This is a genomic window from Clostridium sp. (assembly GCF_050717635.1).
Taxonomy (GTDB): domain Bacteria; phylum Bacillota; class Clostridia; order Clostridiales; family Clostridiaceae; genus Clostridium_AD.
This window is the reverse complement of the sequence record NZ_JBOITO010000002.1, coordinates 1-57,671: the sequence shown is the minus strand read 5'-3', so window position 1 is coordinate 57,671 and position 57,671 is coordinate 1. Positions and strand designations below refer to the sequence as shown.

The following is a 57,671-nucleotide window of genomic DNA, read 5'->3' as shown; positions in this document are numbered from 1 at the left end:
CCATTTGGGTTGCAGAAACTATATCAATGTTGTTGTACCCAACACCATAATTGGCAAATATCTTACACTTAATTCCAGCTGCTTCAAACACCTCTTTATCAATAATATCAGTTATTACACATAGTACAGCATCTGTATTTTTTACCTTTTCTAACAACTCTTCTCTTAATAGTGCTCTATCTTGCGGATTGATTTCCACATCAAAATGCTCTTCCAAAAGTTCAATAGCCTCATCTGGTATTCTTCTTGTAATGTAAACTTTTTTCTTGTCCATATATTTACACCTCCTAATATTCCTAATTTGCACTTATAATATATTTATATTATACCCTATAATATATTACCTAAAAAGATAATTTGTAAATTAATACTAGATATTTTTTACCATTAATAAAACTTATCACAAACTTGTATAATTAAGTTTCTGTTTTTAAAGTTCTTTTCCGGTTGTAAATATAAGTAAAAATTGCTGCTGCTATAATTAGAAATGTTCCTATAGCACTTAAGTAATCTGGAAGTTCCGACCAAACAATAAATCCTATAATTGCAGAAAACACTATACTAGTATAATCATAAATTGATACTTCTGCTGCTGGTGCATATCTATAAGCATTGGTTAACGTGAATTGTCCAATCCCCGCAAAAACTCCCACACAAGCTAAGTATATAAATTGAATTATAGTAGGTTTTTGATAATTCATCATCATTAGTGGAAACATTACTACCACTGAAATAAAGGAAAAATAAAATACAATAGTCGCCGCCTTTTCCCTTTCCCTTAAGAATCGTATTAATGTATAGGCTGCTCCCGCACACATAGCAGATATAAATCCCGAAAGTGATGGTAGTACTGAAAAATTAAATTGCGGTTTAATAATAAATAGCGCTCCACTAAACACAATAATTAAAACAGGTATTTGTATTTTAGAAAGCTTCTCCTTTAAAAAGATTGCGGCAAATAATGTTACAAAAAAAGGCGATATTTTATTTAACATACTTGCATCTGAAAGCACTAAATTATTCAGTGCATAAAAACTAAGTATTACACCTAGAAGACCCAGTAGAGACCTAGAAAGTAAATATTTCTGGTTTTCTTTCTTACCAAACAAACTTGCCTTATTATTTTTTATCATAATATATGCCATACCTAAACTTACTAAATTTCTATAAAACACTTTTTCAAAAAGTGGAATGTCACCTGAAAGCTTTACCATTGCTCCCATTATTGAAAATGCTAAAGCGGATATCAGTATAAGTGTAATTGCTTTGGGTTTGTTGTCCATTCTTTACCACCTTCCGAATATAATTTCGTTTTTGTTTTTACCTATTTGTTTTATAATTTCCATTTTCCTTAAACAATATGTTACTTTTCTTGCCTTAAAAATAGTAATCTTAAGTTCTGCGGCTAAATTTTTATTAGTGAAACTCTCAGGTAATCCTTTTGGTAAAAAGATAAGAAAATCTTCTTTTTCTTTGAATACGACTTTTTCTACTACCTCTACTAATTTTCTATCGCTAATACTTATACCTTTTCGTCTCCAACTACCTTTTCCATCATTACATCTTATTTCTTCCTGTTTAGTCATTAAGATCTCTAGCATGAAATTTTCTTCTAGTATCAAATCAGAAATCCTAACTAGCTCATCAAATAAGTCTACAAGTTTTCCTTTCTTAGGAGATTTCCTTCTACTAATTATTTCATCCAATTCTCCTATTGTTACTATATATTTTTCAATAGCTATAGGATGTACTAACCTAACCTTATTATACTTAATAAGTTCTCTAAGTTTATTTCCAATTGCACTAAAATTTCTTGTCTGTATTTCTATTAATGAATCTTCTCTTACTAAATCAATTATATACTTGTCTACTTTTACTTCTAATCTATCTCCTGGTACAGCATACCATTGCTTAATAGATGAGTGCAAAGACTTCTCATGCTTTATATTTATTCCTGTTTGCTCTAAAACATAGACTATATCTTCTGTTCCGCTCATTTTTTCTCCTCATGTTTTAATTTATATTTAAATTCAAAAAAATACTACTTATAACTATATGATAATTATAGCAGATATATTATATAAGTATAATTATAAACTAAGAATTAAATAATTGAATACTAAATTGTGTATCAAAGCATAATATAAGATAATATAATAGATAAGGTGATGCATTATGAAAATTGCAATAATATCTGATACTCATGTAAAAAAACATAGCGATAAACTTTTTAAATTTATTGATAATTTATCTAAAGAAGCTGATATGATAATTCATGCAGGTGATTATGTTTCCTCGACTGTTGTCTCAAAATTAAGAGAACATAAAAACTTTATTGGAGTATGGGGAAATAATGATAAAGGATATATCAGGGATTTATTAAAAGAAAAAATGATTATACCTATAGAAGGATATAAGATTGGTTTGTACCATGGCCACGGCGGCTCTAAAAGCACTCTAGACAGCGCCTACAATACATTTATTAATGATAGAGTAGATATAATTATTTTTGGCCATAGTCATCAGCCGCTTATCCTAACTAAGAACAAGATACTTATGATAAATCCAGGTTCACCCTCTTATAAGCGCCGTGAGCCATGGTACTCCTATATTATTCTAGAAATACAAGATAAGCAAATAAATGTTCAGCTAAAATTTTTTAATTAATATAGCCCCTGTTCAATTAATGAACAGGGGCTATATTAATTGTTATCTAAACAATTTATAATAAAGAAAATTAGTATTTGTTATATTAATCTTCTTCTATTTCAGTAACTTCATATCCTACTTCTTCAATTGCGTCAGTAATATCATTATCACTTACTTCATCATCAAATTCTGCCATTGCAAACTTCTCTTCTAAGTCAACTTTTACTTTTATAGCACCAAGGTCTAATAGCGCTTCTTTTACATGGCTTACACAATGACTACAACTCATTCCATCAATATATATTTTTTTCTTCATTAATAAATCCCCTTTCTATTGTTAATTTATATTATTATATATGTCTCATTTTAGATTATAAATTCAATAAGTCAACTTAATTTTACGTTATAGCTTAATTTCTTTTTATTTAGTACATTATATCCATAATGTAAAAATAAATTCACCTTTATTTTAATTTTAACTTTGATAACCGATTCATTAGTTCCACAGTAGAATTATCTAATTCTTTCAATACGACCTGTAAATTTACCATCTCATTTACTCCATACTGTATGCTGGATGCCACACTTTCCGTAGCATTATTATTTTCTTTTGAGATATTTGCTAATTTTTCAATCTGATTATTTATAGTAGACGCATTTGCAGACATTTCTTCAGTTGATGCCGATACCTCTTCAACGTTTTGAGAAACCTTGCTAATGGAACTGGATATTTCATCAAATTTATTAGCTGCTATCTCAACATAACTATATACATTTTTAACCCTATGTGCTACGCCCTCCATTGAACCACCTGCAGCTGCGATCCCTCTTTGAACTTCTTTAATTAGCTCAGATATTTCTTCAGCAGATTTTGATGACTCCTCTGCTAATTTCCTTACTTCATCTGCGACTACCGCAAAACCTCTTCCTTGTTCCCCTGCTCTTGCTGCTTCAATAGAAGCATTTAATGCTAATAAATTAGTTTGTTCTGATATAGATGTAATAGCTTCTACTATGCCGTTTATCGCTTCTGATTTTTCATCTAACACTTTAACTAATTGCGATGTATTTCCTACTTCATCTACTATTTCTTTAGACTTACTTGCAAGTTCCATCATAGTTTTATTTCCTGCACTTGCATTGTCTTTAGCTTCTATTGCTTGTTGCGTAACCTTTTGAGAATTATCAGCAATTTGAGACACTACGTCATTAACATAATGAATATTACTAGCAGCGCTAGTAAGTTCCTGTGTCTGTTCCTCTATTCTGGAAGCAATATTTCCCGTTACTATATTCATTTCATTAAAACCCTCTACATTTCTTTGGAACGCATCCGTGAATTTTTCTTTAACCTGATAAATTTCATTAGACGTTTTACTAATATGGCATAAAAGTTCTTGGAAGGTGTCTAGCATATCATTGGTAGACTCTGCGAGTTCCCCTATTTCATCATTGCTTTCTATTTGAATTCTTTTTGTTAAATCACCTTCTAAATTAGACATATCTCTCATTTTCCCTACAAGCATATTTATTGACATCGTCTGTCTTCGGGTAATCTTATTCACTATTAATTTTATAATTGAAATAGCTATAATGAAAAATATAATTAGACCTAGCAAAATTAATAGTTGTGTCTTCAATATGACATCTAAATTAATTTTAAGTATTATTAACGCATTTATTCCATTCATAGTCTTTATAGGTATGTATGTATTCATTGATGCTTTTCTATTTACCACATCTCTCTTAACCTCTGAGAGGGTTGGTTTACCTTTATTTACAGCTTCATCCATTATCTCTTTATTAGTAGCATCTTCAAATACATCCCCAAATTTAGCGGGACTTTCTTTAGATTTATCTATAATGTATGTCCATTTATTATCTTCATTTAAAGTAATAATAGATATCTCTTGTATAACATTCTTTCCTTTTTCAGCTAAAAATATCATTCCATCATTAATATCCTTATAAACTTCTCCATTTTCTTTTTCTCTTAAAAACGTATTATAATCTACCTTTTCTAACTGATTGGTAATTGTTGTGGTCACCGTCGGTCCTATAGCTACAACTACTTTACTAATGGCTAATTGCAGCAAAAAATACGTAGCAACAATTATAACTAAAAATATTGAAATAATTAACAACATAATTCTTTTGCTTAATTTATCACTTATAGAGGTTTTCTTGTTTTTTTCTTTTTCCATTTTAATTCACTCCTAGTATTTTTGTCTATAACCTTCTTTTGTTATAGTTTTCCTGTTCATGTAATATTAACATAACATCAAAAAATAATATATAATTTTTACTCTAAATGGAATATTTTTTTATAATATTTTCTCTCCATATATCAATACTACAAATTGCTTTAAGATTTAGTAGATTTTTTCCTAAAATAATATTATACTATATTTGATGTATTATACATTTAATTAACCTTATTTTTTAATTGACATTATAAAAGACTATTTTTTTCGCAATAATTCCGTATAATGCAGAACTTAAATAGAAAAATAAAATTTTTCTATAAATACTCATAAATTAAAGGAGGTATATTTTAGTGTGTTCTAATTGTTTAAAAGATGAAACTTTCAAAATTCTAGAAGAATTTATTAACGACCTTCCAACTAAAGAAGGTGCCCTTATTGAAGTGCTACACAAAGCGCAAGGCTTATTTGGCTACTTACCCCAAGAGGTACAAGCTTTTGTAGCAGAAAAACTGAATATTCCAGTTTCTAAAGTTTTTGGTGTTGTTACTTTCTATTCTTTTTTCACTATTGAACCAAGAGGAAAATATGTAGTAAATGTTTGCATGGGAACTGCCTGTTTCGTTAGAGGTTCTGGAGATGTACTTAATGAGTTTCAAAATAAACTAAAGCTCAAAACTGGTGAAACTACTAGTGATGGAAAATTCACATTAGGATCATTAAGATGTGTAGGCGCCTGTGGTCTTGCACCTGTAGTAACTATAAACGATAAAGTTTATGGACATGTTACAGTAGACCAAGTAGATAAAATATTAGCTGAGTACATTTGAAATGAGTACATTGAAAATGAGTACGCCGAAAACGAGTATGCAGAGTAGAAGGGGGAAATAAATTGAATAAAATTAATTCTTTTGATGAACTTAAAAACATTCAAAATGATCATAATAAATTACTAGAAATGAGAAAGATAAACGAAGAATCTGAAAAAGCTTCCGAAGGCACTCGATGTAAAAGGTATTTATCAGTTTGTGGTGGTACAGGTTGTATGTCAGCTCAAAGCGAAGAAATATTAGAAAATCTACAAAAGGAAATCAAAGAAGCAGGACTAACTGATGAAGTAACTGTAGCTATAACTGGTTGTTTTGGTTTCTGTGAAAAAGGTCCAATCGTTAAAGTTTCTCCTGATAACGTATTTTACGTTACTGTTAAACCAACTGACGCAGCGGAAATAGTTCATGAACACTTATTAAAAGGTAAAGTTATTGATAGACTTTTATTTGAAGACCCAAGTGCAAATACAAAGATAAAAAAACAGGAAGATATGCCATTCTATAAGAAGCAAGTAAGAATTGCCCTTAGAAACTGTGGACTTATTAATCCTGAAGACATAAATGAATATATAGCTGAAGATGGTTACTTAGCATTAGGTAAAGTAATTACTCAAATGTCTCAAGATGACATTATAAAATTAATGATTGATTCAGGACTTCGAGGCAGGGGCGGCGGTGGCTTTCCAACAGGTAAGAAATGGGCTTTCGCAAAAATGTACGATGCTGACCAAAAATACATAATTTGTAATGCTGATGAAGGAGATCCGGGAGCTTTCATGGATCGCTCTATTCTTGAAGGTGACCCTCATAGTGTTTTAGAAGCTATGGCAATAGCTGGTTATAGTATAGGTGCCTCAATTGGTAATATTTATATCAGAGCAGAGTACCCTCTTGCTATTAGCCGACTTCGAATTGCTATAGGCCAAGCTCGCGAATGTGGTCTTCTTGGAAAAAACATTTTAGGAACTGATTTTAGCTTTGATATAGAGATTAAATATGGTGCTGGTGCTTTTGTATGTGGAGAAGAGACTGCATTAATTCAATCTATTGAAGGTGAACGTGGAGAACCAACTAATAAACCACCATTCCCAGCTCAAAGTGGATTATGGAATAAACCAACTTGTGTTAACAATGTTGAAACTCTTGCAAATATTCCGGCTATCATTAATAATGGTGCCGCGTGGTATAGTTCTATAGGAACAGCAACATCTAAAGGAACAAAAGTTTTTGCTCTTGCCGGTAAAATCAATAACGTTGGACTAGTAGAAGTTCCAATGGGTACTACTCTTCGAGAAATTATATATGATATCGGTGGTGGAATTAAGAACGGGCGTGAATTTAAAGCTGTTCAAACAGGGGGTCCATCCGGCGGATGTATTACCGCAGAATTTTTAGATACACCAATAGATTATGAATCACTTGGTGCTATAGGGTCTATGATGGGTTCTGGTGGTATGATAGTTATGGATGAAGATAATTGTATGATTGATATAGCTAAATTCTATTTAGAATTCACTGTTGAAGAATCTTGTGGTAAATGTTCTCCTTGTAGAATAGGAAATAAACGTCTTCTTGAAATGTTAGATAAGATTTCAAAAGGAAATGGTACAAAACTAGATTTACACAAGCTAAAATCACTTGCAAATACAATCAAAGATACTTCACTATGTGGCCTGGGACAAACTGCTCCAAATCCAGTATTAAGTACTTTGAAATACTTCATGAGTGAATACGAAGCCCATGTATATGATAAAACTTGTCCTGCTGGAGTTTGCAAGGACTTATTAAGATACACAATTACTGATAAATGTATTGGTTGTACAAAATGTGCAAGACAATGTCCTGTTAACTGTATTAGCGGTAAAGTTAAAACATTGCATGTTATTGACCAAAGTAAATGTATTAAATGTGGTGCATGCCAAACTGCATGTCCAGTTAATGCAATTATAAAAAAATAATATGTAATAAATCTAAAATATAGAAATATAAGAAAGAGGTGCACGCTGTGAGTTTAATTACCCTTACTATAAATGATAAAAAGATCCACGTAGAAGAAGGCTCAACTATTCTGCAAGCTGCTAAAATGTTAAATATAAACATTCCTACACTATGTCACTTAAATATGCATGACGGAAAAACTACAAACCACCCTGGTTCTTGTCGTGTATGTGTTGTTGAAGTAACCGGTAGAAGAAACTTGGCCCCAGCTTGTTCAACCCCTGCTACTGAGGGAATGGTTGTTAAGACAAACTCAATTAGAGCTATTAAAGCACGTAGAACTGTGCTTGAATTAATTTTATCTGACCATCCACAAGACTGCTTACTATGCGATAAAAATACTCAGTGTGAATTACAAAGATTAGCTGCTGAACTAGGTATTCGTGAAGTTCGCTATAAAGGTGAAATGTCAACTTATCCTGTAGATAATTCAAGTAGTTCTATTGTTAGAAATTTAGATAAATGTATATTATGCAGACGTTGTGAAACTGTTTGTAACGAAATTCAAACTGTTGGGGCTATATCAGCTATAGGTAGAGGATTTGACACTGTTGTATCTACTGCTTTTTCATTACCAATAGGGGAAACCACTTGTACTTTCTGTGGAAAATGTGTTTCTGTATGCCCAACCGGTGCGTTAACAGAGGTTAATAATACTTCTAAAGTCTGGAATGCTCTTGACCAAACAGAAAAAATTGTTGTTGTTCAAACCGCTCCTGCAGTTAGAGCTGCACTAGGTGAAGAATTCGGAATTAAACACGGTACTGCTGTTACTGGTAAAATGGTTGCAGCACTAAAAATTTTAGGATTTACTAAAGTATTTGATACTGATTTTGCTGCCGACTTAACAATAATGGAGGAAGCTAGTGAATTTGTTCATAGATTACAACATGGTGGAAAACTTCCAATGCTTACAAGTTGTTGTCCTGCTTGGGTTAATTTCTTTGAACATCAATTTAGTGATTTATTAGATATTCCATCTACTTGTAAATCACCACAACAAATGTGGGGTGCTGTTGCTAAAACATACCTTGCAACAAAAATGAATATAGAGGCAAAGGATATGATAGTTGTATCTGTAATGCCTTGTCTTGCAAAGAAATATGAAGCCGCTAGACCAGAGATGTCTACCAATGGAATACCCGATGTAGATATAGTTATAAGTACAAGAGAACTGGCTAAAATGATAAAAGAGGCTGGAATTGATTTTAATTCACTACCCGAAGAAGACTTTGATAATCCACTTGGAGAATCCACCGGAGCTGGAGTACTCTTTGGCACCTCTGGCGGAGTTATGGAAGCAGCCCTTCGTACTGCTTATGAGTGGTTAACAAATGAAACACTTGAAAGTGTAGATTTTGAAGCCGTGCGAGGTTTAGAAGGCATAAAAGAAGCCACTGTAAAAATTAACAACCTTGATGTTAAAGTGGCTATCGCTAGTGGACTTGGAAATGCTCGTAAACTATTAGAAGCTATTCGCTCTGGCGAAGCCAACTACCATCTAATTGAGATTATGGCTTGTCCTGGTGGATGTATTAATGGTGGTGGACAACCATATTCAACTGATTTTGAAGATATAATAGAAAAGAGAATGGCTGTTATATATGATGAAGATAAAAATAAAACTATAAGAAAATCTCACGATAATCCATACATCAAAAAAATATATGAAGAATTCCTCGGAGAACCATATGGTGAAAAAGCTCATGAACTTCTTCATACACATTACGCAAAACGTAAATAATAAGAAATAAAAAAAAACAACAGATGTAATTACATCTGTTGTTTTTTTTAAACATAATTTACATTAACATATTTCCCTAGTTTTTTCATGCATTCAACCAGTTGATCAACAATTTTTAGCTTAATACTCAAATCAATTGGAAAATTAGGATTTTGATGTGCTGGGTTTATAGCCTTTCCTACCCAAAAGTTTATATGAGTACAATCTTCTATTAACATTTTAACAAGCCTACTAGCTCCGTCAAGACCTTCCAAATCACAATAGAATTCCTGCTCAGCAAAATTCAATTCGTAATTATTTAACTTTTCTATTGTTTTACTTAAAGTTAACACTCCTTCAGTTACTAGATCTATTCCATTTATATTGGCCGTAGGTGGCACATCTTTATCAAAAAAATCTAAATTTACTTTAAGATCAACGCCAAGCTCTCTACTGGCAATATTTGATGTGGTCCCCCCACATATTATCTTTTTTCCAGGTCCACTCATAAATTCCTTAATAACATAACTATCATTTATCGGTTCCTTCGGCGGTCCAGTAAATAAATCAATAAACTCAGGTTTCCGCGCTTTTATACATAAAGCTGTAGTATCATCTCCAGGTTTTCCTCCATATAAATCCCAGCACACCTGAATTAAATCCTTTGCAATATTTTTAGCACTTCGCCTACATTGTATATTTCTAATTAGGTAGTTTTGTACATTATCCCAGCTCCAACCCAAATTCAATATATTCCCAATACCTGCATGTATACATCCATCACTTACCACTGTAAGCACGTCACCCTCATTCATCGTAAATTGACTTTCATATACTTTTTTCTCATTAATTATACTTTCTTTTTTATCTATTTTAATTGCCATATTATTTCTTATTAAAAAATAAGGTGGATTATCATATTCTGCAATGTATACCCTTCCATCATTATAAATTTTCATAATGGTAAAAGTACAATAGGCAATATTTCTAACCTTACACACAGGTAATGTATTTACAATAGTATCTACAGTCTCATAGATATCTGCTCCTTCCTTAAGCATAGTACTAGCTATTTTTGCTGTTAGCGAGGCTAGTATGTTAGCCTTCACACCACTACCTAACCCATCTGCTAATACAATTATTGTACTATCTTGAAGTCTTATTATTTCTACCCTATCACCACAGAGTTCCTCACCTTTTTTTATAAGATTATCATATGATACATCAATAAATAAACTCATTTTACTCACCATCTTCTCCTGCTACTATTTTTTTAAGCTTAGTTAAAATAATTTTTGTTTCTGCAGTTGTTTCACCAAGTAAACTTGCTATTTCTTGAGCAACCCTCATTTGCTTATTAATAACCTCTTGAGCAGCATTTAGAGTATTTTCTTTAACCTTTTTTAACTCTTTTTTGTTTTTCTCTTGGACCATAATATTAATCATGCTTACTAGTACCATGTCTTGTTTCTTAAGATATACAATATTTTCTATAAATACTACTCCATATTTTAGGTAATCAATTTTTTTACCTATTATACTTTCTCCAGTTTCTCTTACCTTTTTAAAATTCTCATCATCAATAAGTAGAGATATAGGTTTCCCTATGATATTCTCAGCTTGTATTTTAAATATAGCCTTAGCCGCTGGATTTATCTCTCGTACATTCATTTCTCCATCTAATAATATTAGAATACTAGCAGTATTCTCAACTATTTCATTAGCAAGACTTTCTGCTTTAGTTCTCATATAATGAAGGCACATAGTAGTTTCAGCCATACCTTCAAATATAGCTTGTGCTTTTATTCTACATGTGTCATATCCGCACACACCACAATTCAATTCATCTTTAAGTTCATACTTTCCCATTGTTTTCATAATAGTTATGATTTCTTCTTCTGTAGCTATAACTCTTTTAATAGGTTTTTCACTAAATCCTCTATAAAAACTCATTACTTTAGGAATCTCTGTATATTTTGAATTATTATAATTTTTACGGCTATTTATGTATTTTTTTACTTTATTTAATTTAACATAATAATTCTCGCCATTTTTAACCATAACTGGCCCACCAATACAGCTTCCCTTGCATGTACTAACTTCAATAAAAATGTCTTTTAAGTCACCACTTTTAATACTATTGAATACTTCTATACATTCTTCCATTCCACTTACAGAAATAACATTAAGCTTACTCTCTTTTAATCGCTCTCCCATTGCCTCTATAATACCTCCCCCTATGGGAAATCCTTGACCTTTACTATACGGCGAGGTATTAAAGTCTTCTTCCTCGAGTTCCTGCATTTTTATACCATCTTCAATAATCCAAGAATTCACCTCATCAAAAGTTAATACGGCATTGATTATATTTTCTTCTAGATAACTATCAAATTCAGATTTTTTTGCTAGGCATGGACCTATAAAAACAACAAAACTATCTTCGCCAAACACACTTTTTAATAATTTACAATGGGCTATCATTGGAGATACTCTTGGTATTAAATATGGGACTAGTTCTTTAAAATATTTTGTTACTAAGTAATTTGCTGATGGACAAGCCGTTGTTATATAAACATCTTGATTATTATCTTTAATATAATCATTATATAATTCAGATACTATTTCAGCCCCTATTGCAGTTTCTTCTATTAATCCAAATCCCAACTTCTTTAAAGCGGTAACAATGATTCCTGGTTGTACATCAAAAAAACCAGCAAAGGATGGTGCTAAGCTTACTATGACTTTTTTGCCTGAATTTATTGCAGATTTAACTAGATCCACATCACTTTGAATTTCTCTAGCGTTTTGTGGACATATAGTAAGACAATGCCCACATTCTATACATCTTTCTTCATCTATCATAGCTTGGTCATTTTCAAATTTTATTGCCTTAACAGGACATGACCTAAGACACTTATAACAACTTGTACACTCTGCTTTGGAAAAATTTATATTACTCATTTGAAATACCCCTCATTATAGTTTCATAAAAGAATGAATCTACATTATTTTCATTTAAAGAAAAAAATTTGTCATCATTCACAGTTACTGAAACTGCCTCTGTGCACCTTCCAATACAGAATGCGCCTTTAATTTCCACCATATTCGAAACGTTATTTTCCTTGATTAGCCTTTGTAAGGCTTCTATTACTTTATAAGATCCCTTTAAATGACAAGCACTACCAACACAAATACTAATAGTTATCATTATTATCATCCCTCTTCTATTTTATATCATACTCTTTAAAAGCGCTAAGTACTCTATCTAATATACCATTTATATGTGCTATAGCTATACCGAAATTTGTTATAGGTAGTTCTTCCATGTTAGCCCTTTTGATTCTTGACATTAACTGCTGCCTATTGAACATACACGCTGCACAATGCACTATTAGCTTGTATTTACTTAAATCCTCAGGAAAAGCGTTTCCTGCACAAACTGTTATATCTAACTTTCCACCCACTTTTTCTTCAAGCCACATAGGAAGTTTTTCTCGTGCAATATCACCTTCTAGCGGATGATGAGTACAGGCTTCTGCTATAAGCACCTTATCTCCCGGTTCCAAGGTATCTATAACCCTTGCACCTTTAACTAAGGTATCTAAATCCCCTTTATACCTAGCCATAAGTATAGAAAAAGAAGTAAGTGGTACATCCTTTGGTATTATAGTATTTACTTTTTTAAATATCTGTGAGTCCGTAATTACTAAATCTGGTTTTTCTTTTAGTGAATCAAGAACATCCTGTAGCTCACTATCCTTTACTACTAATGCCATTGCATCGTTATCAAGAAGATCTCTTATTATTTGAACCTGTGGAAGTATTAACCTACCTTTTGGTGCTTGAAGATCTTGTGGTGCTACAAGTATTACTCTTGCCTTTGGTTTTACTATATCACCTACAATTGTACACTTTTCAAAATCCTGTGGTGCCATATCCATAATAGCTTTTTTCAGTTCATCAATATTCACCATAGCCTTAGAACTAACCTTCACAAAAGATATATTTATGACCTTTTGAATCCGTTCTAAATCAATGTCACCTCGATCTATCTTATTAATAACTCCAACTACAGGAATTTTTCTTTCCTTTAGCTCTGCGTACCATTCTCTTTCAAAATATAAATCACTATCACTACCATCAATAACCAAAAGTGCTAAATCCGTCTTATCCATAACTTCTTTAGTCTTCTTTATTCTGAGTTCCCCAATTCCGCCTATGTCATCAAGTCCCGCAGTATCTATTATAACTACTGGTCCTATCGGTAGTAGCTCCATAGCTTTATATACAGGGTCTGTAGTAGTACCTGCAACGTCTGATACTAAAGCAGCTTCCTGCGCCGTAAGCGCATTTATTAAACTTGATTTTCCAACATTTCTTTTCCCGAATATAGCTATATGTAGCCTATTGGAATTTGGTGTCTGCTGCATACGTCATCTCTCCTCTTTATCTTTTTATTACATCATTAAACCAACAAATCTAATATATAGTAAGTATGAAATTTCATACAGTAAATTCACTCTAACTCTATGGAACAATATAATTATACAAAACTCCAATAATAATTGTCAATGAATTATAAAATATATTGTTTTAGCTTAATACATTCTTATATGGGTACACTAATTAGGAAAAGTATAAAGGTAGGTGATAATATGACTCTGCTAAAAAGAAGCATTCTCCTTATTTTTACTATTACAGTTATTTTCCTATTATTGATTAATGTTAACAATATGGATAATGTCAAAAAAAACAACCAGGCATTAATGACTACAAATCATACTAATAATATCAAACCCTTAAAATTAGTCTATTTAACTTTTGATGATGGTCCTACTTATGTTGTTACAGATGCACTACTTAATGTGTTAAAAAAAGAAAATGTAAAAGCTACTTTTTTTGTAGTAGGAAAGGAAATCGAAGGCAAGGAAATGATCCTTAAGAGAATTCACCATGATGGTCATAGTATAGGTCTTCACACCTATACTCATAATTTCAAGAAAATATATAGAAGCAGAGACAATTTTATAAGTGAGATGAAAAAAGCCTCTAATAAAATTGAAGGTGTGATTGGATTTGCTCCTAAAATTATAAGATTCCCTGGTGGTAGCTCACAACGGTTGAATACTGTTACTTTAGAAGTTATTCATAAAAACAATTTTAAAATATATGATTGGAATGTTAATGTTTATGATGGTATAAATCCTAATTTAACTCCAACACAACTTATTAACAACTCTCATATCATTAAAGGCAATAAAAATGTAGCCATAGTGCTAATGCACTGCAATTTTAATAATAAAAACACAGTAAAAGCCCTACCTGGAATCATAAAATATTATAATGATCTAGGTTATAAATTTAAAACTATTACTGAAGATACTCCAGAATATTACTATAGATTTAAAAATTGAGTAGTAGCTTATCAAAAAAAACCTCACCATAAGGTGAGGTTAATGTTATAATTGCGAATTCTTAACATATTTTGTTCATATTACTACCTTTTCTTAAATTTAAAATTACCTACCATCAAATATGATAATACACACAATAAAAATATAGTAGGACCTATATTTGTAGCTTTACCAGTTCCAGTCATAATCAAAGCATAAAGTGCTAAAAATGTTCCTGTAATTGTGATGGAATCCCTGAGAAAACGCCACTGAAATCTGTAATATTATATTTCGCTAATCTATATGCTCCTGCTACTGGGAATACTAAAACCATTAAATATCCGATGTAACCTATTGTGGCAAAATTATAAATATTAAATATTAATATGGAAGGTGCAACACCAAAAGATACTAAATCACATAATGAGTCTAGTTCTTTGCCCATGTCATTTTCTACTTTTAAATATCTAGCTATTCTTCCATCATATCTATCAAATAACCCTGCTAAAAAAATAAATAATACCGCTAATCTATAATTGCCTTCAAAACTCATAAGTATTGACATAATTCCACAAGACATATTGCTTAAGGTGAAAATGTTTGGTACTGCATTTTTTATTTTAACCATATATATCACTCCTATAGTTATGATTATACCATAATATTATAAGTTATACTTTAATATTCTCACACATTCCTATAAATAAAGTGTTAAATTTTACTAAATATTGATTTATTAATTAATTTTATATAAAATATAATTTTAAAAAGACCAGCATTATTTACTGATCCTTTTTTATAAATTTATCTTTCAACAATAATAGCAGTTCCTTGACCTCCACCTATACATAACGTCGCAAGCCCAGTTTTAGAATCTCTTTTTATCATTTCATGTATTAATGTAACAAGTATTCTTGCTCCTGAACCCCCTACTGGATGGCCAAGTGCTATAGCTCCACCATTCACATTAACTTTTTCCATATCAAAGTCTAGATCTTTAGCTACAGCTAATGATTGAGCAGCAAAAGCTTCATTAGCTTCTATTAAATCTAGATCATCTACAGTTATCCCTGCCTTTTGTAGTGCTTTTTTACTAGCAGGAACAGGTCCATATCCCATTATCTTTGGATCTACTCCGGATGACGCGTAAGATTTTATTGTAACTAGAGGAATAATTCCAAGTTCCTCTGCTTTAGCCTTTGACATTACTATAAACATAGCCGCACCATCATTTATTCCTGATGCATTACCTGCTGTTACAGTACCATCTTTTTTAAATGCTGGTTTTAATTTCCTTAATTTTTCTATAGTAGATCCCATTTTCGGGAATTCATCCGTATCAAATATTAAATTCTCACCTTTTCTTTGATGTATTTCTACTGGAACAATTTCCTCTTTAAATCTACCTTCTTTTATTGCTCTTTCAGTTTTCAATTGACTGTTTAGCGCAAACTTGTCTTGATCTTCTCTTGTTAAATTCCACTGCTCTGCAATATTCTCTGCTGTAACTCCCATATGATAATCATTAAATGCATCCCAAAGAGAATCATTAATCATAGTATCAATTATTTTTCCATCTCCCATTTTTGCACCCCATCTATTGTTTGGAAGTGCATATGGCGCGTTACTCATACTTTCAGTTCCACCTGCTAGAATTATATCTGCATCCCCACACATTATAAATTGTGCTGCCATACTCACCGCTCTTAGTCCTGATCCACACACTTTATTTATTGTAACAGCTGAAGACTCTTCAGACATACCTGCATATATTGAAATTTGTCTTGCAACATTCTGTCCAAGTCCTGCTTGTAACACATTTCCGATAATCGCTTCTTCTATTAGCTCCGGTTTAACACCTGCTCTTTTTATAGCCTCTTTAGCTGCAATGGTGCCGATCTCTACGGCTGATAATTTTGATAATGCTCCTCCAAAACTTCCTATTGCTGTTCTTGCTGCGCTTACTATTACTACCTCTTTCATATGTAATCCCTCCACTCATTTATTTTAGAACTTCACTGTATATATTATACCAAGCATTAACATTAAAAGAAACGGGTGTATTTTAAAAATACACCCGTTCCAACATATCAAAGTATATAGTTTATATCCTAATTACACAATTATTTAACAAAGAAATTCATAAAGGTTGTAATAATACCAGCGTTGAAGAAATCTATGAATAAACTTCCTACTAGTGGTACGATAAAGAATGCTCTTGGTGCAATACCATAGTTTTGTGTAAGAGCTTCCATATTTGCCATAGCATTCGGAGTAGCGCCCATACCAAATCCACAAGTACCACCAGACATTACTGCTGCTTCATAATCTCTACCCATAATATTGAAAGTTACGAAGTAAGCGAATAGTGCAATTATTAATGCTTGAGCTGCAAGCATTACTATAAGTGGTAAAGCTAAATCAGCTAATTGCCATAATTTCAATCCCATTAATGCCATAGATAAGAATATAGATAATGCAACATTTCCTATAATATCAATTTCATCTGCATAAATCTTGTATATCTTTGTTGAATCTGATAGGTTTCTTATAATTGCAGCTGCAAACATAGCTCCAATATACGCTGGGAATGTAATTCCTGTTTTTTCTAAAAAATAAGATATTATAGTTCCAACACCCATAGCTATAAAAAGCTGAGTTGTAGCATGCATAAAGTTATCAGGTATTAGTTTTTTCGAATCATTAACTTTAGTTGCAGCAACTTCTGCTCCGGATTTAACCGTTTTCAAGGAAGGAGCAAGATTATGTTTATCAATTAGTTTCTTAGCTATCGGTCCGCCAAGCATACTACCCATAATTAATCCGAATGTAGCTGATGCCATTGCTACTGTATTTGCTCCTACAGCACCTGCTTTTTCAAATACTGGACCAAAAGCGCCCGCAGTTCCATGTCCTCCAACCATAGGTACTGAACCAGTAGAAAGGCCTATAAGTGGATTAAGTCCAAATATCTTAGCAAATACTACTCCCGTAATGTCTTGACAAATTACAAGCAATACACATATTCCAAGGAAGATGAAAACTTGTTTGCCGCCTTTTTTTAGAAGTGTAAAACTAGCTGTAAATCCAATAGTTGTAAAGAATGCAGTCATAAAGAATTTTTGAAGTGTAACATCCATTTCAAATACTAACACGTTTGTTTGTTTTAATATTAATGTCATAATTGCAAAAAGTATCCCACCAATTACTGGTGCCGGTATACAATACTTATCTAAAACTGCTAGCTTTCTTTTAATTAACTGGCCTATAAATAAAACTACAACTGCTAATGCTGCTGCTTGGACCATATCTAATTTCAAAATCATTTTTTTTCCTCCTCATAATTTTTATATTATTATAATATTATTATAAGAAGTTATTACAATTAACTACGCAATACTACTCAAACATTCATTGAGAAAGTAAAATTTTTTAAATATTTGTATATTTATAGTACTTTAAGAAATATAATGCATACATTCGTTAGTTTAATTTAGTAATTATTCCTTCAATAAACTTTTTTGTATTTATTTTTCCAGGCTCATCTAGTGGATTATTTATATGTCTCATTTCCTGCCTTATTTGTTTAAAATCAAATAATAAGGTACTGTACTCCATAAAAATACTATTACTATAATCATCACAGCCAAGCTCAGACAAATTTTCTAAAGCCTTTTGAATGATTCTCCTAATTCTTTGTTCTAATGCCTTTTGGTTAGCATTTAGATTGTCATTCCCGTGTTCTTCCTGTACTATTTCACCATATACCTTTTGTAGCTTATATATAGAAATCGGGTTTCTTTTTTTGAATTCTATTATTTTATGTATAATTTTTATTAACTCATTACTTCCTACCGCGCCTGTAATACCTATATTAGTAAAAATATTCATTATTTCTTCATTCACAAATAATTCTTTTGTTACACCTTTATCATTATCAAAACCGAGTAGTGCGCTCTTTATAACTTCCAAAGAATTCTCCAGCTCGATATTATGACATATGTTTTTTATAACATTAATTGCCTCTATACTATTTATAGGTTTGCTTATAAAGAAAACAATACCACTTTCATATGCCCTAGACACTACTGACTCCTCTTCAACTTGTGATATCATAATAAACTTACCCTTATACCCCTGATTCTTGGCTCTATTAATTATTTCAATTCCATCAAGTAAAGGGAGCAAAAGATCGATAAGTACCACTTGTGGATTGTAAAATATAATTTCTTGAACAGCATGTTTCCCACTATCAAGTTCACATATAACTCTCCCAAGATTATTTTTTTTAATGAGAATTCCAAGCATTTTTCTAATATTAACATCATCATCAATAATCAAAAAAGTATTTTCCAATGTTACCCTCCATTCAATGAATTTCTAGGTATTTTTAATATAAAAGTAGTTCCTATATCTTGTTTTGACTTTACTTCTATATTGCCACCTAATTGTTCAACAATATTTTTAACATGAGAAAGCCCAATACCTGTAGACGCTTTTCCTGTTACATCATCATATTTTGTAGTAAATCCTGGATTGAAAATATAAGGAATAATATCTTTATCAATACCATTTCCCGTATCAGTTATTTCAAAATATATACTATCTCCATCCTCTCTTTCTGATATTTTAATAAAATCACTATCTTGACACTCATCTATACTATTGATTATAAGATTATTAATCATAACGAATAAATTAGAGTAGGACTTAACTTCAAAGTCTTCTTGGAAATAGAATAATATTTCTATTTCTTTACTATTTTCTTTTATATATCTACTAGTATTATCCTTTATAATAGTAAAAATACTTGAAATTGTCATAGTATCTTCATTCCCAAATTTATCTATAAGTGATTCGAATCCTTTTAAAACTCTATAATAGTCTTTTTTTATTTCATGTACTTCTCTAGCAATGTCCAAGGTTTTCTCCCTTAAATAATCATTATCCTTATAAGTCTCATATAAATTATAGCTTTTTGACATTACCTGTTCTATATCCTTCATAGACTTCTTTAAATAAAACATTTCAGCTTGTATATTTGAAATCACCAAGTTAAGCTGGGTATATCTTTTCTGATGTTCGCTATTCATAATAAACAATTTTTGTTTATTATAAGTAAGGTAAACAAAATAAGTTACAAACCCTCTTACAAATCCAGCCAAAATTATAATTCTTATCACATGTAAACTAAGACCATTTCTTATTATAGATTCAAATATGTTGCTTACCGAATCCATTAATGCAAATAATAAAACCGTCTTAACTATATGTTCTTTATTTTTTCTGATTTTAGTTGTTTTAATTAGAAAACCATAAATTAAATAATATAATAGTGAAGGAAAATTAAAAATAATGGTGTCCAAAATACTATGGTTTACTGTTAGTATTCCAAATACACTTCTAACTATAAATACACCAATTCCACATAAAAAAGCTAAAGTTAATTCTGACATATCTACCATTATAAGAATACATAAATTAAAAATAATTACTCCTGCTGAAAACTTTAATTCACTTTGAAATGGATAAAAATATATTTCTCCAAATAATGCTACAATTAGTGCTAAAAAAATATATTTTTTTTTCTTCCCCATAAAATCCTCCAATAGGTTACTATTACTTTACTTTATTATTTTATCTAGTTGTTCAAAAAACTTTATTAATTCATCCTCATTATTAATACAATCATACTTAATATTGTTCTCATTTTTCTTAGAATAATACTGTTTAACCTGTATAAATGAATTAAAACATTGAAACATATTATTAGAATTTATAAATTTTCTTCTAAATTTCTTAGGGACACTCATTGCTATGTTTTTAACCTGCCTACAAGCAAGAACATAATAAGTTATAGATTTCTCATAGCTTTTTTCTTTGAAATAATACTCTCCCAAACTACTACAAATCTTTAGCTGGAGTTTATTATTTTGTATTTCTACCGCTAACTCTAGTACAGTATTTAGCAATTGTTGTTTTTCTTCATTATTGCACCTTAAAGCTTCTACATATTTTTGCTTTAATATGATATCTTTATTATCAGGGAGCATATCCTTGTATTCATCTGCTAATTCAAATGCTAATTCACTATAACCAAGGTCCACAAGTTCTAAAGTAGCATCACATACTATATCTAAGATAACCTGAGGATTTTTATATTTCGATAGTATATAAGTAATGCCCTCTAAAGACCCTAATATATCCGTTTTGCTCTTAGCCCCTTTAAGTTTTACAAATTCGTAGACAATTCCTGTATTCCATTTGATTATTGACTCCTCATTATCTACCATATCCAAAGCCTCTTTAATACTAATTTCTGCTTTCTTAATTTCACCAAATTCTAGGAATAGACTTGCTTCCGATTTATAGTACCAAGGTAACATTTCCCCCTGGTTCGGATAAACCTTAAGCTCTTTACTGGCTAAATTATAATAATCGTAAGCTTTTATATAGTTATTAAGTTTTAATTCTATGCTACTTAAAATCATATATGAATTAAAAACCATATATTCGAATTTTGCACTCTGTGCTTTTTTTAAGCCCAATTCGCAAAATAAAAGTGCTTCTTCATACCTCATACATTTAAAATATATTTCTCCAATATTAGAATAAGCAAACACATTAAATTCTAGGTAGTAGTTACTGTCTTCACTCCTATCTTTTAATTTCAAAAAATACTCTAGAGCTTTTTCATTATCTTGTACTTTATCTGCATAAACTGTACCAATGTTATTTGAAATTGCCAAAATGCCCTTTAAATAATTGGCTTTTTCAAAACACTCTAAGGATTGCTTAAGTAAATCTAAATGCTCATCAACACTAGTTAATTCAGAATATAGCTTTGCTAACGAATTTAATATTCTCCCTTTATAAATGATATGTTCTTCTGTGCAGTACTTTAAAGCTTCATTCGCTATTTCTCTAGCTTTATAGTATTCATTTTTCATGTAATATACATTAATTAAATATAAGCTAATATCTAGTTTCCCTTTAACGTAATCTAGATTCTTAAGAAGCTCTTCAATTATTTCTGCATGTTTTATACTAGCCTCTATTTCCCCCTTATAAAAATAGCCCTCTGTTATTTTTATTAATGCATCAACTTGATATTTTTTTTCTTCTAGAATAATAGCTATATCATATGCACTTTTAAAATATTTAAGGCTACTTTCAATATCCCCCTTTTTTCGATGTAAATCACCTAGCTCTATTAGGGAATTGAATTTTTCATTATCAATATGTTCTAATTTATCATTCACTCCCTCACACCCTTAATATTATAAATTATTTTATTATAAAACTTCTCTGTTATATATCGGAGAATTCAACTTTTATCCTTTCTAGCCTACTATCTTCATGTTGCCAGTACAGCTTAGTCTGTGGTTCTTCATTTATTGTTATTATCGGTAATTCAACAACAAACTCTGAACCCCTATTATATTCACTTTCTACAGTTATAGTACCTTCATGCATTTCCACAAGTGATTTAACTAGTGAAAGTCCTATGCCACTGCCCTCTCTATTTCTAGTAAACGATTTGTCCACCATCCTAAACCTTTGAAAAATAAGTTCTAGTTTATCTCCCCGTATTCCTATTCCATCGTCTTTAACAGAAATATACAATAACTCATTGCGAGTTCCAACCTCTACTTTAATGGTACCATTTTTATCTGTGAATTTAAGTGCATTTGATAGAAGATTCAATAGTATTCTTTCTATTTTATCAGCATCAAATGCCATAACTTGTTCTTTAATCTTCTTTTTAAAAATTAAATGGACCGATTTTAATTTCGAATATGAATCTATAGATTGAATCACCCCATCTATAACCTCAACAATATTATAGTTATGAAATTCAACATAACTATAATCAGAATCTATCTTGGTTAAATCAATAATATTATTGATAAGTCTAAGTAACCTAAGTGAATTTACCTTCATAGTTTTAAGATATTTGTGGAGCTTAAACTCTGGATCCACTATGTTTCCATTTGAAGCATATAGCTCTAACAGTTGTATAGCACCCATTAGTATATTTAATGGAGTTTTGAATTCATGGGAAACATTGGCAAAAAACTCTGTCTTAAGTTTATCATACTGTAGGGTTTCTTCTTTTTCTTTGAATTCTCTAACTATATTTTCAAGCTCTATATTTTTCTTAGTTAATTCTATATTTTTATCCTTTAGTTCGTCGTAACTAATACTTGCTTTGTTCATAGTAAACCCCTCTTATAATAAATAATCTACGTATAGTGTTTATTCGACACGTTTAACTAAATTCCTCTACAATTTGGTTTTAAATTCATAATTCAACTCAATTATCTCCGCTAATAAGTTTATAGCTTTATAACTTAGACTTCTTTCAGCCTGTCGGCTCAGTACACATTCTGGACGTACAAAATGCTACTCTCCTAATAAGGAAAGTAGCAATAATTAACTTTAATAAACAATCTCATCTAATCATTTAATTTTCCAACTAATTCTACAAGTTCTTCCATACTCTCTATAACATAATCGGGCTCATGCACAAGAATCATATCCATAGGCAGTGCTGTCCACCCAACAACTACAGATATAATCCCTGCATTTTTCCCACATAAAACATCAAAGGAGCTATCCCCTACAAAAATTGTTTCCTCTGGCTTTCCACCTAGTTTCTCTAAAGCCATAAATGCCGGAGTAGGATCTGGTTTATGTATTTCTGTATCATCCGCGCCTATAATAACATCAAAATAATCCATTAATCCGAAATGATTTAAACCCATAATGGCCGAGTCATTTAATCGGGAAGTTACTACCCCAAGCTTATAGCCTTGCTTATGAAGATTTATTATGCCTTCTTTTACCCCACTATGAATTGAAATTAGCTTTTCAAATTTTCCAATTTGAAAATTACGATAGGTTTTAATAGCTTCTTTACTATCCTCACCAAATTCTCTATCTAATGTTATTGTTAAAATTTCTCCAAAAGTTTTAATAATATTCTCTTTATCCACTTGTTTATTTAAGTGCTTTTGATAAGTATGTTGAAAAGATTGTATAATCAATTCATTTGTGTCTAACAAAGTTCCATCCAAATCAAACAAAATATTTCGTATTGCCATAACTATCCCCCGCTTCACTTTTTATTCATCAATGATTTTTTTTCATTAATTCTATGGACTATTTCTATTTTTATTGGGTTATCTATTATATATAGTATTATACTATACACTATTAATCCCACAAAACCTTGTATTACTAGCCCTAAAAATCCACCTATAACAAATTCACCCGAAACATATACGCTTATTGCTGATAATACACCTGCGAAATAATATCCATATGTACGCTTAAATATTTTTTTAATGTCTAAATATTTTTTTACTAAAAGAATTCTTAAAAGGCAAACTATAAATTCTGTTATTACTATAGATATAACTCCACCTAAAGCTTGAAATTTAGGTACTAAAATTAAATTCAACGTTATATTAATTATTGAGGCAACTACTAACGGGATAATATACTCCTTATTTTTATTAGTAGGCAATGTGTATTGATTTGCAAATACACCACCCACTGCAATAAATAAAATTATCAAACTAGTTAGCATCATGTATAAAACAATAACATTAAATTCACTACCAAAAAACCAAGGCACAAAGTTTTTAGATATACCCATAATTACAGACATTATAAAGATTGATGATACCAATGTAAAATTTACTGACTTAACAATATATTCTTCCACTTTCTTAACTTCATTTCTTGCATACATGCTAGCTATTCTTGGCATCAAAACAACGCTAAGCGAAGTTACTATTGCCAGTGCTATTCTAGCAATTCTTTGTGATTGATCATAAAACCCAACTTGCTCAATAGTAGATAATTTTCCAATTAAAATTTTATCTAAGCTTGTATAAATTTGAATTGAAAATTGCGGAATCAAAATTAAAAATGCGCCATTTATATGGTGTTTTATGTTAATATTTTTAATATTAAATTTACCAATGTACTCTTTTACAAAAACCCACAATGTTAAGCTTCCTATAAAGACTATACTCGAATTTATCAATATATATATGTATATATCACTTGATTTTTTTACAAATGTGAATATTAATATAAGACCAATTATTTTAACAATTATATTTCTCGTTACGGTTTTTTTAAAATCTTCCATAGCAATAAAAAACCATGAAATATCAAACATAGCATTTAATAAGAATGGAATCTGAAATAAAAAAGCAACTTTATAATCAAGCAAGTTAAAATATATGATAAAAACCATATAAATTAATAACCCGCAAAGACTGGTAATTACTTGCAGCGACCAAATATCCCAAAATTTCTTAGTGGTATTGTTTCTGTCATTTCTCACATATGCAATTTCTCTAATTCCATAAGAGCTGATTCCAAACATACCTACTATATAAAAGAACTGTGCCACCGAAAAAGTATACCCATATATACCCATACCTTTTGCACCAAAAATTCTTGATACGTATGGTATAGTAATTATAGGTATTATAATAGTAAGAACTTGATAAAGACTATTATAAATGTAATTAGCTACCACTTTATTTTTCACTGTTTTTTTCATTTTTAGACCATCCTATGCTACATATTTTCTGATTACACTCTACAAATCTAATTTATCAAATAATCTTTCAGTATTATTAAAATCCGAGTATTTATTGGTTTTCTTATTAACTCTTTGTCTTATATCTTTATAATCATCTATATTGTTATTTATTTGGTAAGCGAAGCTATAAAGTTGTGATACCTCATTAATTATTGGACCTGGAATCCACTTATAGATATCTTCAAAAACAAAGCCCCTACTACTACCATATTCACCTAAATCGTCCATTACAAACCCGATGGGTTTATTTAATATCATAAAATCAAAATATACAGATGAGTAATCTGTAATTAATGCATCAATTTCTTCAAATATTGAATATAATTGCTCTCCAATTTTTATAAAATCATTATTAACAATTATTTTTATATTACTTAATTCACAAAAATCTTCCTTATGTAGACTATCCATAGGATGTAACTTAACTATAAGTAAAATATTATTGTCATTAAGATATACATTAAAATCCTTTAGTTCTTCACTGGACAACAATGGCAATTGACCATCTTTTGATAAACCATCATTTCTTTTATCTCCTACACTGGATTTTCTAAATGTTGGCATCCATAATATTTTTTTATTATATTGTTGTGCATTTATACCAAGTTTATTTAATACATCTCTATATTTATTCATTCTATCATTTCTAGGCAAGCCTGTAATTAATACTTTATTTTTATCTACGCCAAAAACCTTTGATATAACATTTTGAAATTCTTCTGATGTTGCTATTGTGTATGTAAAATGAGCAACATCCTCTTCAGTTTTATTATCCAAATAACCAATGTTTTTGAGTGGCATACCATGCCATAAATTAACCACAATTTGCTTGTCCAAACATTCCACTCCATTTATTGCTCCATGTGTATAAAATATATATTTTGAAGTCATATAATTTAATATTCCAAGAATTGATTTTAACTTTATGACTTTTATATTAAATTCTTTTTTTAACTCTTCAATATTACTAGGAATATATGAATCGTTAACTAACCAAACAATCTCATATTGCATTTTTTTTGAAATCATGTAATCAAAAACACTCATAGAGTTATCTGAAAAATCCGGATGGCTTACAAAGCATACCTTGTTTTCATTCTTTTTAATCATGCTATTTATAGATGCTAACAATTTTATTATAAAACTTCTCATAGTATCAACTTCTTTCAATCCAAAATTTTAATACTAATATATAGTATCACCTAACTTAATACTATTGTATCATTTTTTTTATTTTAAAACATCATTTCGTTAAATTATCGCTTGAGATAAAAGGTGACAGGCACTTGTAAATATATGTTATCGACGCCTAATTTAAAGGAGATACCAATTAAGGTGTCTCCTTTATAGGATGATTACCTGCTGCTTTTTTTACCTCGTCTCGTAAAGTCCTCCTCAATCTCCGCTTTCCAACTATCAGTAATTGGCCTACTTGCACGTAGTTCACAGACAACATTGTTAACTGCCTCATAATTAAGTCTCGTACCCTCTCCATCAGCATTATAATTAGCTGCTCTGTCTGAACTAATACCAAATTTTGCAGCTGTTGCAATAGCGTCAATATTAGCCCCTATGAAAATGAATTCCCATCCATATTTTTTCTTCTGCCATTCAACCATTTTCTTTATTTTTTCATAATTAAATTCATTACTAGCATTTTCCATTCCATCAGTAGTGATTACGAACATTACCTTATCAGCACGCTCCTCTTCAACAGTATTTCGCTGTACGTTACCAATCTTATTAATTGTCTTTCCGATGGCATCCAAAAGGGCAGTACACCCACAAACAAAGTATTCTTTTTCTGTTATAGGGCGAATACCCTTAACGTTTATTCGATCATGTAAAAGCTCGTAGTTGTCATCGAAAAGCACCGTAGTTACAATTGCTTCACCTGGCTCTTCCTTCTGTTTTTTAAGAAGTGCATTGTAGCCTCCTATAGTATCGCCCTCAAGTCCCGCCATAGAACCGCTCCTATCAAGTATAAATACCAATTCAGTTAAGTTTGTTTTCATATTGTTAACCCCCTTCTTTCTAATCAAAGGATAACATTATTACGATGTTAATTGGTCGCTTTCAAAGCGACAATTATACGCCAAGTAGAACTTGATCAAAAGCGAACAAGGCCTCATTTATCTTGTAGATATTGTAATTTCCCTCTTCTATGAAATACTCAATAATCACATCAAATTTATTGCTGTGAGACAATGTGTATCCTGCTTTATTTAACAAGTCGCGTGTTTCATCCAAGCTCAGTCTAATAGCTATGGCAAAGGCTATGGATGTAACTTTACTGGGGTTGTAACTCTTAGAGCTCCGGATTTTAGAAAACAGCTTCCGGTCGATATTGGCCTTCTTATAAGTTTCAACATCTGTCATTCCTTTTTCATCAATAAGCCTCAGAAGCATTTGTGAAAAAGACTCATCAAGTTGACTAATTAGATCCTCAAGGCTACGCTTCCCCTGCATCTCGGTTACAACAGGGGTACAATTCTCACATTCTATGTAATGTTCATTAATATTTTCAGATTGATTATATTCATAAGACTCTATATTTCTTTGTCGTTCACTTACATGATGCTCGTCAACATAGTTATCATCAATATATTTTTCAATTGCTGAGAATAGTTTTTCACTCAAAACAAAGGCTTTCTTATCATAGACTACCAAATAAACCGTCATCTCGTGGTTTATTAGAAATTCCCCTATTGCAGTAATTGCTATCTGTAGGGCCTTATCTTTCGGATAGCCATATATCCCTGATGATATCAAAGGGAAGGCGATAGTTTTGCACTTATACTTTAAAGCAAGTTTAAGTGAATTAATGTAGCAGTTATGTAGCAAATTTGCTTCCCCTAAGTTTCCACCCTGCCATATAGGTCCAACTGTATGAATAATGTATTTTGCTGGAAGGCTATAGCCACTTGTGATGACAGCTTCTGAAACATTGCATTTTCCAATGGAGTCACATTCTTCTTGAAGCTTTTTATCCCCAGCAGCAGAAAATATTGATCCACATACTCCACCTCCCATTTTTAGTGCTGTGTTGGCAGCATTTACAATGGTATCTATTTTCATTTTTGTTATATCATTTCGGATTATTAACATCGGCATATTAGTAAGTCTCCTTTCGCGAAATTTCTTGCTGTGTCTTTTGATTTATCTAAATCTTCTTATCATCTATTATAATAATATTTGGCATAATATTCAAATACATAAAATATTCTTGCTTCATTTAAATAAATTCAATATATATTGAAGGAAAGACAAAGTTAGTATAGAATATTTTAATTGTAATAGTAAATTATCTTATGTGGAGGTTTAAATATGGAAAATAAACAATTAAAAAAGTTAATTGAGGTAGCTTCTGGAAGACAAGTAGCTGATTTAGTAATTAAAAATTGCAAGGTTATAGATGTATATAATTCTACAATTATAAATGGTGATATTGCAATTTGTGATGATGAAATTGCCGGTATTGGTGAATATAGTGGGCAGAATGAAATTGATGCAAAAGGTCAATATGCTTCACCTGGATTTATTGATAGTCATATACATATAGAATCATCTTATGTAAGTCCAGAAGAACTAGGCAAGCTATTAGTTCCTCATGGGGCAACAACAATTATTGCTGACCCTCATGAAATCGTAAATGTATGTGGAATTGATGGTCTTGACTATATGTTAGCAGCAGCAAAAGGGACAAGTCTTGACATAAAATTTATGCTTCCGTCTTGTGTTCCTGCTACCCCGTTTGAACACTCAGGAGCTACAATAGATGCAAAAGCAATGGAAGAACCAATTAAGAATGATAAAATTATTGGTCTGGGAGAATTTATGAACTACCCTGGTGTAATTAATGCAGACAGTGACGTTTTAGATAAGCTAATTCTTGCAAAAAACAGTGGAAAATTAATCGATGGTCATAGTCCTTTTTTAGAAGGGAAGGCACTAAATGCATATGCAGCAGCACAAATTCATACAGATCACGAGTGCTCAACGATAAAAGAAATGACGGACAGACTTTCAAGAGGAATTTATGTGTTATTAAGAGAAGGCTCTGCTTGTCATGACCTTGAAAAATTGATTAAAGGAGTAACTGTTGAAAACAGCAGAAGATGTCTTCTTTGTTCTGATGATCGTCAACCTAAAACAATATTAGAACTTGGTCATCTTGATCATCATTTACGTATATGTGTAAGAGAAGGGATAAATCCAATAACTGCAATTCAAATGGCAAGCTTAAATGCTGCAGAATGTTTTAGACTTACAGATAGAGGTGCTATTGCTCCTGGACTTCGTGCAGATATTGTACTTTTTGATAACCTACAGGATTTTAATATCAGCAAGGTGTTTATTGAGGGTAGAGAGGTAGCCTCAAAAGGGAGATATTTACTTCCACTAAAAAAATATAGTATTGATTCTGTAAAAGTACAGTTTAGTGTTAGAGATTTTTCAAAAGATAAACTGAAGTTGAAGCTAAAATCTAATAAGGTATACGTTATAGATATTCTTCCAGGTGGAGTATTAACAGGTAAGGGAATCGCTGATGTGAATACCAACTTAAGTGGAGAATTTGTATATAATGAAAATGCTCCAATTGCTAAAGTTGCAGTTGTTGAGCGTCATCAAAATACAGGTAATGTAGCTGTTGCACTTTTAAGAAATTACGGTATTACAAGTGGAGCGATAGCCCTATCTATTGCACATGATTCACATAATATTATTACTGTGGGAGTTAATGATGAAGATATGGAGCTTGCAATTAATACATTAATTGAGCAAGGTGGAGGAATAGTCCTTGCTAAAAACAATAAAGTTCTTGAAGCTATGCCAATGCCTATAGGTGGTATTATGAGTGACCAAAGCGGCGAATGGGTAAATAATCAGCTAATTAAAATTCATAATACTGCACATAATGAACTGGGAATTAGTAGTAATGTTGAGCCTGTTATGACACTTTGTTTTATGTCTCTAGCTGTTATACCTGAGATAAAAATCACAGACATGGGGTTATTTGATGTAACTGCGTATAAATTCATTAATGTAGAGGTTGGATTATAGGCGTAGTAAAAAACTCCAGTTTTTACTACGCCCTCAACTTTTTACAGTATTTTCAATTTATTGGTTTAACTTTATATAATTTAATTCTTTAAAGCTATTTATTACTAGATCTGCCATAGAAATATCTTGCCTTCCTTCAACATCACTATTAATTCCTACACACTTCATACCTGCTTTTTTTGCCGCAAGTACCCCATTATGAGAATCTTCAATAACCACACAGTTTTCTGGACTTACCCTAAGCTTCTCTGCGGCAAAAATAAATATATCTGGTTCAGGCTTGCTTTTCTTTACATAGTCACCAGTAACAAAAACTTCAAAGTATTCCTCTATTTGAAATTTCTTTACTATAGCCTCAATTACATTTAATGGTGATGATGATGCAATGGCTAGCTTTACCCCATTTTCATGTAAGTCTTCTATTAGCTCTTTCACTCCCTCAATAAGAATTATCTCGCATTCATCTGAATTTAGGTATTTAAAATATATGTTTCTATCATATTCAATTAACTCTTCAAGTGTTTGACTAAGTTTATATTTATTTCTTAGAGTTTTCCACATATAATGTGAGGTTGAACCCACAAATGATAGATGCTCATTCCCTGTAACATCTATTCCTAATTTTTTATAAGTCTCATTTTCCAGTTTCATATGTATAGGTTCACTATCAATAATTACTCCATCCATATCAAATATTACTGCTTTTAGCATAAAATCACTCTCCTATTATTTTATTATAACCCTACCCATTTTTTAAGCAATAGGCGCAATAAATCTCCAAATAGATTCATAAATTCTTTTCCACAAACCACGTTTTGAATAAGTTTCAATATCGAATATTGTACAGTCTTTCATATCTTTTATAAATGTATCACGACACTTAATTGCAAAATCATTATTATAAATAAAAGCATTGATCTCATAATTAAGACTAAAACTTCTCATATCTATATTTGCAGTGCCTACTGATGAAACGTGATCATCTATAACAAGTGTTTTTGCATGAAGAAAACCCGAATACAAATATACCTTTACACCATCCTTTAAGAGTTTTGCCACATTTAATAGAGAAACAGCATAAATAGATTTTTTATCAGGTACAGAAGGAAGCATGATTCTAACATCAACACCACAGGCTGCAGCAAGCCTTAGAGCTTCTAATAGTGTTTTATCTGGAATAAAATATGGTGTTTGAATATATAAATATCTTTTTGCGGTGGTAATCATTTTAACATAGCCATCTTTTATAGTGTCATTTCGAGTACTAGGTCCACTTGAGACTATTTGCACTCCAATGTCCCCTTCTTCAATTGGGCAATAAAGACTTTTTAAAAATTTTTCGTCAAACATTAATGTAGCTTTATTTTTCTTACTAAAGCTCTGATTTTGCAAAAAAACCAAATCAGTCCAAAATCTTGTTTGAAGCGAAAGTACACAGTTACCAGTCAACCGTATTGTTGTATCTCTCCAAGGTTTATTTTTCTTTCTTAAACCAAAGTATTCGTCGCCCACATTAATTCCGCCAGTATAGGCAGTTTTCCCATCAACAATAACTATTTTCCTATGTAATCTATAATTGACATGTAAAAAACTTTTTAACATTGATGGCAAAAATCTGTACACATGCCCACCAGCTTGTTTTAACTCTTTAAAATCGCTCATATGAGTACCTAAAGAGCCAATAACATCATATATTAAAGTTACTTCTACCCCCTGATTTGCCTTCTCTATTAACAGAGAAACAAATTCTTTACCAATATTATCTTTTGCTCTAAAAATATAATATAATACTTCAATACTTTTAGTTGAATTTTTAATATCTTCAAAAATACTAGAAAAATATCGCTCTGCATTTATTAAAAGCTCTACATTATTATTTTGAGTGAAATAACTCATTGCATTTTTTGAGTTCAATATTATTAGATCTCTATATTTTTCAGTTTCCACTTCTTTAAACTCTATTTTATCCCCTGCAATGTCATGAATTTGTTTATCAAGAGCTTTACTATGCTTTTCTTCAATTTTATCCATACCATATATTTTTGACATAACACGCATTTTATATTTACTACCAAAAAAGAAATAAACAACAAAACCGATATAAGGTAGATAAAAAAATACTAAGAGCCAAGCAAATATAACTCTCGTATCACTTCGTTTAACAAAAATTAGTGTTAAAACAGATAGAATATTAAATAGATATATAAATATTAGAAAAAAAGTTGATAAACCCATGTCAATCCCCCATTAATGCTTTTATTTTAATTGATTGCTCAAAACTTATTTAATCATTATTATGCTTTAAGTAACCACTACTATATGTTATTCCAGTATCAAAAGCATTGCCAGTTATATTTTCGCCACCATAAAAAAAACATAATGTTATTATTAAATAATACACTATTTTGGGTTAATTTAAAACTACATAAACCACCATAAATTTAAGCCAAGAGCCTCTCCCATGCTTTCGCATAGTGATGAGACTCTATGTGAATGTTGTTCTTCTCTTTTGTTTTTTTCATGAAGAGTTCTTATTATCGCATTAATTGTCTTTCCCCTCATACTTGGACTTTCAAAGGCATCAGTCTTAGGTAATATAATAACAAATTCGTCTCCTCCAAGTCTAGTTGTTTTTGCTTTTTCTCAGAAAAATCTCTAAACACTAAAACCATACCCACGATTTCGCCATTCTCTTGAATAATAGGTGCCGCACTATCTTCTATAGGTCTCTGAATACCACCTTTAAAAGAGGTTTAAAATAAAAATTAATTTTAACTGTGTAACCTTCTAATTAACATATAACGTGGTATGTTATAATTAACATAAATTTTATATTCAGAAATCCAAACCAAAATATTATTTAAAAGCAAGGTGATAAATTTTGATAAAAAAACTTATTATTGTAATAATTTCAATCTTAGCTATTACTTCATTAATCTTAATCTACCATTTTAAAAGTATCAATGTTCTCCCAGGTAAAAGCGATCACATTGTTTTAAGGGTAGCCGGTGATATTAATTTACCCCCTTATGAATATGTTGATGAAAATTCAGTATATACTGGTTTTAACGTTGATATAATGAGAGCCATAGCTCTATCTACAGGTATAGATGTTAAATTTTATCCCATGTCTTGGTATGATGCATGTGAACAACTGAAAAGTGGCGACGTTGATGTAATTGAGGGCATGAAAGTTGCAACAGATAGGGATGAATATTTTGAGTTTTCTAAAGAATATTTAGAGAATTCTCAATCTATTTTTGTTATTGACGGTAATAATGATATAAATAAGTTTCAAGACTTAAAAAACAAGAGAGTAGTTATACAACAAGGTGATTTAGCAGTAAATAATCTTAACACATTAAATAATGTAAATGTTATTAATACAAATGATCAAGAACAAGCAATTCATAAACTACTTTCCGGTGAAGCAGACGCATATATAGGTAATACCTTAACTGGAGTATTTTTTATAAATAAGCTTGGTATTAAAAATAAGATAAAAATTGTAGGTAAAATTCTTAATCCAACTAAATACTCCATAGCAGTAAAATATGGGGACGTAGAAACCCTAAACGTTGTTAATAGTGGACTAAAGGAAATCAAAAAAAATGGAACATATGATAAAATATATAGAAAATGGTTTGGGCAGCCAGTGAACGTTCCTAGTTGGTATATTCAGCGAATTATTTTTTCTTCGGGTATAGTGATAATTATACTTGCCATTATAATGCTTCTATTTTATAAATGGAACAGCCGCTTAAAAAAAGAAGTTGATAAGCAAACCCGTGAAATTAATGATTCGAATAATGTACTAGTAAAAAAGAACATACAAATAAAACTTGAGAAAGACTTTAGAGATAAAATACTAAATAATGTTTTTAGCGGAATAGTTACAATCAATAAACAAGGAGAAATAACTTTTACAAATAAATTGGCTGAAGTTATATTAAAGAGTAAACTTATAGGTAAACAATATGAAGACACACCAATAAGTGAGTTTATAAATCATAAAACACCTAATAAAAATGCAAGTGAAAAAGAATTTTTATTGGATAATAAAAAATTTTATATAAACTATAAAGTAGACACACTAAGTAATCTTTATGAAAACATGGATGAAACCATAGTTATATTCAAAGACATAACAGAAGAAAAATTAATGCAAGAAAATATGAGAACTAAAGATAAAATGCAATCTTTGGGCAATCTAATTTCAAGCATTGCGCATGAAATTAGAAACCCATTAACATCAATAAGAGCATACGTTGAATTAATCCCAAAAAAATTTGATAATCCTAAATTCAGAGAAATGTTTTGCAAAGATATTCCCACCGAAATAGATAGACTAAATTCCTTGATAAATGATTTACTGGAATATTCAAGACCACAAAAACCATTTAGAGAAAAAACTTATTTAAGTGAAGTCGTTAATAAAGTTATACTCTTATTAAAAAACAAACTTCAAACAGAAAACATTATTATTGAGAATAATATAAATAAAAATACTGTTCTATTTATTGATAAAAACCAGTTGAGACAGGTCCTTATAAACATAGTACTAAATGCCGTTGAATGCTTAGATAAACAAGATAAAAAAATAATTGTTTGGTCAAAGACAAGTAACAATTGTGTATTATTATATATTAGAGATAATGGTTGTGGTATTCAAGAAGAGACTATAAATAAAATATTCAATCCATTTTTTACAACTAAGGACGCTGGAACTGGTCTTGGGCTTTTTATAAGCTATCAATTGTTATCAGAAAACAATGCTACAATAGAGGTTCAAAGCACCATAGACGAGGGTACTACATTTATAATTAAATTTTGCCACATGGAGGCTGATAACTAATGAATAAATTATTAATAGTAGATGACGAATCGTCCATTTGTACAGCTCTAAGCTTTGCTCTTGAGGATGAGTATGAAATATTTACCGCGCTTGACGAAGCAACAGCTATAGATATTATTACTAATACTGATATATCAATAATTCTTTTGGATCTTAATCTTGGGAAGAGTAATGGTATTAATGTTTTAAAGCAAATTAAAATAATTAAACCGGATATTGCAGTTTTAATTATGACAGCATACGGAACAATTGAATCAACAGTTGAAGCTATTAAATCAGGAGCTTTTTACTATATTACAAAGCCAATAAAAATAGACGAATTAATACTTTTAGTAAATAAAGCTGCTGAATATATTTCATTAAATATTAAGATTAAATATTTGAGTAATCAAATAAATATGAATAAATCTAATTACAATATGATAGGAACTTCAAAAAAAATGTTAGATATATTTGATTTAATTAATAGAGTTAAAGACATAGATAGTAATGTATTAATTACAGGTGAAAGTGGGACTGGAAAAGAACTTGTTGCAAAAGCAATACATTTTTACGGAAGTAGAAATGGAAATCCTTTTAATGTAATAAATTGTTCAGCAATACCTGGAAATTTAATTGAAAGCGAATTGTTTGGTTTTAAAAAGGGTTCTTTTACTGGTGCATTTCAAGATAGAAAAGGTGTAATAGAACTATCTAATGAGGGAACACTTTTTCTCGATGAAATAGGAGATATGGATATGAACCTTCAAACTAAATTGCTTAGAGTCCTGCAAGATAAAATGGTATATCCTATTGGCTCAATAAAAGGCACCAAAATAGATGTAAGATTTATTGCAGTGACAAATAAGGATTTAAAACAAGAGGTAAGTACAAATAATTTTAGGACAGATTTATTTTACAGACTAAACGTGATACATATAAGCATGCCTCCACTTCGGGAACGGAGAGAAGATATTCCAAAGCTAGTTGACCATTTCATAAAGAACTATAATATATTCTTGAACAAAGACATTAAAGGTATTTCAGCTAAAGCTCTTCAAGCAATTGAAAAATATAGATTTGATGGTAACGTCCGGGAACTTCAAAATATAATAGAGAGAGCAGTTGCTTTAACAAGACATGATTTTATTACTGTAGAAGACTTACCTGAGGATGTTTTTTTTCCAGAGAATATTATTAGTAGCTGTGATGATATTATTCCTATTTATGTTGGCGAAGATATGAAATCAATAGAAAAAAAAGTAATTGAATATAATCTGATAAAATTTAAAAACAACAGAAAAAAGACGTCAGAATCATTAGGGATAAGTGAAAGGAATTTAAGATATAAGATCAAAGAATACAATTAGAAAAGCCTGCAAATTTTGCCTAGCCTGCAAATTTTGCAGGCTTTTTTATTGAATCTATTTTTATTGTACAATGAAAACACAATTTTAATATAACTTTATGCATTATTTATTGGTAAATATATAGAACATTGTAAACATTTCAAAAATAATGTCTTGTGGCATAAAACTTGCTCTAATATTAGATATATATTAATATTAGAGGAGGAACAATTATGAAAACGGAATTAATAGAAGGTTTACTTACTCTCAAGGTTGATATGGTAGCAACCTTAGCAACTGCAGTTTTAATATTACTTTTTGGTTATTATCTTATAACGAAAGTATCTTTTTTTAAGAAGTTCTGTATTCCTGCCCCAGTAATTGGTGGTTTACTATTTTCAATACTTGCCCTTATTTTAAAACAGAGCGGCATAATAACAATTAGTATGGATACAACCTTTCAATCACCTTTTATGATAGCTTTCTTTACAACTGTTGGGCTTGGCGCAAGTTTTAAACTGCTTAAAAAAGGTGGAACATGTTTAATCATCTACTGGCTCCTCTGTGGAGTACTTGCCATTTCACAGAGTGTTATAGGTGTTGTATTTGCAAAAATTACAGGAGTTCATCCAATGTTTGGAATTATGGCAGGTACAGTTTCTATGGAAGGTGGGCACGGTGGAGCCGCAGCTTTCGGAAAAACTGCTGAAGCCATGGGTTTCACTGGGTCTACTACAATAGCTATAGCTGCTGCCACTTTTGGTCTTATATGTGGTGGACTTATCGGTGGCCCTATTGCAAAGCATTTAATAGACAAGTACAAATTGAAACCTAGTACATCAAATAAATATGACGCAAAATCCTTTGAAGATACTGTAGGCGTTTCAGAAAACACAAAAATCACAACAACTATTGTTATGACTCACATGGCAATAATAACCGTTTGTATGACAATTGGATCTATTGGTAGCGTATGGTTTTCTTCAATTACAGGATTTTCATTACCAGGATATGTAGGCGCTATGTTTGTAGCCGTAGCTTTTAGAAATATAAATGATAAACTAAAAATCGTTAATCTTGATTATTATACAATTGATTTAATGGGTAACGTGTCTCTTGGAATTTTCCTTTCAATGGCATTAATGACACTTAAGCTATGGGAACTTGTAGGACTTGCAGGCCCATTGTTAATAATAGTTTCAATTCAGGTAGTATTTGTAATATTATACACGGTATTTGTAGTATTCAAGTTCCTTGGAAAAGACTTTGATGCAGCCGTCATGGCCGCTGGTATGGCAGGACACGGACTTGGTGCTACTCCAAATGCTATAGCTAATATGGGAGCTGTTACTGAAAAATACGGTCCATCTCCAAAGGCATTTTTAATAGTTCCATTAGTTGGTGCATTTCTAATTGATCTTATAGGTATACCAACTATTGTATTTTTCATGAATCTATTTAAATAATTAGTAGTAAAGGCTATGGAAGCTAAACTTCAAAAACCAGCAGCACAGTTATAGTTGCGACTATAACTGTGCTTAAAATGCATGGTGAAGTAGCTAAAGCGAATTTAGGATTAGAAAATCTTTGTATGTATTGCTAAGACTCAATACTCTTTCTCTGATGGTAGTAAGCTTCTTAGAGCATCAAAAGAATTAAGATTACAATAAAAACTGTAAGCCTAAGGTAAAATAAAATTGGCCTTGGGTTATTTTTTAATAAGATCCTTACATTTAAAATAAATATATAATTATTCCAATCGGTGGCGCAGGAGCAATGAGAATTAGCAATTTCAACTATTAATACTTATTTTCTCATATTGTTTATCCCCGGAATTTCTAGTGTAGGGTTTATGGTTTTGTAGATTCCTAAAATTTCAGTGGCATGCCTAATGATATTAGTTGAGTCCTACATTATATCTATACTTCTAAATGTACATGAATCGGACTCCATTAACCGCTGTCCTTAAATATTACTTTCTTCTTGGTCCTAGGGGAGACTCCTTATAAATAGATGAGATGATTCTCTTTTTTTTAAGTCTTAATAAAATACGATACGTTGACCCTTCTTTTACATCGTAAAATCCATAATTTTGTAATCATGATAATATTTCATATCCATATGTTTCTTCGCCACTTATTATCTTAACTATACATCCCTCTAATGTTCCACGCATTAACTGTGAACGATCTACCACATTATTCACCTACCTTGAACCACATAGAGGTGTTAAAAATAATACAATGGGACTAAAGTTCCGAATCATTTTATATTAATATATTAAATTCGTAGTATCGTCTGCGTTTCAATAATTATTTATTCCATTGTTTTTCATGTTCTAAAAGCCACTGTTTTTTATCTATCCCGCCTGCGTATCCCGTTAAACTTTTATTAGATCCAATTACTCTATGGCAGGGTATAATTATGCTAATAAGATTCTTACTATTAGCATTACCAACAGCTCTTGTTGCCTTTTCATTACCTATTTGTATTGCTTGCTGCTTATAAGACCGAGTTTCACCATAAGGTATTTCAATCAATGCATCCCAAGCACTTTTTTGAAATTCTGTCCCTTGCACATCACATTTTATATCAAAATCTTTTCTTGTCCCTTTAAAGTACTCATCAAATTGATTAATAACATCCTTCAAGATCTGTGTTTCTCCTATGCTTTCCGTAACTTCCTCTACGAACATAGCTGAAATCACCGCATAATCAGAAGTTACTATTTCTAATATCCCAATAGGTGAATTATAATAGCCATGATATTTTTTAGTCATTTAGGCACCTCCCTAAGTAAAATGTGGCATATGATTACCACCCTCTCCTGTTTATTTAACTACACTTATCTATTTACTTATATGCTGAGTTTTATAGAGCTCAGCATATACGCCATTTCTTTCCATTAAGCATTTGTGATTTCCATCTTCAACAATGTTTCCACTATCAAATACAAGAATTCTATCTGCATTTCTAACAGTAGATAATCTATGCGCAATAACAAAAGTTGTTCTACCTATTATTAGACTATCAAAAGTTTCTTGTATTTTAGCTTCGGTAACACTATCAAGGGCAGAAGTTGCTTCATCTAAAATTAGGAATGGTGGATTTTTTAGAAATATACGGGCTATAGAAATACGTTGTTTCTGTCCACCAGAAAGCATTGCACCACGCTCTCCAACAAAAGTATTAAATCCATCAGACATAGCAATAATATCATCATAAATCTCAGCCTGTTTTGCTGCCATTGCAACTTCCTTAGGAGTAGCATCAGGTCTACCGTATCTAATATTTTCGAGAATACTATCAGCAAAAAGGAATATTTCTTGTTCTACAACTCCAATATTTTTATGCAAAGATTCTTGCGTTACCTTACGTATATCTACATGGTCAAGCAAAATTTCTCCTTCATCAACATCATAGAACCTGGGAATCAATTTACATAGTGTTGATTTTCCTCCGCCTGATTGACCTACCACTGCAATTGTTTCGCCAGGATCGACATGAAGAGAGATATTGTGTAATACTTGAATTCCTTCTTTGTAAGAAAAGCTAATATTTTTAATATCTAATTCGCCTTTTACTCTGCCTAGCTCTATAGCACTCGGATCATCTTTCATTTCAGTTTCAGTACGCATCATATCTACAAAACGTACAAGTCCAGCTCCACCTTTTGCAAATAGTTCAGCAAAATTTGAAAGTTTTCTAATTGGAGTTATAAAAGTAGCAATATATAAAGTAAAAGTAATTAAATCAATTTGATTCATCTGTCCTTTCATAATTAATATACCACCTACTAAGATAACTGTTGCTGGCAAAACACAAAGGAAAAATTCCATTGTAGCAGTGAAATATCCCATAGTCTTATAAAATCTAGTTTTAGATGTTTTGAAAGCATCATTTGATTCACTAAACTTATCAAATTCTGAATTCTCATTTGCAAATGCTTTTGCTGTTTTCATGCCTGAAAGTCCCGATTCAATATTTACATTTATAGAAGCAGTTTTTTCTTTCACTTCCAGAGAAGCTTTTGACATTTCAGAACGTCTATGCCATACAACCAATAAAAATATAGGCAAAATTAAAGCAATAACCAAAGTTAATTTCCACTGGATAGTAAATAAGATACCTAGTGATCCTATTATTGTAAGGGTGGATATAAAAACATCTTCCGGACCATGATGAGCAAGCTCAGTTATATCAAATAAATCTGCTGTAAGCCTACTCATTAGTTGACCTGTACGGTTTTTATCAAAGTATCCATAAGACAATTCCTGCATATGTTGAAATAAATCGCTTCTTATATCTGCTTCTACTAATACCCCAAAAGTGTGACCATAGTAGGTTATTATATAATAGAAAAAAGCTCTTAATGTATAAGCAATTAGCATAATCGCCATAATAGTTATAAAAGTTTTATAAGCATTAACAGGTAGTAGCTCATTTAGAGAATAACGAGTTATTGCTGGAAATGATAAATCAATAACTGCAATTAAAAATGCACATGACATGTCTAATACAAATAGTTTTTTGTGTGGCTTAAAATATGAGAAGAATATTGAAACTAGAGATCTTTTTTGAAATTGTTTTGTATCCATTTTTGGTATTTTCCTTTCTTTTATGCATCTTGGTTTTTCTTTCAGTATAACATATTTATGTCGTGGTCAATCTAAATCATCATATTAAAAATCTACAAACATCTCATCATTATGAGGATACTTGTTTACTTTAGCCTGAAATTGTTATCTATCATTACTTTAAATAATTTCCCTATTGCATCTATACTCATATCACTGCGTTACACATTTCCCCTGTCTATATGAAATATATTTATGTTACTAAGGTTACAATCTTCTCTCATAAAGGCCTCATAAACAAGCTTAACATCATTATTCTTGCCCACAGAGCAACTTATTAACTCTCTATTATGTAAATTTATAAGAAGGCATATGTAGTACCATTTTCCAGCAACATTTACATAGGTTAAGTCACTTACAACAACATCTAGATTGGATCTGTTTTGAAAATCTGTATTAACCACGTTCTCAACTTTATCATTGTTACAACCAGATTTATATATTTTAAACTGTTTAATAGTATAATTTGATACTAGTCCATATTTCTTCATTATACATGCTATTTTAGCTCTTGATGCCTAATGCTCTGCACATTGCGCTAATACTGTATTTATACTTATTTGCTAAAATAAGTTCTATTTTCGTCCCATTATCAGCGCTGCTTGCTTTAAAATATCATTTTCCATCTCTAACCTAGCATTCTCTTTTTTCAATCTAATTAACTCATTTTCGGCATCGCTGCGGTTATCTTTTGCTTTAAATGATCCAGTATTACTATAATCTGCAACCCATTTATTAATAGTGGATTTAGCCACCCCGTATTCTCTTGATATTTCTGCAATAACCTTACCATTATTCCTAAGTGCTACTAGTTGTTTTTTAAATTCCTCAGTATAATTTTTCCCGTTTCTTCCCATGATATAAACCACTCTCTCTTTCTCATATTTCTATATTATATCATGTCCGAATATTTATTGTATAACTAATTATAACCTATCCAGTACATTCTCCTTTGCAGTATGGTTTTATGTGGATTCTCATTTCTTAACCCTTCAATTTCGACGGGTTTAAAATTCGGATTATTCTTGTTTTTACAAATGTAATTCTTAATTTAATCATCACATATTTTCTTATAAAAATCAAAGAACAGATTATTGCTAAAAGTATGCAATAACCTGTTCTTTTAATTAATCTGTCTACTTATCTTGGTGGAGGCGAACCGTACACAATTGTAGCCACAATATCTAGAGAAGATTTACTAAAAGATTATAAGTAGTAGCTACAATCCACCTGAAGAATTCGCTTTCAACTTATCTTGAAACAAAGGACTACTTAACAACGTTTTCCTGGAAATCTTAGCTTCAGTTTATTGTTGTTTTTTTTCTATTGCTATCTCCTTTAAATCCTTCTGATCTCCTTATCAAAATCAGAAACTATTTTTTGATTTTTATTAAACTCTTGATATTCTCCTATTGCCTTTTCTTTAGCAGTGTTATGGGCAATACGTCCATGACCTTTTAAGATTTCATAACGATTGAATTTCAAAAATTCATCAATACTTACCGCAAAATCTTCCATAGATAATAACGTTTCATCTTCAAGAAGTCGCTCAACATAATCAAAATAGGCTGAGACGTTACGTTCAAGACCACGAATTTCCTTTTCTGATAAGTAATTTTTAGCCACAACCACATCAGACTGCAAAATTCGACCGTTAGGAGAGTTCTTCCAAGTAGTGAGCCCTATATGTTCTTTACCTCTATCTGCACTATCATAAATTATCTCTGCAGCTATTTTACCAGTTATTGCAAAATGAAATTTATTTTGGACAGTTGCATAAAATCTTTTTGTGGTTTCTGAATTTTTATTGTAGTCAAATGAAATTTCTGCAAACACATCTGTGATTTGTTGCCAAATTCTACGTTCACTTGCTCTAATTGAGCGTACCGTTTCAAGTAACTCACGGAAGTAATCTTTACCAAAAACATTCTCACCTTGCTTCATGCGCTCAACATCAATCTTAAATCCTTTTTTGATATAGTCTTTCAAGATATCAGTGGCCCAAATTCTAAACTTTGTTGCTTTTTGAGAATTAACACGATAGCCAACTGAAATAATGGCATCCAAATTATAAAACTTCACCTGTTTTGTTTGAGTTTTTCCTTCTATAGCGCCGTGCTTTGTGGTATTTTCCAAAATGGAAACAACCACTTTCTCATCAAGCTCTCCAGACTCAAAAATGTTTTTTAAATGTTTACTTATAGCGGAAACACCCACATCAAAAAGCTCAGCTATAGCTTTTTGTGTCGCCCAGATTGTTTCATCTTTCATCACGACTTCAATTTTTTCATCTAAATCATACATTAAAAATTGTATCTCGTTCATTTAATCACCCTTCTTTATTTTCTACAAATTTATCAGCTAATTCGTAAATGGCTTCACGCAAACCATTACGGCACTTGATTTTAGATAAAGTTTGTATATCTTCGCTATGTGCTAATGTCTTATAATCTACGCTTGCTTTTGCAATTATATCTCGTATTTGACCAGTATCATCTAAATCTTGCATGCCATAACGATGACGACTATACAATTCACGGATCTGAGCACTTGTGATAATATCTGTAATTCCCCATTTCACACGAAAATCTCTTTTAATGTGCTCACCTACCTATATTTATTACTTTAAAGTTTTTACACTCCATCATTCACTACTACAAATAGTAGCATAAAGTTTCTTTTCAAATCATCTTCGATTGAAATAAGCCCAATAACCAAGTCAATTGTTCCGACATCGTCGTCACTATTTCAGAATCCTTGAATAATTTATAAAATTTAATAATTCTAAAGAAATTTCTTTTGATATAACCTTTATCATATTGGTCTGATTAATCTTTTGCTACAATTTATACCTATTTAATTATATCACCTTATTGCATTAATTTATATTTATAATATTTATTTTAAATTTTATCAATCACTTAAAAACTGCTTACTATTATGTATCTTCTGCATACTTATCACTTATAATCCTACTAAATTGAATCAGAAAAAAAACACAACTAATTAATAATTAGTTGTGTTTTTTACTGGTGGAGGCGAGGGGTGTCGAACCCCTGTCCGAAAGCCATAACACCTAGGCATCTACGAGCGTAGTCAATACTTTAAATTTCCCTCTTCCTAACTCCTACTGACGGAATTTAGGCATTGGTAGCTTCATATTTTCCGTTTCTAGGTCAAAGCTTTCCCAGACTCGGTTCACCGCTGTGGTTGCCCTATCCTAAGTCGCGGTAATCAAAGGTAAGCAGTAGCAGACTAAGCTGCTACGTCGTTTTTTCCTATATGACTATCCCATCACAATGGTCTACTTCATGTTGAATAATTTGAGCAATCCATCCTGAGTATTTTCCCCTTTGCTTCTTAAATACCGAGTCAAAATACTCTACTTCTATCTCTTTGAATCTATTAGTTTTTCTAACACCTATAAGTGAAAGACATCCTTCTTCTGTTTCATATTTACCTAATTTATTCACTATCACAGGATTAATCATCGGAACGTTCATATCTCCCATGCTGATCACAATAATTCTTTTTTTGACTCCAATCATATTAGCTGCCATTCCTACACATCGTTCTTTATTTGCTTTAAGCGTATCAAGCAAATCGTGTATTACCTGAACATCTGCTTTTGTAGCAAGTTCTGATTTTTGATTAAGAAAGAATATGTCTTTCATAATTGATCTAACCATATGTTATACTCCTTTAATATTTGTCTTTTTTATTATGTTTTGTTCTATATAGACAGTACTCCACATGAGGCACTATGTAGTAAAAAGTCAATACCTAAGTGTTCTATACCTTTAACAAAGATACTAATTATATATTTTTAAATGTTATCTTAAGTCATTCATAAATCCCTCAACAGCTCTTAAGTTTTTACGTATGGGAGTATTATGCGAGCATTTTTTTTCACATAATCCACAGTTAATACATGCATTTTCTATACTTCCCCCGACTTTTTCTTGATATTCTTTAAAAACTTCAAGTGCTATATTAGACATTCCATATTGGTCATAATAAGCATAAGAATTAAAAATTTTATTTATTTCAATTCCCTTAGGACAGGGAGAACAATACCCACAATTACAACATATTACACGAGGATTTGCTGGATTAAATTCCGTTTGCTTAAAATACTTTTCAATTTCTGTATAGTCATATTTTTTCAAATCTTCAGAAACCCTGCAAACTATATCCAGGAAGTCTTTACTCTCCAATTGAAAAATCACCTCGTCAAAAACGGATTGTGACATAAAATATCTGGTTGCGAGCTCACTGGCAGTAACATTTTCCATCATACGTGATTTATTTAATATATTTTTCGGAAGTAGCTTCTTTCCTGCATCAACTAGACCTCCGCCTACTATTGTTATACCAGAATTTTTAAGTTCTCTTAGCAATTCTTTTTGAGCTTCCAATGTAGGTATAAAGTAGATCATTACTGTATCTATAATATTATTTGAGCCTTTTAAAACCTCCTTTGCAGAAAAAAGATTGAGTGGAGTGAAAATGATTCCTATATGATGCACTCTTCCTTCGTCTTTTGCCATTTTTGCTTGTATCAATTGTTGTGGCAGCAATTCCTCCTCAACACCATCCGCATATAAATATAGACAATCTAAGTATTCGGTTCTTAAATCCATTAAAGAACGGCTTAAACAAAATTCAAAAGCATTTTCTACTGGTAGTGTTTCATCAAAATAGGGATAATTACTTGATAAATGTATGTTCTTTCTTACTGGTTCTAGCACCCTACCTAAGAAACGTTCACATGAGCCACCTATATATTGAGGTGAGGTTGTAAAATTTCTAACACCTTGGGAATACGCGTCTTTAATCAATTTTTCCGCCTGGGGTTCATTCATTACTAGCTTATCGTTATCGTAGTAAAATGGTAAAGAAATTGTTGTTGCTGTTAATTTGTTATTTATATGCATATTTCTACATCTCCCACCCTGTATTCTGTTAATTCATATCCAGGTTTCATCTCTGAATAACTCAATCTTTTTACATTTACGCCTAACTCTGATGAAAACCATGATATTGAGTCTAATTCACCAGAGTTATTATAAGAATTAATCACATAGCATTCAAATTTACCTAGTACTGTTGTGATTTGTTCTATTTTTTCTACTATATTATGCAAGTTAACCTCTGTTAATTTACCTTTAGATTCTTGTACCTTAAATTTAGAGTCCCATTCATACCCAACGGTATATGATCCTGGATAATTAAGACACCTACCTTCAGAAGGTTCTACTACCCATTCTTTTGTTATAATATTTTTTTCGTTTACCGGCTCCTTTGAAAAAATACTTCCATAATAATAAATATCATTATTTTCTTCTTGTTTAAATGCGAAATACATCATTGGCGATTGACCTACCATTCCAAGAGAATTTAGTAGAACACTTTCTCCCTGTGGTGTTATAATTTGAACATCAGTCATTCTTTCATAATAATATATTTCAACTGGAGATGTATTGTCTGTAAGTATTTGTCGGAACACCAGTTCATCACCTTTGTTTAATTTTTTTGTAACTCCTTTTTCCATATCATTATTCCTCCTTTGTTACCTAGGTTAACTGTACTATATAACTTAAACAGCGTTTTACCGCCGTTTGTTAATAATACTCATCCAATACATTATTTTCAAGTTGCATTAATTGAAACTACTTTTGAATATTACAAGTCTTATTTCATACATTTAATATCCTAAAAATGTATCTACCCTAATACTTTTCTTATTGACAGCTTGACCTAGTAGAGTGGACTTTACAGAATCATTCATTAGCTTTGGTCCAGCTAAATAATATTTCATATCCTTACTATTAATAACAATTTCTTTTATACTTTTTGTCAACTCTTCTTTATCTGTAAAAAAATCTATTTTTATATGATTATCCTTTGCAAATGTCTTAAGCTCATTTTCATATAAAAACCTTCCGGTACTATTAATATATAACAAATTTATTTTACCTTTAAAATCATTCTCTCTCATGACTATATCCTTAATCATAGATCTAAATGGTGTTATACCTATACCTCCTGCTATTAGGCAAGTTGGTTTAGAAGTATCCATATAGAAACCACCTATTGGACCCCTAATTACCATTTTCATACCGCTTTTAATTTCTAATAGTGCATTCTTATAGTCACTAGGATGCTTACCTATTTTCATGGAAATCATGATTTTATTTTCTAAAGGACTGGATGCTATACTAAAGGGTCTTATACCCTTTTTAATTTTTGCATGTTTAATAACAAACATGGCATGTTGACCTGCCTTCCAATTTAAAGGTTCACATGTATCAAATAGAAAAGTGTAAACTTCTTCACTCTCTTGAATTACGTCTTTAAAAATTATTTCTTTTGGCGTTAATACTGCTTTGATATCACTAAATAAACTCATAGCTGTTCCCCCATTTAATTAATTGTTCGCTAAATTCCTTCCAATATTATAGGCTTTGTTTAAAACCCCTTTTTTCTTTTGTATGGAATCTTTAGTAAAGGCTCCAAGTACAGTAATTCTCTTAATAGGTTTTATTCCCATAGCTTTTAATGATTTTTCAGTATATCTAAAATATCTACTAAATATTAAAGGGATTGGTGCTGCTTGAGAATAAATAAAAATAGTTTTTTTAATACCAAACCGTGGTTTATGTTTTTCATTTGTCAATGGATAAAACCGATCCAGAAGGTTTTTAAGGAGTCCTGACATTTGGTGAATATATACTGGCGAGGACAATATTAAATAGTCAGCTTCCTTAATTTCTGCATATACTTGTCTAAGATCATCCTGTATTACACAATGATCATGCTCTGGCTCTCTACAATACATACAAGCTTGGCAAGGCTTTATTGTCATATCATTAAGATAATAAATTTTAGTATCAATTTGTTTTTCAGTTGCTCCTCTAATAACTTCTTTGACAACTGTGTCAATATTACCATTTTTTCTTGGACTTCCAACAAAAGCAATTAATTTACTCATATTTATTTTCTCCTTTATCTTTCTCAAGCAAATTTTTAATTAAAGAATTATCTTTACCTCCAAACTTCAATATGGTCTTTTATAAAGACTTCTATTGTTCTAGGTTTTCTTTTTAATAGAACTTCAGCAGTATTCGTAACATGGTTTGCCATACCTAATTTTGTTGTAAGGTATAATATCATCATTACAGTCGCAAATTCTTTTTTGGTCCCTCTAGCAATCATATCTTTTCTAAATTTAAATAAAGGTGGGTTTGAATATGTGATTTTCCGTCCAAGTATTTTTGTCATACTATCTGCAACTTGAAAATAAGTAATAGACTCTGAACCTGTAATAGTATAAGCCTTATTTCCATGGTCTTTTTCTGTAAGAGTCCTTCCAATTATTTCACCAATATCTCTTGTATCTATAAAACTAATCTTAGCTTTTCCTGAAGGTATAAATAGGTCATTTCTCAGCTTGATATCTTCTGCATGTGTTGTAGATAGATTTTGCATAAAAAAACTAGGCCTTATAAAAGTGTAAGGGATTTGAGATTCTAAAATGGCTTTTTCAATTTTGTGATGTGGTGGAAAAGGATTTTTACTCGCACCTAACAAAGATAAAAATACTATTTGCTCAACGCCAGCTTCTTTGCATTTTTGAATAAAAGGTTTAAATATTCCATTAACATCTGTAAGTTGTGGTGGTCTTACTAAAAATACCTTTTTTACACCACTTAAAGCAGTTTCATAGGTATTTATATCTTCAAAATCAAAATTAATGTACTCCATAGAATCATCTTGTTCAATACTTTTTTTAATGTTTCTTACGCCAGCTACAAAGTCTCTATTTATGCTTTTTAAATATTCTACTACTGCACTACCTACATTCCCTGTTATTCCTGTTAATAAAATTTTTTCAACCATTATTCTTCAGTCCCTTCATTTAATTTACAAATCATTTCTGTAAGTTTCTCAGCTTCTTCATTTGAATAAATTGAAAATATATCAATTGTTAATTCATCACTTACTGTTTTCATTTTATCAACTAACTTATTACATTCTTTACATATCTCCAAGTAGGATGATCTTTTATCCTTTGGATTGGCAACTCTAACCACTATACCTTTTTTCTCTAACCTATTTATAATCCCTGATATAGTTGGCCTGTCTGACCCTAGCCTTTGAGATATTTCCGCTGCAGTAATTGGATACCCTGATGAATATATCTGAATAATAACTGAGAACTGCGCAGCAGTAATATCAAATTCCATTAATGCTTTATCTAGTTTGTTTTTTAGATGTCTTGATGCCTTAATTATAAGGTAAGATAAGTTCTGCATATGGTTCCTCCTTATATAATTAGTATGCTAACTATATAATTAGTATACTAACTTATCTTATATTTGTCAATTGGGATACGTACGCTAAGAAAGATTCATACCCACAAATGTTAGCAAGAAGAAACTGGAAACAGTTTCTTCTATGGGCTCTGGACAAATATCTAAAAAAAAGATAATAAATTATAAATATGGAAGCGCATGCGAACAGATTTTAATTGCTAATCAATAGTAATCACATGGGCTTTTTCATCTATTCCAATTTTGTCAAAATGCATTATTTTACTTTTGGGTTTCTGGATACGACGAAAAATTGCATTTATTTGAGGAACCAGTATAATAGGACTAAAAGGCTTGGTAATATATTCATCAGCACCTAGGTCAAATCTAAAAACCTCACCTCCTTCTTCACTTCTTGCTGTAAGCATTACAATTGGTATTGTAGATATTCTTCTTATCTTTCTGCATACAGACCAGCCATCATAAAACGGCATCATTACATCTAATATAGCTAAATTAATTTTATCCACATTTTTTTAAATAGTTCAATAGCCTCTCTTCCATCGTTAGCTTCAATTATATTAAAGCCCTCTCTTTTTAAAAAGTCCTTCACCAGTTCTCTTATTAAAGGCTCATCATCTGCAATTATAATTGTTTTGTTCTCCACGCAAAAAGACCCCTTCCTCATATTTTAAATCGTATCTATATTGAATTTACACTAAATATTAATACTCTCAATTGTATCACTTAATTAATTATAATATAGTATTGTGTCTATCCTGTGTTCTGATGGAGTAATTCACGTGGTGATTAAACAACCGAATGATCCTGGTATTATTACAAGATAATCAATAAACTCCATGGCATGATAAATACCAAGCAGTGTATTATCTTGTATTATTAAAGACATAAATGATAATAGAACTGCACTAATATTACCACCAACCCATAATGCGGCACCTTAATTCTTAAATAAACTGAATTAAAGCGTAAGAAAACCCCCGACTGAAATTAATTAGTCAAGGGTTTCATTGGTGGATGCGAACCGTGCCTAACTATATCACTGTCCATTAAACGAATTGAATTGTATAAGTAACACCTTATTTAAAATGCTTCAAGAAATACCTTAATACACTATATAAAATAGTAAAACGCATTCAAAATAACGTTTATTCTGTCGTATGGTTTTTATCGTTTAAAAATATAAAATATTTCATATAGAATATATGTTATACATAGTATAGTTAAGTGAATTTTATCCAGTAATAAGTGGTTGTAAGCAATGCTATATAAATAATGGATATAATTAAAAGTTTAATATTTATAAATAATGAACTGAAATGGTAACTTCATTATTGTTTACTCAAAGTAGGTGATATTAATTCTCCCTGTCTCTTATTACAAATTATTAACTCGGCATCCCATTTTTCTTTCTCTTTGCTTTGCAAGGCAAGCTCTTTATATGCATTAATTAACTCAGTTGTCCTATATAATTCCTCTCTGATTTGAAAAACAAGTTCCTTATTAGCAATAATTAATTCATTCACGTTGTTGGTTTTCTCTTCGCTTTCTTTTAATCTTATTTCTAATTGCTCTGATTCTTGTTTGTAAAAACTATCATCCATATGCCATTCCCCCTCGTTATATACTTTATTGAGACTAAAATACTAATATTATCTAAGCAACCATAGAAATTTATATGCTGCCATGCAACTGGAAATATATGTGTCAATATTTTTCATTTTCGTTTTTGTTCCATTGATACAGATACACCATCTCGTGCATTTTGTAAATAATAATTGGTAATCAGCTTGTCCAACTCTTGACTTAAATAAATTACTTTATAATCAGTAAGACTTTCGGTAACTTGTATTAAATTTTCCAATTTATCTCTAAGTAATCCTATTGCATCATTCATAATTTCTCCTTGTCAATTTTGAAATTTGTTTATGTCATTTACTCCAAGATGATTGGGAGTGCTTAACAGTTTATGACGAGGTTATTTAATTTCAAGTTATTCTTAATTCTTTTTTGTCTTCCTTTGCTTTTTCCAGGTTATCTTTAATAACCTTATCAAGTTCTTCTGGAATTTTTATATATTCAAATCCATTTTAGCAGTCATCTATATACAGTTCTCACCTAATTCTATTTTCAATATTGCTAAAGCTCTTCTCAAATAAACCTTTACAGTTCCCTCTGGTAAATCAAGAACTTCTGATACTTGACTAATAGTCATATCTTCAAGATATTTCAATATAACAATACTTTTAAACCTTTCACTTAATTTATCAATTGAATTATAAAGGTCTATATTGCTAGCTATTTTAAATTCTGTGTCTAAACTTTCATCTTTTGTATTACCTATTTCGTTGTAATCTTCAATATAGATTACTTTATTATTATGCTTTAATATGCAGATACAAGTATTTATAAGAATTCTAATAATCCATGTGTTAAAGAATTTTGGCGTTTTAAGTTCATTCATATTCATGTAAGCCTTATATATGGTTTGACTTACAGCATCTAAAGAATTTTGCTCGTTTTTTAAATATGCAAAAGCAATCCTATACATCTTTTCTTTACATGTGTCTATTGATTTGATAAAGGCTTCATCATCTCGCTCTTGAGTCCTTTTCACTATTATAATTGGGTCCATTTCCACGCCTCCTTTCTTTAACTTATAACACTAATTTTATACTTATAACACTAATTAGAGTATTATAAGTATAAAAAAGTTACAATTTATTTGGATTATTTTACAACAATTTAATCGAGAAAATTGTTGTATTTTGATTTATTTTACAGTATTTTAGGTAATAAAGAGGAAGTGCAGAAATTTGTATGAATTTATAATAGAATATGAAAAGTGAAAGAACATAGTAAAATTCAATATAATTAATAAAAGCAATAATCCCAAAGATATAAGCTTATATCTTTGGGATTATTGCTTTGGTAGAATGTTTTAATCAAATCATATATTTTTTATAAGGTATTTAAAAAATTATTAAATTCATTATATACGGTAGAAAATAGCCGTTGATGGTGTAAAGACTTGTGACATCATCGTTTCATAGGCAATATGTCCAATATCAGCCATTGCCTTATAGATAAAAATATAGTTTTTAAATTATTTGAAGACTGTAGATGTAAATTTTTTTAAATCCTGTTTAACCTTATATGTTTTTTTATCTAATTTTGCTCTTTTTATAACATTTTGAACAATTTTATCAAGTTTATCTGAAATAATTATCTGTTCAAAGCCATTTTCCATTTTAGAAGTCATCTATATACACTCCTCATCTAGTTTTATTTTTAACACACTTAAATCCCTTCTTAAATAAACCTTTACAACTTTAATAATTTCCATTAAAAACCGTTTAATCCAACATTGGGAATAATCATTAGATTGGTACATGATACAAATATGGAAAAATTATATAATTGGAACTAAGTTCGCAATTGAATTTTAGTTCCATAAAAAATAAAAAAGCCTTTATTGGGACACTTGGGCTTTTCTATTTTTTAGTCATAATAAGGTCTTAACATTTTAAAACAATTTTAACAATATTAAACATTTTTAAAAGCAGGTGTATTAGTGTGTTACAACATATAAATGATATTTCAGTTTCACTGAATGTATCAAAAATTACTATCTATAGAAAATTAAAAGTTAAAGAGTTAAAGAGTTAAAATCTTATATAGTTAATTTGATACATATAACCTTTTATATGAACAGCTATAAATTAAACAATAATGGTATAAATTGTATTTATTATTATAGCTTTTAATACATTGATAAAGATATCCCATATTGTGCATTGAAGTTATTTGATTTCAACTTATTATTAATTGTTTTTTTATCTTCCTTTGCTTTTCTCAGGGCATCTTTAATAACCTTATCAAGTTCTTCTGGAATTTTTATATGTTCAAATCCATTTTCTATTTTAGCAGTCATCTATATACACTCCTTACCGAATTCTATTTTTAATATTTCTAAAGCTCTTCTCAAATAAACTTTTACAGTTTCCTCTGGTAAATCGAGAATTTCTGATATTTGAGTAATAGTCATATCTTCAAGATATTTCAATATAACAATACTTTTAAACCCTTCACTTAATTTATCAATTGAATTATATAGGTCTATCTTGCTAGCTATTTTAAATTCTGTGTCTAAACTTTCATCTTTTGTATTACCTATTTCTTTGTAATCTTCAATATAGATTACTTTATTATCATGCTTTAATATGCAGTTACAAGTATTTATAAGAATTCTAATAATCCATGTGTAAAAGAATTTTGGTGTTTTAAGTTCATTCATGTTCATGTAAGCCTTATATATGGTTTGACTTACAGCATCTAAAGAATTTTGCTCATTTTTTAAATACGCAAAAGCAATCCTATACATCTTTTCTTTACATGTGTCTATTGATTTGATAAAGGCTTCATCATCTTGCTCTTGAGTCCTTTTTATTATTATAATTGGATCCATTTCCATGCCTCCTTCCTTATACTGATAACATTAATTAGAGCGTTCTCAGGTAAAAAAGGTTACAATTTATTTTACTATTCTTTATTATAGTTAAAATCACTTTGATTTATCTGTACCACACACTTATTTATTATCTGTTTTATCAACTAATAGGAGGCAAAAGTTCAATTCTATTAACCACCAGGTTTATTGCTTTCACAAAATTCTTTGTTGTCATCATCAATTATTATGTTTATTTTCCAAGCTGCCATATGAAATCTAATCTCCCTTAAATTTCAGTTATAAATATTTACATATCCATATTGCACATCTAATAATACCACGTCTAATTATCGTTATAGGCTATCTTTTACGACAATTTAATTGAAAAAATTGTTGTATTTTATTTAATTCTACTGTATCTTAGATAATAGAAAGGAAGTGTGGAAAAATATATAAAATTACACTGAAATTACAACAGATAAGAAATCTTAAACATATTACACAAAAAAGATTAGCATTTTTAGCAAGTATATCCCAAAGCCATATTAGTGAGTTAGAAGCAGGTAATAAAAGTCCTACATTAAAAACTGTGGAACATCTAGCTAGAGCACTTAAAACCTCCCCATGTGATTTATTAGAGGTAGATACCTTTAAAAATGAGAATAAAATAAGGTTAAACTGGAAGCGAATAGAGAAGTAGGTGTAAATCTTACGCGGCTTACAAAATAAATTTATAATAGAATATAAAAAATGAAAGTAACACAATGTCAATTGAGTTACTTTCACTTTGATTCTATTCCTCATTCCTTAATTTTTTCAATTTGAATGTAAGATAATGCCCTTACTATTTAATTGATCTACAAGCTCCAACAGATCTTTAGTATTACGAGCGAACCTACTAATACTGGATTGTCAATACTTGATTTTGAATTACCTCACATAACGGATATAAAAGTAAGTTTGCATGTAATCACCTCTAACCATGTGGTTTTTACTGTTGGAGGAGAGGGGTGTCGAACCCCTGTCCGAAAGTCATACCACCTAGGCTGTTTTCGATCAATGCATCCAATACTTTAATTTCCTATCAGATCAACACCTACTAATCAAATTTAGCCTTTAGCAGTTTCGTCTGTAAAAATATTCAATAAAATTCTCTGTATTATTTGATTATCAATGATATAGTGATAATTTTATGATATACTAAAGTAAGATAACAAAAATTATAGGGTAGGTGATTATATGATAAGTAGGGAATTGTTAGTTAGAAAAATAGAAATATTACCACCATATCTTTTACAAGACGTTGCTGATTATATTGACTTTGTAGAATATAAAAAATATAGAAAAAACAATATTAAGATTAGTGATATTACCTTGGCCAGTGAAGAGAGCTTAGCTAAAGATTGGTTAAAACCTGAGGAGGATGACGCATGGGAAAATTTATAAAGGGCGATGTAGTTGTCTTACCTTTTCCATTCTCAGATTTGTCACAATCTAAAAGGAGACCAGCATTAGTCTTAGTAAATTTAGATAGAGATGATATAATCTTATCTCAGATAACAAGTCAAAGTATTTATGATTCACACGCTGTTAAAATATTAGAGGGTGATTTTGATGATGGAACACTAAATAAGCCGAGTAACATTAGACCCAACAAGCTTTTCACCGCTGATGAAGGAATAATTTTATACAAAATAGGACATATCAACGAATCTAAAATCCAAGAGGTAACAGCTAAAGTAATTAGTATTTTTACTGAAGAATAAATCTGAGGCAGTAGCTTAGTTAAAAAAATATTGGACATAAAAATAAAGATAAAATTTCCACCAAATGACCTAGTAGTTACTCATTTGGTGGTTTTTATTTTTTTAATTATGTATGGTGGAGGCAAGGGCTCTTCCATTAAATGCTTTGTATAAATCTTATATTTAAAAGCATTCGTGACCCACTAAGGTAACTGTGACTTGGCAAAAACAGTAAATATGTTCTAATAAAATGGATATTAGCAAATTCGCTTCGCTCATAAAAACCCCCAGCAGACTGAGCGAAAACTATTAATACTTATCCATTTATGGAATAATGTGCCTACCTTAAGTGGATGGAGTGTGGGTTAAAATGAATTATGTATTTGGAAAACAAAGAGATCAAGTTCTTATTGAATCCATTGAAGAATATGTACATGATGTTAGTGAAGTTAGGGTTATGGACAAATTAGTAGATAGCTTTGGCTTATATTCACTTGGTTTTTTGGCTGGAAAGAACGATGAAACAGGTAGGCCTAAATACAGCCCACAGGACATGCTCAAACTATACATTTACGGGTATTACAATAGCATAAGCTCTTCAATAAAGCTGCAAAAATAAACCATAATTAATAGAGAAATTATATGCTTACTAAAAGGATTACAACCAAAGCAAAGGGCTATATCTGACTTCAGATAAGAAAATTAACTTTCTAAAAAAAGGACTTTTCGCTCAGTCTGCCGAGTGACGTAAGCAAATTGTCAACACAATTTGTTTTGCTATTTGTTTTTAAACGTCTCTAACAAAAACTTCTCTGCTTCTTCACACCAAACATTATTGTTTCTCTTACATATTTCAGATAACCTTTTATAAAACTCGTTATTTTCACCCAGCTTTTTAAAGTCTTCGATTGCTGTTAATTCCAATTCTATATGAGGATAAATCAACTTCTTTCCTCCTGGAATGTTAGGCAAATTTTTTATAGTTTCTGGTGCTGCATTTAATCCACCAATATGAGTCCCTTCATAGTGAACTTTATAAAAGTTAAATGAAACCTTAAACTTACTATTTGTTGGACCCGCAAAGAAATTTAAGCAACCATCATTACATAATATATCATCATCATTTTCTATTAATTGGTTACCAGCAGCAAAAACAAATGCATCATCATATCCTTTTCCACCGGATAACTCCATTAACTTACTTACTGCATCTATATCTTTTGTATTAAGATATATTAATTCAACACCTTTTTCTCTGGCATCTTCAACTTTTATTAAACTAGCTGCTCTATTTAATCTTACATCGTCTATATCTACAACTACAACTAATCTTGGTTTTATTGATCCATTAATAGCGTATTCTATAGCCCCGAGGCCCATGGGACCAGCACCGCCAAGTAATGCAACCTTGCCACCTTCTTTTATCCCCATATCATGTTTATAAACATATTGCTTTGTATGGTAACTAGAGTGGAAAGCTCCTATTATGCATGACATAGGTTCTGCCAAAGATGCATTTGCAAAGTATGTCCCATTAAGTGGAAGCACACAACCTAAGTCTACTGCTATTTTAGGAATTATACAATAAAATAGATTTTATTTAATAATTTCTTTACCTATCATTTTAATCTATCCACTGATTTATTTCAAATTTATTTCCGCTAAAAAGTGCATACTGTAGATTGCTTATAACATACGACGATATCGATGTTTGTCAAGAAGGTTGTCGTATAAAATTTTATATTCGATATCCCTGTAATATATTTCAGAATTTTCAGTCTATTTAATAAATATATAATTCAAAGTTAAAATCAACACTTTTTATACTGTTT

The 57,671-nt window shown here is 30.7% G+C and carries 55 protein-coding genes and 5 pseudogenes (1 of these 60 running past the window's edge); 13 read left to right on the top strand and 47 right to left on the bottom strand.

Going from position 1 to position 57,671, the window contains the following annotated elements:
* The 3 genes from ACREWB_RS00610 to ACREWB_RS00600 all read right to left on the bottom strand — a co-directional run.
* Window positions 1-274 carry the start of a 2-hydroxyacid dehydrogenase gene (locus ACREWB_RS00610; RefSeq protein WP_431545539.1) on the bottom strand. Its footprint begins 704 nt before the window's first position, so the window shows 274 of its 978 coding nt (coding positions 1-274); it begins with the start codon at window positions 272-274; its stop codon lies beyond the left edge, outside the window.
* 142 nt (window positions 275-416) lie between these two features.
* Window positions 417-1,283 (bottom strand): DMT family transporter, encoded by an 867-nt coding sequence (locus ACREWB_RS00605; protein ID WP_431545538.1) that lies wholly within the window; start codon window positions 1,281-1,283, stop codon window positions 417-419.
* 3 nt (window positions 1,284-1,286) lie between these two features.
* Window positions 1,287-1,997: a DUF8091 domain-containing protein gene (locus tag ACREWB_RS00600; protein WP_431545537.1), complete on the bottom strand. Its 711-nt coding sequence runs from the start codon at window positions 1,995-1,997 to the stop codon at window positions 1,287-1,289.
* Window positions 1,998-2,175: 178 nt separating this feature from the next.
* Here ACREWB_RS00600 and ACREWB_RS00595 point away from each other — a divergent pair, with 178 nt between their 5' ends.
* Window positions 2,176-2,667, top strand: a complete 492-nt coding sequence (locus ACREWB_RS00595) for a metallophosphoesterase family protein (RefSeq protein ID WP_431545536.1) — start codon at window positions 2,176-2,178, stop codon at window positions 2,665-2,667.
* Window positions 2,668-2,752: 85 nt separating this feature from the next.
* Here the strand turns inward: ACREWB_RS00595 and ACREWB_RS00590 are convergent, their stop codons facing one another.
* Together ACREWB_RS00590 and ACREWB_RS00585 are read right to left on the bottom strand one after the other, a co-directional pair.
* On the bottom strand, window positions 2,753-2,965 hold the full coding sequence (locus ACREWB_RS00590) for a heavy-metal-associated domain-containing protein (RefSeq protein ID WP_431545535.1): 213 nt from the start codon (window positions 2,963-2,965) through the stop codon (window positions 2,753-2,755).
* Window positions 2,966-3,113: 148 nt separating this feature from the next.
* Window positions 3,114-4,853, bottom strand: a complete 1,740-nt coding sequence (locus ACREWB_RS00585; protein WP_431545534.1) for a methyl-accepting chemotaxis protein — start codon at window positions 4,851-4,853, stop codon at window positions 3,114-3,116.
* A gap of 353 nt (window positions 4,854-5,206) precedes the next feature.
* Here ACREWB_RS00585 and ACREWB_RS00580 point away from each other — a divergent pair, with 353 nt between their 5' ends.
* From ACREWB_RS00580 to ACREWB_RS00570, 3 genes are all read left to right on the top strand, one after another.
* A complete protein-coding gene (locus ACREWB_RS00580) occupies window positions 5,207-5,683 on the top strand; it encodes an NADH-quinone oxidoreductase subunit NuoE family protein (protein ID WP_431545533.1) in 477 nt (158 codons plus the stop codon).
* 62 nt (window positions 5,684-5,745) lie between these two features.
* Complete coding sequence (locus tag ACREWB_RS00575; protein ID WP_431545532.1) at window positions 5,746-7,641, top strand: NADH-ubiquinone oxidoreductase-F iron-sulfur binding region domain-containing protein; 1,896 nt, start codon at window positions 5,746-5,748, stop codon at window positions 7,639-7,641.
* Window positions 7,642-7,688: 47 nt separating this feature from the next.
* Entirely contained in the window at window positions 7,689-9,425 is a 1,737-nt protein-coding gene (locus ACREWB_RS00570; protein WP_431545531.1) for an NADH-dependent [FeFe] hydrogenase, group A6, read from the top strand.
* Window positions 9,426-9,472: 47 nt separating this feature from the next.
* Here the strand turns inward: ACREWB_RS00570 and ACREWB_RS00565 are convergent, their stop codons facing one another.
* From ACREWB_RS00565 to hydF, 4 genes are read right to left on the bottom strand one after another with little or no spacing between them, the layout of a single operon-like run.
* Window positions 9,473-10,645, bottom strand: a complete 1,173-nt coding sequence (locus tag ACREWB_RS00565; RefSeq protein WP_431545719.1) for a SpoIIE family protein phosphatase — start codon at window positions 10,643-10,645, stop codon at window positions 9,473-9,475.
* 1 nt (window position 10,646) lies between these two features.
* Entirely contained in the window at window positions 10,647-12,365 is a 1,719-nt protein-coding gene (locus ACREWB_RS00560) for a [Fe-Fe] hydrogenase large subunit C-terminal domain-containing protein (protein ID WP_431545530.1), read from the bottom strand.
* The gene (locus ACREWB_RS00555; RefSeq protein WP_431545529.1) at window positions 12,358-12,612 is read right to left on the bottom strand and encodes a (2Fe-2S) ferredoxin domain-containing protein; all 255 of its coding nucleotides are present in this window, start codon (window positions 12,610-12,612) and stop codon (window positions 12,358-12,360) included. The genes ACREWB_RS00560 and ACREWB_RS00555 overlap by 8 nt, the downstream gene beginning before the upstream one ends.
* A 16-nt stretch (window positions 12,613-12,628) precedes the next feature.
* Window positions 12,629-13,834: a [FeFe] hydrogenase H-cluster maturation GTPase HydF gene (gene hydF, locus ACREWB_RS00550; protein WP_431545528.1), complete on the bottom strand. Its 1,206-nt coding sequence runs from the start codon at window positions 13,832-13,834 to the stop codon at window positions 12,629-12,631.
* 303 nt (window positions 13,835-14,137) lie between these two features.
* Here hydF and ACREWB_RS00545 point away from each other — a divergent pair, with 303 nt between their 5' ends.
* On the top strand, window positions 14,138-14,818 hold the full coding sequence (locus ACREWB_RS00545) for a polysaccharide deacetylase family protein (RefSeq protein WP_431545527.1): 681 nt from the start codon (window positions 14,138-14,140) through the stop codon (window positions 14,816-14,818).
* 83 nt (window positions 14,819-14,901) lie between these two features.
* Here ACREWB_RS00545 and pssA read toward each other — a convergent pair.
* From pssA to ACREWB_RS00485, 12 genes and pseudogenes are all read right to left on the bottom strand, one after another.
* Window positions 14,902-15,425, bottom strand: a pseudogene (gene pssA, locus ACREWB_RS00540) (CDP-diacylglycerol--serine O-phosphatidyltransferase).
* 176 nt (window positions 15,426-15,601) lie between these two features.
* Complete coding sequence (locus ACREWB_RS00535; RefSeq protein ID WP_431545526.1) at window positions 15,602-16,780, bottom strand: acetyl-CoA C-acetyltransferase; 1,179 nt, start codon at window positions 16,778-16,780, stop codon at window positions 15,602-15,604.
* Between the two features lie 140 nt (window positions 16,781-16,920).
* Window positions 16,921-18,123, bottom strand: a complete 1,203-nt coding sequence (gene gltS, locus ACREWB_RS00530; RefSeq protein WP_431545525.1) for a sodium/glutamate symporter — start codon at window positions 18,121-18,123, stop codon at window positions 16,921-16,923.
* 157 nt (window positions 18,124-18,280) lie between these two features.
* Window positions 18,281-19,153: a response regulator gene (locus tag ACREWB_RS00525; protein WP_431545524.1), complete on the bottom strand. Its 873-nt coding sequence runs from the start codon at window positions 19,151-19,153 to the stop codon at window positions 18,281-18,283.
* A 2-nt stretch (window positions 19,154-19,155) separates the two neighbouring features.
* A complete protein-coding gene (locus tag ACREWB_RS00520; protein WP_431545523.1) occupies window positions 19,156-20,394 on the bottom strand; it encodes a sensor histidine kinase in 1,239 nt (412 codons plus the stop codon).
* 27 nt (window positions 20,395-20,421) lie between these two features.
* Window positions 20,422-22,059: a tetratricopeptide repeat protein gene (locus ACREWB_RS00515; RefSeq protein ID WP_431545522.1), complete on the bottom strand. Its 1,638-nt coding sequence runs from the start codon at window positions 22,057-22,059 to the stop codon at window positions 20,422-20,424.
* A gap of 49 nt (window positions 22,060-22,108) precedes the next feature.
* Window positions 22,109-23,017 carry a sensor histidine kinase gene (locus tag ACREWB_RS00510; RefSeq protein WP_431545521.1) on the bottom strand — a complete coding sequence of 303 codons (909 nt, stop codon included), beginning with the start codon at window positions 23,015-23,017 and terminating at the stop codon, window positions 22,109-22,111.
* A gap of 239 nt (window positions 23,018-23,256) precedes the next feature.
* A complete protein-coding gene (gene ppaX / locus ACREWB_RS00505; RefSeq protein WP_431545520.1) occupies window positions 23,257-23,904 on the bottom strand; it encodes a pyrophosphatase PpaX in 648 nt (215 codons plus the stop codon).
* Window positions 23,905-23,918: 14 nt separating this feature from the next.
* Window positions 23,919-25,382 (bottom strand): oligosaccharide flippase family protein, encoded by a 1,464-nt coding sequence (locus ACREWB_RS00500; RefSeq protein ID WP_431545519.1) that lies wholly within the window; start codon window positions 25,380-25,382, stop codon window positions 23,919-23,921.
* A 39-nt stretch (window positions 25,383-25,421) separates the two neighbouring features.
* On the bottom strand, window positions 25,422-26,594 hold the full coding sequence (locus ACREWB_RS00495; RefSeq protein ID WP_431545518.1) for a CDP-glycerol glycerophosphotransferase family protein: 1,173 nt from the start codon (window positions 26,592-26,594) through the stop codon (window positions 25,422-25,424).
* A 185-nt stretch (window positions 26,595-26,779) separates the two neighbouring features.
* Complete coding sequence (locus ACREWB_RS00490; RefSeq protein WP_431545517.1) at window positions 26,780-27,439, bottom strand: vWA domain-containing protein; 660 nt, start codon at window positions 27,437-27,439, stop codon at window positions 26,780-26,782.
* A gap of 73 nt (window positions 27,440-27,512) precedes the next feature.
* A complete protein-coding gene (locus ACREWB_RS00485) occupies window positions 27,513-28,538 on the bottom strand; it encodes a macro domain-containing protein (protein ID WP_431545516.1) in 1,026 nt (341 codons plus the stop codon).
* 213 nt (window positions 28,539-28,751) lie between these two features.
* Between ACREWB_RS00485 and ade the strand changes: the two genes are divergently transcribed.
* Complete coding sequence (ade, locus tag ACREWB_RS00480; RefSeq protein WP_431545515.1) at window positions 28,752-30,488, top strand: adenine deaminase; 1,737 nt, start codon at window positions 28,752-28,754, stop codon at window positions 30,486-30,488.
* Between the two features lie 57 nt (window positions 30,489-30,545).
* On the opposite strand, the gene ACREWB_RS00475 is transcribed toward ade, so the two are convergent.
* The 3 genes and pseudogenes from ACREWB_RS00475 to ACREWB_RS00465 form a co-directional block, all read right to left on the bottom strand.
* The gene (locus tag ACREWB_RS00475; protein WP_431545514.1) at window positions 30,546-31,199 is read right to left on the bottom strand and encodes an HAD family hydrolase; all 654 of its coding nucleotides are present in this window, start codon (window positions 31,197-31,199) and stop codon (window positions 30,546-30,548) included.
* 42 nt (window positions 31,200-31,241) lie between these two features.
* Window positions 31,242-32,723, bottom strand: coding sequence for a cardiolipin synthase (gene cls, locus ACREWB_RS00470; RefSeq protein ID WP_431545513.1), 1,482 nt, complete (start codon window positions 32,721-32,723; stop codon window positions 31,242-31,244).
* 207 nt (window positions 32,724-32,930) lie between these two features.
* Window positions 32,931-33,113 (bottom strand): annotated as a pseudogene (locus tag ACREWB_RS00465) (hypothetical protein); the annotation flags it as partial.
* A 256-nt stretch (window positions 33,114-33,369) separates the two neighbouring features.
* Between ACREWB_RS00465 and ACREWB_RS00460 the strand changes: the two are divergent.
* From ACREWB_RS00460 to gltS (ACREWB_RS00450), 3 genes are all read left to right on the top strand, one after another.
* Window positions 33,370-35,343, top strand: a complete 1,974-nt coding sequence (locus tag ACREWB_RS00460; protein WP_431545512.1) for a transporter substrate-binding domain-containing protein — start codon at window positions 33,370-33,372, stop codon at window positions 35,341-35,343.
* Entirely contained in the window at window positions 35,343-36,692 is a 1,350-nt protein-coding gene (locus ACREWB_RS00455) for a sigma-54-dependent transcriptional regulator (RefSeq protein WP_431545511.1), read from the top strand. Before ACREWB_RS00460 ends, ACREWB_RS00455 begins: the two co-directional genes overlap by 1 nt.
* A gap of 212 nt (window positions 36,693-36,904) precedes the next feature.
* On the top strand, window positions 36,905-38,137 hold the full coding sequence (gene gltS, locus ACREWB_RS00450) for a sodium/glutamate symporter (RefSeq protein WP_431545510.1): 1,233 nt from the start codon (window positions 36,905-36,907) through the stop codon (window positions 38,135-38,137).
* Between the two features lie 506 nt (window positions 38,138-38,643).
* On the opposite strand, the pseudogene ACREWB_RS00445 reads toward gltS (ACREWB_RS00450), so the two are convergent.
* From ACREWB_RS00445 to ACREWB_RS00345, 21 genes and pseudogenes are all read right to left on the bottom strand, one after another.
* A pseudogene (locus ACREWB_RS00445) lies at window positions 38,644-38,754 on the bottom strand (PadR family transcriptional regulator); the annotation flags it as partial.
* Window positions 38,755-38,983: 229 nt separating this feature from the next.
* On the bottom strand, window positions 38,984-39,451 hold the full coding sequence (locus tag ACREWB_RS00440; protein WP_431545509.1) for a methylated-DNA--[protein]-cysteine S-methyltransferase: 468 nt from the start codon (window positions 39,449-39,451) through the stop codon (window positions 38,984-38,986).
* 69 nt (window positions 39,452-39,520) lie between these two features.
* Complete coding sequence (locus ACREWB_RS00435) at window positions 39,521-41,269, bottom strand: ABC transporter ATP-binding protein (RefSeq protein WP_431545508.1); 1,749 nt, start codon at window positions 41,267-41,269, stop codon at window positions 39,521-39,523.
* Between the two features lie 206 nt (window positions 41,270-41,475).
* Window positions 41,476-42,165, bottom strand: a pseudogene (locus ACREWB_RS00430) (transposase); the annotation flags it as partial.
* 481 nt (window positions 42,166-42,646) lie between these two features.
* Entirely contained in the window at window positions 42,647-43,633 is a 987-nt protein-coding gene (rhuM, locus tag ACREWB_RS00425) for a RhuM family protein (RefSeq protein ID WP_431545507.1), read from the bottom strand.
* Between the two features lie 4 nt (window positions 43,634-43,637).
* Window positions 43,638-43,898: pseudogene (locus ACREWB_RS00420) on the bottom strand (hypothetical protein); the annotation flags it as partial.
* Window positions 43,899-44,586: 688 nt separating this feature from the next.
* Window positions 44,587-44,997, bottom strand: a complete 411-nt coding sequence (locus ACREWB_RS00415; RefSeq protein WP_431545506.1) for a peptide deformylase — start codon at window positions 44,995-44,997, stop codon at window positions 44,587-44,589.
* A 144-nt stretch (window positions 44,998-45,141) separates the two neighbouring features.
* Window positions 45,142-46,245: an aldo/keto reductase gene (locus ACREWB_RS00410; protein WP_431545505.1), complete on the bottom strand. Its 1,104-nt coding sequence runs from the start codon at window positions 46,243-46,245 to the stop codon at window positions 45,142-45,144.
* Window positions 46,236-46,862, bottom strand: a complete 627-nt coding sequence (locus tag ACREWB_RS00405; RefSeq protein ID WP_431545504.1) for a hypothetical protein — start codon at window positions 46,860-46,862, stop codon at window positions 46,236-46,238. The genes ACREWB_RS00410 and ACREWB_RS00405 overlap by 10 nt, the downstream gene beginning before the upstream one ends.
* Before the next feature lie 153 nt (window positions 46,863-47,015).
* Window positions 47,016-47,720: an FAD-dependent oxidoreductase gene (locus ACREWB_RS00400; protein ID WP_431545503.1), complete on the bottom strand. Its 705-nt coding sequence runs from the start codon at window positions 47,718-47,720 to the stop codon at window positions 47,016-47,018.
* A gap of 18 nt (window positions 47,721-47,738) precedes the next feature.
* Complete coding sequence (locus ACREWB_RS00395; protein WP_431545502.1) at window positions 47,739-48,302, bottom strand: flavodoxin family protein; 564 nt, start codon at window positions 48,300-48,302, stop codon at window positions 47,739-47,741.
* 53 nt (window positions 48,303-48,355) lie between these two features.
* Entirely contained in the window at window positions 48,356-49,210 is an 855-nt protein-coding gene (locus tag ACREWB_RS00390) for an SDR family oxidoreductase (protein ID WP_431545501.1), read from the bottom strand.
* Complete coding sequence (locus tag ACREWB_RS00385) at window positions 49,210-49,626, bottom strand: MarR family winged helix-turn-helix transcriptional regulator (protein WP_431545500.1); 417 nt, start codon at window positions 49,624-49,626, stop codon at window positions 49,210-49,212. Before ACREWB_RS00385 ends, ACREWB_RS00390 begins: the two co-directional genes overlap by 1 nt.
* A 218-nt stretch (window positions 49,627-49,844) precedes the next feature.
* The gene (locus tag ACREWB_RS00380) at window positions 49,845-50,153 is read right to left on the bottom strand and encodes a response regulator transcription factor (RefSeq protein ID WP_431545499.1); all 309 of its coding nucleotides are present in this window, start codon (window positions 50,151-50,153) and stop codon (window positions 49,845-49,847) included.
* Complete coding sequence (locus ACREWB_RS00375; protein WP_431545498.1) at window positions 50,135-50,290, bottom strand: response regulator; 156 nt, start codon at window positions 50,288-50,290, stop codon at window positions 50,135-50,137. The genes ACREWB_RS00380 and ACREWB_RS00375 overlap by 19 nt, the downstream gene beginning before the upstream one ends.
* 685 nt (window positions 50,291-50,975) lie before the next feature.
* Window positions 50,976-51,248, bottom strand: a complete 273-nt coding sequence (locus ACREWB_RS00370) for a hypothetical protein (protein WP_431545497.1) — start codon at window positions 51,246-51,248, stop codon at window positions 50,976-50,978.
* A gap of 113 nt (window positions 51,249-51,361) precedes the next feature.
* Window positions 51,362-51,541, bottom strand: coding sequence for an aspartyl-phosphate phosphatase Spo0E family protein (locus ACREWB_RS00365; protein WP_431545496.1), 180 nt, complete (start codon window positions 51,539-51,541; stop codon window positions 51,362-51,364).
* A 204-nt stretch (window positions 51,542-51,745) separates the two neighbouring features.
* Window positions 51,746-52,279, bottom strand: a complete 534-nt coding sequence (locus ACREWB_RS00360; RefSeq protein WP_431545495.1) for a sigma-70 family RNA polymerase sigma factor — start codon at window positions 52,277-52,279, stop codon at window positions 51,746-51,748.
* 471 nt (window positions 52,280-52,750) lie between these two features.
* Window positions 52,751-52,906 (bottom strand): hypothetical protein, encoded by a 156-nt coding sequence (locus tag ACREWB_RS00355; RefSeq protein ID WP_431545494.1) that lies wholly within the window; start codon window positions 52,904-52,906, stop codon window positions 52,751-52,753.
* Between the two features lie 501 nt (window positions 52,907-53,407).
* A complete protein-coding gene (locus ACREWB_RS00350) occupies window positions 53,408-53,578 on the bottom strand; it encodes a hypothetical protein (protein ID WP_431545493.1) in 171 nt (56 codons plus the stop codon).
* Window positions 53,579-54,112, bottom strand: a complete 534-nt coding sequence (locus ACREWB_RS00345; RefSeq protein WP_431545492.1) for a sigma-70 family RNA polymerase sigma factor — start codon at window positions 54,110-54,112, stop codon at window positions 53,579-53,581.
* Window positions 54,113-54,518: 406 nt separating this feature from the next.
* On the opposite strand from ACREWB_RS00345, the gene ACREWB_RS00340 reads away from it, so the two are divergent.
* On the top strand, window positions 54,519-54,794 hold the full coding sequence (locus tag ACREWB_RS00340) for a helix-turn-helix domain-containing protein (RefSeq protein WP_431545718.1): 276 nt from the start codon (window positions 54,519-54,521) through the stop codon (window positions 54,792-54,794).
* A 116-nt stretch (window positions 54,795-54,910) separates the two neighbouring features.
* Here the strand turns inward: ACREWB_RS00340 and ACREWB_RS00335 are convergent, their stop codons facing one another.
* Window positions 54,911-54,997: a hypothetical protein gene (locus ACREWB_RS00335; protein WP_431545717.1), complete on the bottom strand. Its 87-nt coding sequence runs from the start codon at window positions 54,995-54,997 to the stop codon at window positions 54,911-54,913.
* 336 nt (window positions 54,998-55,333) lie between these two features.
* Between ACREWB_RS00335 and ACREWB_RS00330 the strand changes: the two genes are divergently transcribed.
* The 3 genes from ACREWB_RS00330 to ACREWB_RS00320 all read left to right on the top strand — a co-directional run bounded on the left by ACREWB_RS00330 (window position 55,334) and on the right by ACREWB_RS00320 (window position 56,458).
* Window positions 55,334-55,540 (top strand): DUF2281 domain-containing protein, encoded by a 207-nt coding sequence (locus tag ACREWB_RS00330; RefSeq protein WP_431545491.1) that lies wholly within the window; start codon window positions 55,334-55,336, stop codon window positions 55,538-55,540.
* Window positions 55,525-55,860, top strand: a complete 336-nt coding sequence (locus ACREWB_RS00325; RefSeq protein WP_431545490.1) for a type II toxin-antitoxin system PemK/MazF family toxin — start codon at window positions 55,525-55,527, stop codon at window positions 55,858-55,860. Before ACREWB_RS00330 ends, ACREWB_RS00325 begins: the two co-directional genes overlap by 16 nt.
* 328 nt (window positions 55,861-56,188) lie before the next feature.
* Window positions 56,189-56,458: a transposase gene (locus ACREWB_RS00320; RefSeq protein ID WP_431545489.1), complete on the top strand. Its 270-nt coding sequence runs from the start codon at window positions 56,189-56,191 to the stop codon at window positions 56,456-56,458.
* Window positions 56,459-56,616: 158 nt separating this feature from the next.
* Here the strand turns inward: ACREWB_RS00320 and ACREWB_RS00315 are convergent, their stop codons facing one another.
* The gene (locus tag ACREWB_RS00315) at window positions 56,617-57,387 is read right to left on the bottom strand and encodes an MDR/zinc-dependent alcohol dehydrogenase-like family protein (protein WP_431545488.1); all 771 of its coding nucleotides are present in this window, start codon (window positions 57,385-57,387) and stop codon (window positions 56,617-56,619) included.
* Window positions 57,388-57,671 lie beyond the last annotated feature (284 nt).

Bases quoted from the DNA above. Each gene is read 5' to 3' on its own strand.
- ACREWB_RS00355 (WP_431545494.1), bottom strand. From the start codon at position 52,906: ATGACTTCTAAAATGGAAAATGGCTTTGAACAGATAATTATTTCAGAT.
- ade (WP_431545515.1), top strand. From the start codon at position 28,752: ATGGAAAATAAACAATTAAAAAAGTTAATTGAGGTAGCTTCTGGAAGA.
- ACREWB_RS00605 (WP_431545538.1), bottom strand. From the start codon at position 1,283: ATGGACAACAAACCCAAAGCAATTACACTTATACTGATATCCGCTTTA.
- ACREWB_RS00440 (WP_431545509.1), bottom strand. From the start codon at position 39,451: ATGACTAAAAAATATCATGGCTATTATAATTCACCTATTGGGATATTA.
- ACREWB_RS00595 (WP_431545536.1), top strand. From the start codon at position 2,176: ATGAAAATTGCAATAATATCTGATACTCATGTAAAAAAACATAGCGAT.
- ppaX (WP_431545520.1), bottom strand. From the start codon at position 23,904: ATGGCAATACGAAATATTTTGTTTGATTTGGATGGAACTTTGTTAGAC.
- ACREWB_RS00415 (WP_431545506.1), bottom strand. From the start codon at position 44,997: ATGGTTAGATCAATTATGAAAGACATATTCTTTCTTAATCAAAAATCA.
- gltS (WP_431545525.1), bottom strand. From the start codon at position 18,123: ATGATTTTGAAATTAGATATGGTCCAAGCAGCAGCATTAGCAGTTGTA.
- ACREWB_RS00455 (WP_431545511.1), top strand. From the start codon at position 35,343: ATGAATAAATTATTAATAGTAGATGACGAATCGTCCATTTGTACAGCT.
- ACREWB_RS00360 (WP_431545495.1), bottom strand. From the start codon at position 52,279: ATGGACCCAATTATAATAGTGAAAAGGACTCAAGAGCGAGATGATGAA.
- ACREWB_RS00490 (WP_431545517.1), bottom strand. From the start codon at position 27,439: ATGAAAACAAACTTAACTGAATTGGTATTTATACTTGATAGGAGCGGT.
- ACREWB_RS00590 (WP_431545535.1), bottom strand. From the start codon at position 2,965: ATGAAGAAAAAAATATATATTGATGGAATGAGTTGTAGTCATTGTGTA.
- ACREWB_RS00510 (WP_431545521.1), bottom strand. From the start codon at position 23,017: ATGAACAAAGCAAGTATTAGTTACGACGAACTAAAGGATAAAAATATA.
- ACREWB_RS00560 (WP_431545530.1), bottom strand. From the start codon at position 12,365: ATGAGTAATATAAATTTTTCCAAAGCAGAGTGTACAAGTTGTTATAAG.
- ACREWB_RS00405 (WP_431545504.1), bottom strand. From the start codon at position 46,862: ATGGAAAAAGGAGTTACAAAAAAATTAAACAAAGGTGATGAACTGGTG.
- ACREWB_RS00370 (WP_431545497.1), bottom strand. From the start codon at position 51,248: ATGGATGATAGTTTTTACAAACAAGAATCAGAGCAATTAGAAATAAGA.
- ACREWB_RS00565 (WP_431545719.1), bottom strand. From the start codon at position 10,645: ATGAGTTTATTTATTGATGTATCATATGATAATCTTATAAAAAAAGGT.
- ACREWB_RS00345 (WP_431545492.1), bottom strand. From the start codon at position 54,112: ATGGATCCAATTATAATAATAAAAAGGACTCAAGAGCAAGATGATGAA.
- ACREWB_RS00545 (WP_431545527.1), top strand. From the start codon at position 14,138: ATGGATAATGTCAAAAAAAACAACCAGGCATTAATGACTACAAATCAT.
- ACREWB_RS00500 (WP_431545519.1), bottom strand. From the start codon at position 25,382: ATGAAAAAAACAGTGAAAAATAAAGTGGTAGCTAATTACATTTATAAT.
- ACREWB_RS00390 (WP_431545501.1), bottom strand. From the start codon at position 49,210: ATGGTTGAAAAAATTTTATTAACAGGAATAACAGGGAATGTAGGTAGT.
- ACREWB_RS00475 (WP_431545514.1), bottom strand. From the start codon at position 31,199: ATGCTAAAAGCAGTAATATTTGATATGGATGGAGTAATTATTGATAGT.
- ACREWB_RS00535 (WP_431545526.1), bottom strand. From the start codon at position 16,780: ATGAAAGAGGTAGTAATAGTAAGCGCAGCAAGAACAGCAATAGGAAGT.
- ACREWB_RS00385 (WP_431545500.1), bottom strand. From the start codon at position 49,626: ATGCAGAACTTATCTTACCTTATAATTAAGGCATCAAGACATCTAAAA.
- ACREWB_RS00435 (WP_431545508.1), bottom strand. From the start codon at position 41,269: ATGGATACAAAACAATTTCAAAAAAGATCTCTAGTTTCAATATTCTTC.
- ACREWB_RS00350 (WP_431545493.1), bottom strand. From the start codon at position 53,578: ATGACTGCTAAAATAGAAAATGGATTTGAACATATAAAAATTCCAGAA.
- ACREWB_RS00520 (WP_431545523.1), bottom strand. From the start codon at position 20,394: ATGGGGAAGAAAAAAAAATATATTTTTTTAGCACTAATTGTAGCATTA.
- ACREWB_RS00600 (WP_431545537.1), bottom strand. From the start codon at position 1,997: ATGAGCGGAACAGAAGATATAGTCTATGTTTTAGAGCAAACAGGAATA.
- ACREWB_RS00485 (WP_431545516.1), bottom strand. From the start codon at position 28,538: ATGCCGATGTTAATAATCCGAAATGATATAACAAAAATGAAAATAGAT.
- ACREWB_RS00555 (WP_431545529.1), bottom strand. From the start codon at position 12,612: ATGATAACTATTAGTATTTGTGTTGGTAGTGCTTGTCATTTAAAGGGA.
- hydF (WP_431545528.1), bottom strand. From the start codon at position 13,834: ATGCAGCAGACACCAAATTCCAATAGGCTACATATAGCTATATTCGGG.
- ACREWB_RS00365 (WP_431545496.1), bottom strand. From the start codon at position 51,541: ATGAATGATGCAATAGGATTACTTAGAGATAAATTGGAAAATTTAATA.
- ACREWB_RS00395 (WP_431545502.1), bottom strand. From the start codon at position 48,302: ATGAGTAAATTAATTGCTTTTGTTGGAAGTCCAAGAAAAAATGGTAAT.
- ACREWB_RS00330 (WP_431545491.1), top strand. From the start codon at position 55,334: ATGATAAGTAGGGAATTGTTAGTTAGAAAAATAGAAATATTACCACCA.
- ACREWB_RS00410 (WP_431545505.1), bottom strand. From the start codon at position 46,245: ATGCATATAAATAACAAATTAACAGCAACAACAATTTCTTTACCATTT.
- ACREWB_RS00325 (WP_431545490.1), top strand. From the start codon at position 55,525: ATGGGAAAATTTATAAAGGGCGATGTAGTTGTCTTACCTTTTCCATTC.
- rhuM (WP_431545507.1), bottom strand. From the start codon at position 43,633: ATGAACGAGATACAATTTTTAATGTATGATTTAGATGAAAAAATTGAA.
- ACREWB_RS00400 (WP_431545503.1), bottom strand. From the start codon at position 47,720: ATGAGTTTATTTAGTGATATCAAAGCAGTATTAACGCCAAAAGAAATA.
- ACREWB_RS00585 (WP_431545534.1), bottom strand. From the start codon at position 4,853: ATGGAAAAAGAAAAAAACAAGAAAACCTCTATAAGTGATAAATTAAGC.
- gltS (WP_431545510.1), top strand. From the start codon at position 36,905: ATGAAAACGGAATTAATAGAAGGTTTACTTACTCTCAAGGTTGATATG.
- cls (WP_431545513.1), bottom strand. From the start codon at position 32,723: ATGGGTTTATCAACTTTTTTTCTAATATTTATATATCTATTTAATATT.